61 protein-coding genes (1 of these 61 only partly in view) are annotated in these 55499 nt (G+C 62.9%); 29 read left to right on the top strand and 32 right to left on the bottom strand.

Annotated elements, in window-relative coordinates:
• The 13 genes from DFR40_RS14795 to DFR40_RS14735 all read left to right on the top strand — a co-directional run.
• On the top strand, positions 1–732 hold the 3' portion of the coding sequence (locus DFR40_RS14795; protein WP_121459268.1) for an NAD-dependent epimerase/dehydratase family protein. 186 nt of this gene lie to the left of the window's left edge; the window shows 732 of its 918 coding nt (coding positions 187–918); the start codon falls outside the window, past its left edge; the stop codon is at positions 730–732.
• On the top strand, positions 729–1784 hold the full coding sequence (locus tag DFR40_RS14790) for an NAD-dependent epimerase/dehydratase family protein (RefSeq protein WP_121459267.1): 1056 nt from the start codon (positions 729–731) through the stop codon (positions 1782–1784). The genes DFR40_RS14795 and DFR40_RS14790 overlap by 4 nt, the downstream gene beginning before the upstream one ends.
• The gene (locus DFR40_RS14785; RefSeq protein WP_170160240.1) at positions 1781–2716 is read left to right on the top strand and encodes an FkbM family methyltransferase; all 936 of its coding nucleotides are present in this window, start codon (positions 1781–1783) and stop codon (positions 2714–2716) included. The genes DFR40_RS14790 and DFR40_RS14785 overlap by 4 nt, the downstream gene beginning before the upstream one ends.
• A 54-nt stretch (positions 2717–2770) precedes the next feature.
• Positions 2771–6556, top strand: coding sequence for a glycosyltransferase (locus tag DFR40_RS14780; protein ID WP_121459265.1), 3786 nt, complete (start codon positions 2771–2773; stop codon positions 6554–6556).
• 153 nt (positions 6557–6709) lie between these two features.
• Positions 6710–7366, top strand: coding sequence for a flagellin (locus DFR40_RS14775; protein ID WP_121459264.1), 657 nt, complete (start codon positions 6710–6712; stop codon positions 7364–7366).
• 76 nt (positions 7367–7442) lie between these two features.
• On the top strand, positions 7443–7844 hold the full coding sequence (locus DFR40_RS14770; RefSeq protein ID WP_121459263.1) for a flagellar protein FlaG: 402 nt from the start codon (positions 7443–7445) through the stop codon (positions 7842–7844).
• A 24-nt stretch (positions 7845–7868) separates the two neighbouring features.
• Entirely contained in the window at positions 7869–9209 is a 1341-nt protein-coding gene (fliD, locus tag DFR40_RS14765) for a flagellar filament capping protein FliD (RefSeq protein ID WP_121459262.1), read from the top strand.
• A 39-nt stretch (positions 9210–9248) separates the two neighbouring features.
• Complete coding sequence (gene fliS, locus DFR40_RS14760; RefSeq protein ID WP_121459261.1) at positions 9249–9656, top strand: flagellar export chaperone FliS; 408 nt, start codon at positions 9249–9251, stop codon at positions 9654–9656.
• 13 nt (positions 9657–9669) lie between these two features.
• Positions 9670–9951 (top strand): hypothetical protein, encoded by a 282-nt coding sequence (locus DFR40_RS14755; protein ID WP_121459260.1) that lies wholly within the window; start codon positions 9670–9672, stop codon positions 9949–9951.
• Positions 9948–11033, top strand: a complete 1086-nt coding sequence (gene fliK, locus DFR40_RS14750; protein WP_121459259.1) for a flagellar hook-length control protein FliK — start codon at positions 9948–9950, stop codon at positions 11031–11033. Before DFR40_RS14755 ends, fliK begins: the two co-directional genes overlap by 4 nt.
• Positions 11011–11307, top strand: coding sequence for an EscU/YscU/HrcU family type III secretion system export apparatus switch protein (locus tag DFR40_RS14745; RefSeq protein WP_121459258.1), 297 nt, complete (start codon positions 11011–11013; stop codon positions 11305–11307). Before fliK ends, DFR40_RS14745 begins: the two co-directional genes overlap by 23 nt.
• Before the next feature lie 26 nt (positions 11308–11333).
• Positions 11334–12125 (top strand): flagellar brake protein, encoded by a 792-nt coding sequence (locus DFR40_RS14740; protein WP_121459257.1) that lies wholly within the window; start codon positions 11334–11336, stop codon positions 12123–12125.
• Between the two features lie 98 nt (positions 12126–12223).
• Positions 12224–12520 carry a hypothetical protein gene (locus DFR40_RS14735; protein WP_121459256.1) on the top strand — a complete coding sequence of 99 codons (297 nt, stop codon included), beginning with the start codon at positions 12224–12226 and terminating at the stop codon, positions 12518–12520.
• Positions 12521–12530: 10 nt separating this feature from the next.
• Here DFR40_RS14735 and fliE read toward each other — a convergent pair whose 3' ends face one another.
• From fliE to DFR40_RS14720, 3 genes are read right to left on the bottom strand one after another with little or no spacing between them, the layout of a single operon-like run.
• The gene (gene fliE / locus DFR40_RS14730) at positions 12531–12854 is read right to left on the bottom strand and encodes a flagellar hook-basal body complex protein FliE (protein ID WP_121459255.1); all 324 of its coding nucleotides are present in this window, start codon (positions 12852–12854) and stop codon (positions 12531–12533) included.
• Positions 12855–12901: 47 nt separating this feature from the next.
• On the bottom strand, positions 12902–14254 hold the full coding sequence (locus DFR40_RS14725) for a sigma-54-dependent transcriptional regulator (RefSeq protein ID WP_121459254.1): 1353 nt from the start codon (positions 14252–14254) through the stop codon (positions 12902–12904).
• Positions 14255–14258: 4 nt separating this feature from the next.
• The gene (locus DFR40_RS14720; RefSeq protein WP_121459253.1) at positions 14259–15443 is read right to left on the bottom strand and encodes a sensor histidine kinase; all 1185 of its coding nucleotides are present in this window, start codon (positions 15441–15443) and stop codon (positions 14259–14261) included.
• A 157-nt stretch (positions 15444–15600) separates the two neighbouring features.
• On the opposite strand from DFR40_RS14720, the gene fliF reads away from it, so the two are divergent.
• From fliF to fliR, 13 genes are all read left to right on the top strand, one after another.
• A complete protein-coding gene (fliF, locus tag DFR40_RS14715; protein WP_245985697.1) occupies positions 15601–17304 on the top strand; it encodes a flagellar basal-body MS-ring/collar protein FliF in 1704 nt (567 codons plus the stop codon).
• Positions 17294–18292: a flagellar motor switch protein FliG gene (fliG, locus tag DFR40_RS14710; protein WP_121459251.1), complete on the top strand. Its 999-nt coding sequence runs from the start codon at positions 17294–17296 to the stop codon at positions 18290–18292. Before fliF ends, fliG begins: the two co-directional genes overlap by 11 nt.
• Positions 18293–18296: 4 nt before the next feature.
• Positions 18297–19007 carry a flagellar assembly protein FliH gene (locus tag DFR40_RS14705; RefSeq protein WP_121459250.1) on the top strand — a complete coding sequence of 237 codons (711 nt, stop codon included), beginning with the start codon at positions 18297–18299 and terminating at the stop codon, positions 19005–19007.
• Entirely contained in the window at positions 18992–20407 is a 1416-nt protein-coding gene (gene fliI, locus DFR40_RS14700) for a flagellar protein export ATPase FliI (RefSeq protein WP_121459249.1), read from the top strand. Before DFR40_RS14705 ends, fliI begins: the two co-directional genes overlap by 16 nt.
• 6 nt (positions 20408–20413) lie before the next feature.
• The gene (fliJ, locus tag DFR40_RS14695; protein WP_121459248.1) at positions 20414–20869 is read left to right on the top strand and encodes a flagellar export protein FliJ; all 456 of its coding nucleotides are present in this window, start codon (positions 20414–20416) and stop codon (positions 20867–20869) included.
• 57 nt (positions 20870–20926) lie between these two features.
• Complete coding sequence (locus tag DFR40_RS14690) at positions 20927–21952, top strand: flagellar hook-length control protein FliK (protein ID WP_121459247.1); 1026 nt, start codon at positions 20927–20929, stop codon at positions 21950–21952.
• Between the two features lie 24 nt (positions 21953–21976).
• On the top strand, positions 21977–22543 hold the full coding sequence (locus tag DFR40_RS14685) for a flagellar basal body-associated FliL family protein (RefSeq protein ID WP_121459246.1): 567 nt from the start codon (positions 21977–21979) through the stop codon (positions 22541–22543).
• A gap of 6 nt (positions 22544–22549) precedes the next feature.
• Entirely contained in the window at positions 22550–23566 is a 1017-nt protein-coding gene (fliM, locus tag DFR40_RS14680; RefSeq protein WP_121459245.1) for a flagellar motor switch protein FliM, read from the top strand.
• A complete protein-coding gene (fliN, locus tag DFR40_RS14675) occupies positions 23559–24002 on the top strand; it encodes a flagellar motor switch protein FliN (RefSeq protein WP_121459244.1) in 444 nt (147 codons plus the stop codon). Before fliM ends, fliN begins: the two co-directional genes overlap by 8 nt.
• A gap of 93 nt (positions 24003–24095) precedes the next feature.
• Positions 24096–24512: a flagellar biosynthetic protein FliO gene (fliO, locus tag DFR40_RS14670; RefSeq protein WP_211329811.1), complete on the top strand. Its 417-nt coding sequence runs from the start codon at positions 24096–24098 to the stop codon at positions 24510–24512.
• Positions 24502–25245, top strand: a complete 744-nt coding sequence (gene fliP / locus DFR40_RS14665) for a flagellar type III secretion system pore protein FliP (protein WP_121459243.1) — start codon at positions 24502–24504, stop codon at positions 25243–25245. The genes fliO and fliP overlap by 11 nt, the downstream gene beginning before the upstream one ends.
• Complete coding sequence (gene fliQ / locus DFR40_RS14660; protein WP_121459242.1) at positions 25242–25511, top strand: flagellar biosynthesis protein FliQ; 270 nt, start codon at positions 25242–25244, stop codon at positions 25509–25511. The genes fliP and fliQ overlap by 4 nt, the downstream gene beginning before the upstream one ends.
• A gap of 1 nt (position 25512) precedes the next feature.
• Positions 25513–26298 (top strand): flagellar biosynthetic protein FliR, encoded by a 786-nt coding sequence (gene fliR, locus DFR40_RS14655; RefSeq protein ID WP_121459241.1) that lies wholly within the window; start codon positions 25513–25515, stop codon positions 26296–26298.
• Here fliR and DFR40_RS14650 read toward each other — a convergent pair.
• From DFR40_RS14650 to flgB, 12 genes are read right to left on the bottom strand one after another with little or no spacing between them, the layout of a single operon-like run.
• Positions 26292–26738 (bottom strand): hypothetical protein, encoded by a 447-nt coding sequence (locus DFR40_RS14650; protein ID WP_121459240.1) that lies wholly within the window; start codon positions 26736–26738, stop codon positions 26292–26294. The two genes, fliR and DFR40_RS14650, sit on opposite strands and share 7 nt — an antisense overlap.
• On the bottom strand, positions 26735–27715 hold the full coding sequence (gene flgL, locus DFR40_RS14645) for a flagellar hook-associated protein FlgL (RefSeq protein WP_121459239.1): 981 nt from the start codon (positions 27713–27715) through the stop codon (positions 26735–26737). The genes DFR40_RS14650 and flgL overlap by 4 nt, the downstream gene beginning before the upstream one ends.
• 12 nt (positions 27716–27727) lie before the next feature.
• Positions 27728–29728 (bottom strand): flagellar hook-associated protein FlgK, encoded by a 2001-nt coding sequence (gene flgK, locus DFR40_RS14640; protein WP_121459238.1) that lies wholly within the window; start codon positions 29726–29728, stop codon positions 27728–27730.
• A gap of 53 nt (positions 29729–29781) precedes the next feature.
• On the bottom strand, positions 29782–30756 hold the full coding sequence (flgJ, locus tag DFR40_RS14635) for a flagellar assembly peptidoglycan hydrolase FlgJ (protein ID WP_121459237.1): 975 nt from the start codon (positions 30754–30756) through the stop codon (positions 29782–29784).
• A gap of 8 nt (positions 30757–30764) precedes the next feature.
• Complete coding sequence (locus DFR40_RS14630; protein WP_121459236.1) at positions 30765–31859, bottom strand: flagellar basal body P-ring protein FlgI; 1095 nt, start codon at positions 31857–31859, stop codon at positions 30765–30767.
• A 24-nt stretch (positions 31860–31883) separates the two neighbouring features.
• On the bottom strand, positions 31884–32540 hold the full coding sequence (locus DFR40_RS14625; protein ID WP_121459235.1) for a flagellar basal body L-ring protein FlgH: 657 nt from the start codon (positions 32538–32540) through the stop codon (positions 31884–31886).
• Between the two features lie 9 nt (positions 32541–32549).
• Entirely contained in the window at positions 32550–33332 is a 783-nt protein-coding gene (flgG, locus tag DFR40_RS14620; protein WP_121459234.1) for a flagellar basal-body rod protein FlgG, read from the bottom strand.
• 12 nt (positions 33333–33344) lie between these two features.
• Positions 33345–34088, bottom strand: a complete 744-nt coding sequence (locus tag DFR40_RS14615; protein ID WP_121459233.1) for a flagellar basal body rod protein FlgF — start codon at positions 34086–34088, stop codon at positions 33345–33347.
• 20 nt (positions 34089–34108) lie between these two features.
• A complete protein-coding gene (locus tag DFR40_RS14610; RefSeq protein ID WP_121459232.1) occupies positions 34109–35605 on the bottom strand; it encodes a flagellar hook protein FlgE in 1497 nt (498 codons plus the stop codon).
• Positions 35606–35617: 12 nt separating this feature from the next.
• The gene (locus DFR40_RS14605; protein ID WP_121459231.1) at positions 35618–36304 is read right to left on the bottom strand and encodes a flagellar hook assembly protein FlgD; all 687 of its coding nucleotides are present in this window, start codon (positions 36302–36304) and stop codon (positions 35618–35620) included.
• A 24-nt stretch (positions 36305–36328) separates the two neighbouring features.
• The gene (gene flgC / locus DFR40_RS14600) at positions 36329–36745 is read right to left on the bottom strand and encodes a flagellar basal body rod protein FlgC (protein WP_121459230.1); all 417 of its coding nucleotides are present in this window, start codon (positions 36743–36745) and stop codon (positions 36329–36331) included.
• A 12-nt stretch (positions 36746–36757) separates the two neighbouring features.
• Positions 36758–37168, bottom strand: a complete 411-nt coding sequence (flgB, locus tag DFR40_RS14595; RefSeq protein ID WP_121459229.1) for a flagellar basal body rod protein FlgB — start codon at positions 37166–37168, stop codon at positions 36758–36760.
• A 91-nt stretch (positions 37169–37259) separates the two neighbouring features.
• On the opposite strand from flgB, the gene flgA reads away from it, so the two are divergent.
• The 3 genes from flgA to DFR40_RS14580 all read left to right on the top strand — a co-directional run bounded on the left by flgA (position 37260) and on the right by DFR40_RS14580 (position 38725).
• Positions 37260–37931 carry a flagellar basal body P-ring formation chaperone FlgA gene (gene flgA / locus DFR40_RS14590; protein WP_170160239.1) on the top strand — a complete coding sequence of 224 codons (672 nt, stop codon included), beginning with the start codon at positions 37260–37262 and terminating at the stop codon, positions 37929–37931.
• Positions 37932–37994: 63 nt separating this feature from the next.
• Complete coding sequence (flgM, locus tag DFR40_RS14585; protein WP_121459227.1) at positions 37995–38273, top strand: flagellar biosynthesis anti-sigma factor FlgM; 279 nt, start codon at positions 37995–37997, stop codon at positions 38271–38273.
• Positions 38273–38725, top strand: coding sequence for a flagella synthesis protein FlgN (locus DFR40_RS14580; RefSeq protein ID WP_121459226.1), 453 nt, complete (start codon positions 38273–38275; stop codon positions 38723–38725). Before flgM ends, DFR40_RS14580 begins: the two co-directional genes overlap by 1 nt.
• Before the next feature lie 11 nt (positions 38726–38736).
• On the opposite strand, the gene motD is transcribed toward DFR40_RS14580, so the two are convergent.
• The 17 genes from motD to DFR40_RS14495 all read right to left on the bottom strand — a co-directional run.
• Entirely contained in the window at positions 38737–39543 is an 807-nt protein-coding gene (motD, locus tag DFR40_RS14575; protein ID WP_121459225.1) for a flagellar motor protein MotD, read from the bottom strand.
• Positions 39543–40283 carry a flagellar motor protein gene (locus DFR40_RS14570; protein WP_121459291.1) on the bottom strand — a complete coding sequence of 247 codons (741 nt, stop codon included), beginning with the start codon at positions 40281–40283 and terminating at the stop codon, positions 39543–39545. The genes motD and DFR40_RS14570 overlap by 1 nt, the downstream gene beginning before the upstream one ends.
• Positions 40276–41031 carry an RNA polymerase sigma factor FliA gene (locus DFR40_RS14565; RefSeq protein WP_121459224.1) on the bottom strand — a complete coding sequence of 252 codons (756 nt, stop codon included), beginning with the start codon at positions 41029–41031 and terminating at the stop codon, positions 40276–40278. Before DFR40_RS14565 ends, DFR40_RS14570 begins: the two co-directional genes overlap by 8 nt.
• Entirely contained in the window at positions 41031–41918 is an 888-nt protein-coding gene (locus DFR40_RS14560; RefSeq protein WP_121459223.1) for a MinD/ParA family ATP-binding protein, read from the bottom strand. Before DFR40_RS14560 ends, DFR40_RS14565 begins: the two co-directional genes overlap by 1 nt.
• On the bottom strand, positions 41911–43323 hold the full coding sequence (gene flhF, locus DFR40_RS14555) for a flagellar biosynthesis GTPase FlhF (RefSeq protein ID WP_121459222.1): 1413 nt from the start codon (positions 43321–43323) through the stop codon (positions 41911–41913). Before flhF ends, DFR40_RS14560 begins: the two co-directional genes overlap by 8 nt.
• The gene (gene flhA, locus DFR40_RS14550) at positions 43320–45404 is read right to left on the bottom strand and encodes a flagellar biosynthesis protein FlhA (protein WP_121459221.1); all 2085 of its coding nucleotides are present in this window, start codon (positions 45402–45404) and stop codon (positions 43320–43322) included. Before flhA ends, flhF begins: the two co-directional genes overlap by 4 nt.
• A complete protein-coding gene (flhB, locus tag DFR40_RS14545; RefSeq protein ID WP_121459220.1) occupies positions 45405–46538 on the bottom strand; it encodes a flagellar biosynthesis protein FlhB in 1134 nt (377 codons plus the stop codon). It abuts the gene before it with no gap.
• 185 nt (positions 46539–46723) lie between these two features.
• Positions 46724–48622, bottom strand: a complete 1899-nt coding sequence (locus DFR40_RS14540) for a chemotaxis protein CheA (RefSeq protein ID WP_173580394.1) — start codon at positions 48620–48622, stop codon at positions 46724–46726.
• A gap of 12 nt (positions 48623–48634) precedes the next feature.
• On the bottom strand, positions 48635–49459 hold the full coding sequence (gene cheZ, locus DFR40_RS14535) for a protein phosphatase CheZ (RefSeq protein ID WP_121459218.1): 825 nt from the start codon (positions 49457–49459) through the stop codon (positions 48635–48637).
• Between the two features lie 10 nt (positions 49460–49469).
• Positions 49470–49865 (bottom strand): chemotaxis response regulator CheY, encoded by a 396-nt coding sequence (gene cheY, locus DFR40_RS14530; RefSeq protein WP_076092273.1) that lies wholly within the window; start codon positions 49863–49865, stop codon positions 49470–49472.
• A 24-nt stretch (positions 49866–49889) separates the two neighbouring features.
• Positions 49890–50828, bottom strand: coding sequence for a chemotaxis protein (locus tag DFR40_RS14525; protein ID WP_121459217.1), 939 nt, complete (start codon positions 50826–50828; stop codon positions 49890–49892).
• Between the two features lie 18 nt (positions 50829–50846).
• Positions 50847–51818 carry a chemotaxis protein gene (locus DFR40_RS14520; protein ID WP_121459216.1) on the bottom strand — a complete coding sequence of 324 codons (972 nt, stop codon included), beginning with the start codon at positions 51816–51818 and terminating at the stop codon, positions 50847–50849.
• 121 nt (positions 51819–51939) lie between these two features.
• The gene (locus DFR40_RS14515; RefSeq protein WP_121459215.1) at positions 51940–52245 is read right to left on the bottom strand and encodes an STAS domain-containing protein; all 306 of its coding nucleotides are present in this window, start codon (positions 52243–52245) and stop codon (positions 51940–51942) included.
• Positions 52246–52322: 77 nt separating this feature from the next.
• Positions 52323–53396, bottom strand: coding sequence for a protein-glutamate methylesterase/protein-glutamine glutaminase (locus DFR40_RS14510; protein ID WP_121459214.1), 1074 nt, complete (start codon positions 53394–53396; stop codon positions 52323–52325).
• A 26-nt stretch (positions 53397–53422) separates the two neighbouring features.
• Positions 53423–54031: a chemoreceptor glutamine deamidase CheD gene (gene cheD / locus DFR40_RS14505; protein ID WP_121459213.1), complete on the bottom strand. Its 609-nt coding sequence runs from the start codon at positions 54029–54031 to the stop codon at positions 53423–53425.
• Between the two features lie 11 nt (positions 54032–54042).
• Complete coding sequence (locus DFR40_RS14500) at positions 54043–54861, bottom strand: CheR family methyltransferase (protein ID WP_245985698.1); 819 nt, start codon at positions 54859–54861, stop codon at positions 54043–54045.
• Positions 54862–54949: 88 nt separating this feature from the next.
• Positions 54950–55499 (bottom strand): methyl-accepting chemotaxis protein (locus tag DFR40_RS14495; protein ID WP_245985695.1); only part of this gene is annotated, 550 nt, incomplete at its 5' end.

Genomic DNA, 55499 nt, shown 5'->3' with positions numbered 1-55499 from the left:
TCGAACACGGTCGGCAAGGGCTACGACAGCGACGTCTGCGAGCAGAACCTGCGCATGTTCTTCAACCTCGTCCGCCACCGCCCGGCCGGCGCCCTCCTGTACACGCTGTGCAGCGGCTCGAGCTACAACCGCGACAACTGGGTCGAGAACATGCGCGAGGACTACCTCGGCCAGCACATCCCGAGCGACAGCCAGGGTTTCTCGAAATTCGTCATCGCCAGCCATGCCCGGCACCTCGAGGACGTCGTCACGCTGCGCCTGTTCGGCATCTTCGGCCGGCACGAGGACTACCGCTACAAGTTCATCTCGAACACCATCGCCAAGCGGCTGGCCGGCCTCGAGATCACCCTGATCCGCGACGCGCTCTACGACTACCTCGACGTCGAGGATTTCTGCGCGATCGTCGACCGCCTGATCGACGGCAACGTCCGCCAGGGTGAGTTCAACGTCACCCCGGACGAATCGGTCAGGCTGTCGCGGATCGTCGAACTGGTCGACCTGAACCTCGGCATCGACCGCGGCTACACGATCGCGACGCCCGGCCTGGGCCGCCCCTACACCGGCGACAACGGACGTTTACGGTCGACCCTCGAAAATCTCGATTTTTCACCGATCGACATCTCGATCCGCAAGCTGATCCGCCACTACACCGAAAACATCGCGACGATCGACGTCGACGCCCTCCGCCAGGACGCCCTGCTGCAGCACGCGCAGGCAATCAACCGCCGATGATCACGACACCGATGCGCGAAGACTTCGCCGCCCTCGCCGCGGTCGAGTCGCTCTACCAGCCGCTGCAGGGCCGGCGGATCTACGTCACCGGCGCCAGCGGCCAGATCGGCTGGTATCTGGTGCACTTCCTCTGCTTCCTGATCGCCGGCGGCCACCTGCGCTGCGAGCTCACCGCCCATCTGCGCAACCCGCGCCGCCTGCAGGAAAAGTTTCCCGAGCACGCCAGCCTGCCGTGCCGCTTCGCCGTCGACGAGGATGCCGCCACCGCGCTCGCCGCCGCCGATTTCGACCTCGTCCTGCACTGCGCCAGCCGGGCCAGCCCGAAGCACTTCGCCGGCTCGCCGGTCGACGTGCTGACGCCGAACGCGATCCTCACACAGGCGCTGCTCGAACAGCTGCGGCGGCGCAATCCCGCGTGCCGCTTCGTCTATCTCAGCACCACCGGCGTCACCGGCTTCATCCCGGACGAACAACGGCCGTCGAGCGAATCCGAGTATGGCCCGCTGAGCTGCACCGAACTCGGCAACTGCTATCTCGAATCGAAGCGCTTCGGCGAAATGCTCTGCCTCGCCTACCAGCAGCAATACGGCATCCCGGTCCTGATCCTGCGCCCGTCGATCACCTACGGGCCGGGTTTCGAGCTCGACGACGGCCGCTCCTACGCCGATTTCGTCCGGGCGCTGCTGGCCGGCGAACCGATCCGCCTGACCAGCGACGGCAGCGCCGTCCGCAATTTCCTCTACGTCGCCGACTTCGTCCGCGGCCTGCTCGTCGCGCTGGCCAAGGCCGCGCCCGGCGCCGTCCTCAACGTCGCCTCGCCGGCACCGATCAGCATCCTCGAGCTGGCCACGCTGCTCAACGACCGCGCGCTGCCCCGGCCGCTCGGCCAGGTCGAGCGCCAGACCAGCCCGGCCCAGGCGATGACCCGGGTGAATTTCAAAAGCACCGACGCCTCGGTCGACCAGTTGCGTGCGCTGGGCTGGGAAATGACAATAGACCCGCTCGCGGGATTCCAAAGAACGATCCGACACTATCAGGAATGCATCCAATGAAGCTGGCGCAACTCAGGAGCGACTTCGCCGCCGGGCAGGTCGACAAACCCCGGTACATCGAACAGGCCTACCAGGATTACCACCGGCAGCTGTTCGAGTACGCCACCCTGTTGCCGGAGACCGACATCCGCGAGATCAGCATCGACGCGTCCGGCGTCGTGTTCACGACCCGCAGCACCGGCGTGCGCATCCGCTACCAGCCGGGCGACCACCGCTCGCCGCCGGTCGAGACCTTCAACTTCAACGACTTCGAGCCGCGCGAGTCGCGCATGATGTTCAAGCTGTTCGAAGGCTGCCGCCACTTCTACGACATCGGCGCCAACATCGGCTGGCATTCGCTGAATCTGGCCGCCACCTACCGCCATGCCAGCTTCGAGTGCTTCGAGCCGATCCCGTCAACCTATCAGCACCTGACCGGCAACATCGCGCTCAACCGCTTCACCAACATCCGCACCCACCACGTCGCGCTCGCCGAGCGCCGCGGCGCGCACACCTTCTATTTCTACGAAGCCTGCTCGGGCAACGCTTCCGGCGTTAACCTGACGGGCCGCCCGGACGTCAGCGAAGTCGAGTGCCAGCTGCACCGCCTCGACGACTACGTCGCCGAGCATCGCCTGGCGCCGCCCGACTTCATCAAGTGCGACGTCGAAGGCGCCGAGCTGCGCGTTTTCCAGGGCGCCGCGGAAACCCTGGCCCGGCACCAGCCGATCATCCTCGCCGAAATCCTGCGCAAGTGGTCGGCCAAGTACGGCTACGACCCGAACGAGATCTTCGAGCTGCTCGCCGGCCACGGCTACCGCGCCTTCACCAGCGACGGCAGCAAGCTGCTCCCGTTTACCCGGATGACAGAGGAAACCGTCGAAACCAACTTCTTCTTCCTGCACGCCAGCCGCCACCAGGCGCAGATCCGCAGGTTCACGGTCGACGGGTAGAAAACCCCGAAAACCGAATCGCCGACCGACCAACGCCCCGCCGCGAAAACCCTCATGACCGATCACCATCACGCCACGTTCTGCCCCGCCGCCAAGCGCCCGCGCTCGATCAACGAGCGCAGCAACGTGCCGTTCTACATCCACGCCCCCGATTACCGCGACAGTTCCGGCGGCATCCGCGTGCTGCACTACCTCTGCCACATCCTCAACGAAATGGGCGAGGAGGCCTACCTGGTCGGCACCCAGGTCACTTCGCCGCGACTGCGCACCCCGGTGCTCACCCTGAAGCGACTGGAAGAACACTTCCTGGCCGGCCAGACACCGGTCACCCTTTATCCCGAGGTGGTCTCCGACAATCCGGCCAACACGCCGCTGATCGCCCGCTGGCTGCTCAACGTCCCCGGCCACCTGGGCAAGGACATCGACTTCGAGCCGGAAGACCTGATCTTCTATTACGAAGCCTGGTGCCTGCCGCCGCAGATGAGCGGCCAGCCGCTGTTCATCCACCCGGTCGACGAAAGCGTCTTCCACAACGACGACAACCCGGACGACGCGGCGCGCACCCTCGAGTGCTACTACGCCAACAAGTACTTCCTCGGCCAGCGCCCGCTGCTGCCCGAGCACGAGCAACTGGTCAGCCTCGGCCAGGAGGTCAAGCGCACGCCGCAGGAAATCGCCAACATCCTCCGGCGCAGCAAGGTGCTGTACTGCTACGAGCCCTCCGGCATCATCAGCGAGGCGCTGGCCTGCGGCTGCCCGGTGCTGCTGGTTCGCAGCGACTACCTGCCGCTGCCCGACGGCGACCCGCACCACCGCATTCCCGGCCTGGCCGTCTATGGCGAAAGCGACGCCCTTGCCCGGGCACGCCAGAGCCTGCGCTGGATTCCGGCTGCCCACGAGGCGGCGCGCGACCAGTCCTGGGCGCTGACCCAGGCGATGGTGGAGACCGTGTATCGCAAGGCCGAGCAGTTCCGGCAGCACGGCAAGCCGCTGCGCAATGAAATGCAGGCACTGTGGAGCCTGCCGCTGGCGGATCGTCCGGCCGCTGCCGAACAGTTCCGCGAGGCCTACGCCGAATCCGGGCTGTGCGCGATCACCCTGCAGTCGCCCGGGATGCTCGCCGCAGTCCAGCGCCAGCCGGGAACCACCCGGAGCAGTTGCCGCGACGACGACTACCTGCGCTGGCTCGACCGCCGCGCCATGCTGGTCGCCCAAAGCGCACCGGCCGTCCTCAATCGCGAGGGCGACCAGGCCGCCTTCCAGATCATCGTCCGGGTCGCTGCCGATGACGGTGCCGGCCTGGCCAGCACGCTCGACGCGCTGGGCGAGCAAATCCATGCCGGCTGGCACCTCGACATCCTGACGCCGCTGCCGGCTCCCGAAGGCCTCGCCGACATTCCCTGCATCGGCTGGCATACCGTTGCCGAAACAGCCGACCTCGCCGCCTTGACCCGGCAGCTGGTCGAAAGCAGCGAGTACGACTGGGTCATCGAACTGCCCGTCGGCAGCCGTCCCGACCCGCTCTATCTCTGGCGGATCGCCAGAACCGCAGCGAGCAACACCGAACACGCCGCCTTCTTCGTCGACGACGACTGCTACGACGAGTCCGGCAGCCGCGCCAACCCGCGCCTCAAACCCGGGGTCAACCGGGCCGCGCTGCTCGAAAGCGACCTGGCCGGACCGCTCTGCGTGCGCCGGGCCCTCTGGCTTGCCGCCGAGGTGCGCCACGATTCGCCTTGCCCGTGGTTCGACAAGCTCCTGGCGATCGCCGCCATCGACGCCTGGGACTCGCTCGGCCACATTGCCGACATCCTGATCAGCCATCCGCACAATGCCCCCGAGCACGGCCAGGCATGCCGCAGCGCAGTCCTGGCCCATCTGCGCGGACAAGGCATCGCCGCCGAAGTCCTCGACAGCGGCACGCAGGGCTGGCACATCCGCTACCCGCTGAGCGCAGCACCGAGCGTCACCATCATCGTGATCTCGGCCAGCGACGTTCTGCATTCGAGCATCGCCCGCTGCCTCGAAACCATCCAGCGCTACACCCGCTATCCGGCATTCGACATCATCGTCTGCAAGCCGGACGGCAACACCGACCCGGACCTGCTCGCCGAAATCGAACGCCGACAGGCAACCCCCGGGGTCCGTATCGAGTTGCTCTCGCCGCCGGCAGCGCAAAGTCATGCCACGCTCTGCAATCTGGCGGCCCAGGCGGCGAACGGTGAATTCCTGGCGTTCCTCGACGAAGAAGTGCAGATCGTCCAGGACAGCTGGCTCGAAGAGCTGATCCGCAATGCCCTGCAATCCGGCATCGGTGCGGTCGTGCCCTGTCAAATCCAGCCCGGCACCTCGCTGATCAACAGTGCTGGCCCGGTACTCGGCCTGAACGGCCTGCTCGACGCCCCTTACCGGGGCCGGGTCAAGTACGGCACCAGCGTCCCACTCAACTGGCTGCGCACGACACGGGATCTCGGCACCCTCCCGAAAGGCGGCTTCCTGGTTCGCAAGAGCAGCTACCTGCAGGCTGGCGGCATCGACGACGGCGCCATCGTGGCCGATCTGTCAGCCGCCGACCTCGGGCTCAGGCTACGCGCACAGGGCGAACGACTGATCTACCAGCCACTGTCCAACATCGTCTACCAGCCGCCAGCCACCGGCCCGCTGCCGGAGCGCCCGGAAGTCCTGGCGCGCAAGCAGCTGGCGCAGTACGCCGCGCGCGACGCCTTCATCGACCGCTGGTACCCGGAGGCAGCGTCCGATCCCTTCTGGAACCCCAATCTCTCGCTGACCGGGCGCATTCCCGGGCTGGAAACCGAACTCCTGCCGCCCTGGCACATTGTCCCCAGCCTTAAGCTGCGCATACTCGCCCGCCCGGTCACCAACGGCCAGGGCTACTACCGGGTAACGGCACCGCTCGACGCATTGCATGCCAAGGGACAGATCCAGCGCTGCGTCTGGGACCAGGGCGCCTACCGGCCAGCCCATCCGGCCGAACTGCTCAGGCTGGCGCCCGACGTTCTGGTCGTCCAGAACTATCTCGGCAATTCCTGCCTGCAGGAACTGCAGGACATTCGCCGGATCGCCGCCCGTCCCTTCGTCATCCAGACACTGGACGACCTGGTCACCGGCTTGGCGGAAAGCAATCCACTACGCGCCACCAACCCGCCCAACCCGGCAGAGCGCATCCGGCATTCTCTGGCCCTGTGCGACCGCCTGATCGTGTCTACCGACTATCTGGCCGATTACCACAGCCATCACATCAAGGACATCAAGGTCGTCCCCAACCGCCTCGAGCAGGCGCTCTGGCTGCCGCTCAGCAGCGCCAAACGTACCGGCAGGAAGCCGCGAATCGGCTGGGCGGGTGGCACCACGCACCAGGACGACCTGCTGCTGCTCGAGGAAATCATCAAGGCAACCAGTGCCGACGCCGACTGGGTTTTCATGGGCATGTGCCCGGAGTCGATCCGCCCGCTGCTGGCCGAGTACCATCCGCTGGTCGGTTTCGCCGATTACCCGGCTTACCTGGCATCGCTGAACTTCGACATTGCCGTCGCCCCTCTCGCCGAAACTCCCTTCAATCGCGCCAAGAGCAATCTCCGTCTGCTCGAGTACGGAATTCTCGGCATCCCGGTCGTATGCACCGATATCGACCCCTATCGCAACAGCCCGGCCTGCCGCGTCAGGAACCGTCCGACGGAATGGATCGATGCGCTGCGCGAGCGCATCCACGATGCGGATGCCCGTGAACGGGAAGGGTTGGCGATGCGTGAATGGGTCCTCCGCCATTACATTCTCGAAGACCATCTCGACGATTGGTTGCTGGCGCATCTGCCGGTCTGAGCAAAAAAAGATAAATACACACAAACAGGCTAAAGTTATTTCCGGAGGCGTCGTAAATGAACTTGTCAGCGAAGTAATCGCCGCACAATTGGGACAGCGACAGGAAGAGATCTGGATTGCGGTACCCGGTACTAACTCATCAGGAGATGCAAAATGACTCAGATTAACACCAACACCTATTCGCTCAATGCTCAGCGCAATCTGGCGAAGAACTCCCTCGGTCTCAGCTCCGCGATCGAGCGCCTGTCCTCGGGTCTGCGGGTCAACTCGGCCAAGGACGATGCCTCCGGCCTGGCCACCGGCATGCAGAAGGAATCCTCGGCTCGCGTTACCGCCGTTGAAATCCGTCAGGCTGCCGATGCAATTTCCGCTGCTCAGATCGGTGACGGCGCCCTGTCCGTGGTTGGCGACATCGTCACCCGCATCATCGAACTGACCAAGATGGGTGGCGGCGATGCCGAAATCGCGCAACTGGTCACCAACGCCAACGCGATCCAGACGGACGCCGTGGCCAAGGGCGGTTCATTCACCTCGGTTACCGTCACCTCGACGGCCGATGCGGCGATGCTGACCAGCGTCTCGAACTCCCGCGCCTCTGCCGGTGCGACGATGAACAACCAGGAATACAAGATCCAGGCGTTGCGCGTCAGCTACGAAAACCAGCAAGCCGCCCGCAGCCGGATCATGGACGCCGACTTCGCTGAAGAAACCTCCCGCCTGTCGCGCTTCCAGGTTCTCCAGCAGGCTGGTACGGCGATGATCGCGCAAGCCAACGCCCTGCCGCAGAACGTGCTGTCGCTGCTGCGCTAACCGGCAAAACCCGATCTTCGGAAAAGGTGCGGCGGCTTGAACAAGCCCCCGCACCTTTGTTCGTCAGGAGTAGAAAATGTCTATCGATTCCATGGGCGTCACCGGCACCACTGCCCCGCGTGCAGAAAGCGTGCAGCAAATCGCCCGCCCCGGCAATTCGCCGGCGAAAAGCGGAAACGTCTCGCCTCCGTCTCAGGGTGTCAGCTCGCCACAGGCGCGTAGCGAAGGCAACTCGGTACAATCCCCGCAACCCAGCCGCCAGGACGTGGACGAAGCAGTCAACCGTCTGACCAAGTTCGTTGCCGCGAATCAGTCCGAAATCAACTTCTCGGTCGACGAAGCGTCGGGCATCCGCGTGGTCAAGATTGTCGACCGCAATTCCAATGAAGTGATTCGCCAGATGCCTTCGGAAGAAGCGGTGGCTTTGGCGCAAGCACTGGACAAGCTGCAGGGCCTGCTGATAAAAGACAAGGCTTAAGAACGCACACGGAAGGATTTCATCATGGCCAGCGTAAGCTCACTTGGTATCGGCACCGGCGTAGACCTTCAGGGCATGCTCAGCAAGATCATTGCTGCCGAGCGCACCCCGATCACCACGCTGGAAAGCCGGATATCGTCCACCAACAGCAAGATATCGCTGTACGGGACGCTGAACAGCAAGCTGGACGCGCTGCAGACTGCCGCGGAAACCCTCCAGTACCCGTCGCGGCTTTCGGCCACGAGCGCCTCTTCAAGCGACGCGACCATCGTCAGCGCCACCGCCAACTTCAATGCCGCGGTCGGTTCGTACACGATGGAAGTGACGCAACTGGCCAGTGCGCAAAAGAGCTTTTCGGCGGCCTATGCCGCTGGTGCGACCGTCAGCGCGGGAGAGCTGAACTTTACCGTCGGCGGCGAAGCCAAGCCGGCCATCGTTCTCGACGCCCCCGGCCCTTACACGTTGCAGCAAGTCAGCGCCAAGATCAACGAAGCCAAGATTGGCCTGACGGCGACCGTCGTGACCGGCTCCGACGGCACCCAACGAATGGTCTTCACCGGCAATGAATCCGGCGACGGCAAGGGATTCTCGATGACGTCGACGGCCACCGTTTCGGGTGCCGGCGCGCTTGCCTTCGACGAAACCACCACCGGCCTGCTGCGCAGTTCGGCCCAGAGTGCGATCATGAAGATCGACGGCATCGAGGTGAGTTCGTCGACGAATACTTTCACCAACGCGATCACCGGGCTCAACCTGACGGCGAGCAAGACCGGCACCTCGACGATCACGGTCAAGAACGACCCGGATACCATTGCCAAGGCGGTCCAGAGCTTCGTCGATGCCTACAACGCTGTCGCGACGATGATCAAGTCGAACAGCAACTACGACGCCACGGCCAAGACTGCGGGGCTGTTCAACGGCGATGCCTCGGCCCGCTCGGTCTTGAGCGTGCTTGGCAGTTCACGCACGACAACGCCGAGCGACCTGGCCTCGAACAGCCTGAAGTCGCTCTCGGAAATCGGCGTGGTCATCCAGCAATCGGGACAACTGACCTTCGACAAGACCAAGCTCCAGGCTGCCCTGAGCAATTCCCCGACCGCGGTGACCAACCTGCTGCAGGCTTATGGCAAGGAATTCAACTCCGCCATCGAAACCATGCAGGCGAGCGGCGGCATCGTCGCCAACAAGCTGGAGACGATGAACAGTGCAATCACCCGCTTCAACGTGAACAAGGAATCGCTGGAAGCCCGCATCGCGCTGGTCGAGAAACGCTACAAGGCGCAATTCACCGCCCTCGACAAATACGTGAGTTCGATGCAGACTACCAGCAGCTACCTGACGCAGACACTGGCAGGCCTCAGTTAAACTTGCCGGCCATTCAGGAAAACCGTTTCCGAAGACCCAATGTTTTCAAATCCAATCGCTGCCTATCGGCAGGTTGATCTCGAGTCCGAAATCCGCGGCGCTGATCCGCATCGCCTCATCATCCTCTTGTTCGACGGTGCCGAGACCGCCATGCATCAAGCGCTCGTCTGCCTTGAAGCCAACGATATCCAGGGGCGCTCCGACGCCCTGATGAAGGCGATCGACATCATCCTGAGCGGGCTCTCCGCCAGCCTGAATGTCGAGGAAGGCGGCGAGCTCGCCCAGAATCTGAAAGCGCTTTACGAGTACATGGTTTCGCGCCTGATCTACGCAAACGTACACCGGGACGCTGCTGCCATTCGCGAAGTGCAGAAACTGCTCGGCGAAATCTCCGGTGCCTGGCGCGAGATGGGCGAAAGCCTGCGCCAGGGTCCCGGCGGCCTCTGAACGGCAAAGCAAGATGCCGACGGAACGCAGCCTGCAAGCGCTGGACCAGCAACTCGACACCCTTCTGGCGACGCTCGAGCATGGCGACTGGGATCGCCTCCCTGACCTCGAACCCTCGCTGCTGCAGGCCCTGACCGCTGCGCGCTCAAGCAGCGATGCCGCTCAGAGGAAGCAGATCGAGGCGCTTCTGCAAAAGCTCGGGCGGGCGATTGCCGCCTGCACCCAACGCAAGGAACAGATCGCACCGCTCGTTAACGCGCTCGCGACGACCGCACAAACCGCCGTCAAAGCATGATTCCGCCGGATGTTGCCAGCACGCTGCGCACCACCCTCGCCGACGCATCGAGCGCCCATCAGTCACAGCAAACCCAGCCGGTAGCGCCAAGCCAGCGCATCACCGACATTCTCAGCAACCTGGTCCCGGGGCAAAGGATATTTGCCGAGATCCAGGCCTTGCTGCCGAACGGCAGCTATCGTGCGCTGGTCGGCCAGCGCGACGTGACACTGGCGCTGCCGTTCTCGGCCAAGCCCGGGGACAGCCTCGAACTTGAAGTTGCGGAAAGCGACGGCAAGCTGACCCTGGCTTTTGTCGCCAACCGCACCGATGCCCAGGCGAAGACGGCAGATCCGTCAGTGGCAACCTCCCTGAGTTCCGCTGGCAAGCTGATCGGCGACCTGATGCAGGGGATCGATGGCGAAGGCAAGCGGGCTCCGGCAGCACCGCTCAACGGTAACCAGGCGATTGTCGCCAGCATGCCCAAGGACGGCGCCGACCTGGCCCCGGTGCTCAAGCAGGCGCTCAGCCAGAGCGGGATGTTCTACGAAGCCCACCAGGCACGCTGGGTCGCCGGCCAGTTGCCGACCGAACAGTTACGCCAGGAACCTCAGGGCAAGCTGCCGGCCGAAATGACAGCGGCGACCAACCCGCCGAGCAACAGCCAGGCAACGACCGCGCGCGAGGCTGCCGGCATGCCGGCAGCCCAGGCCGGCGGCATTCCCCGAGATATTGCGCCGCTCGTGCAACAGCAGCTCGACGGCCTGGCTAGCCAGAATTTCGCCTGGCAAGGCCAGATCTGGCCAGGCCAGAAGATGTGGTGGGAAATCGGCGAGAACCCGGAAGACCGTCAGTTGGTCGGCGATGAAGCCAGCGCCCGCTGGCACACCCGGCTGCGCCTGCAACTGCCGCAACTGGGCGACATCGACGCCCGTCTGCACCTGCAGCCCGGCGGCGAACTGGGCATCCGCATCATTTCGGGCTCGGACGCCAGCGAAGCCCGGTTGCGCCACGCCCTGCCCGCGCTGCAGGCCCAGTTGCAGGCAGCCGGACTGAACCTGCGCCAGATCCTGATCGACCATGAAGCCGCCGAAACAGAATGATCCGGCGCGTGAAGCGATCGCTCTCGCCTACCGGCAGACCGACGCCGCGCCGCGGGTGGTTGCCAAGGGCAAGGGGCTGATTGCCGAGGAAATCATCGCCAAGGCCCGCGAACACGGAGTTTTCGTGCATGAGTCACCGGAACTGGTGGCCTTGCTCACCCAGGTCGACATTGACGAACACATTCCCCCGCAGTTATACATGGCCGTCGCCGAATTACTGGCCTGGCTCTATCGCATCGAACAGGGCGAGCCTACGGCGACGCCGCCCCGATAAACCCAAGCACCGCCATTGCCCAGGCCATGACCGCAGCCTCTGAAGAAATCTCCGTTCCGGTATTCGAAATCGACCAGCCGGAAAACTACGGCCAGTACATCGTCGCCAATCCGCTGGAAATCCAGCGTCACCTGCGCGCGCTTCAGGAACAGCGCAATTTCGTCACGCTCTATCTGGACGCCGGGCGCCAGTTCTTTCTCAGCACCGTTCTGGCGGTCGACACCGAAAAAAAGCAGATTTTGCTCGACCTTCCCGGCCGGCCGGAACAGCTCGAAGCAGCACTCAAGGCGGAACAGACGACGCTGTCGACCCTGGTCGACCGGGTCAAGATCCAGCTGCGCCTCGGCCCCCTGAGCCAGCAACGGCACGATCAACAGACGGCCCTCGCAACCGCCCTGCCGGCAAGCATGCTGCGCCTGCAGCGTCGCGAATTCTTCCGGATCGAAACCCCGCGCCTGCCGCCGCTACGCTGCAAGTTGGCCCGCGTGCATGCCGACGGCCGCGCCGAAGCCTTCGATTTTCCTCTGTTCGACATCAGCGGCGGCGGGCTCTGCATGACCGGCCCGATCGCCCAGGCCGACAAATTCTCGCTCGGCGAACTTTTCGCCGACTGCCGCCTGGACATTCCCGGCGAAAGCGTTCTCTCGGTAAACCTGCGGGTGCGCGAGATTTCCCGCTGCGAAAGCGCAGCCGGCGAGCAGCAACTGCGCCTCGGCTGCGAGTTCGTCAACCTGCCGGGGACGCGCCTGACCCTGATCGAACGCTACATCACCCGCCTCGAACGCGAGCGGAAATCCCGCGAGAGCGGGCTCAGCTGACCGACATGCCGCAATGACCGCCGCCGGCCGGCCATTCTTGGCAAGGCCGCGGCCAGTCATTACAATTCCGGCCCAACCTTGGACGCGCTTTATCCGGCATGCAACCCAGCAGCATACAGTTTCAACATTTCTGGATCGAACTCATCCTCGGCATCGTGATGATCGTCGTCCTGCTCGACAATCCGCTGGAAAAGGGCCTGCTCGGTGCGCTGGTCCTCGGCCTGGCGATCTTCGCCAGCCGCACCATCCACCATGGACGGCAACTCGCCGCACGGCGCGCCGAACAGCGCCGCGCACGTCAGGCGGAAATCGAGAAACGGGAAGAGGAACGCCGCCTCAAGCAGGAAGCGCTGCGTCAGGCGCAGCGCGAAGCGGCAGAGAAATACCTGGCCTGACGCGTCAGCGTCAAACCTGCATGTTCATCATGTCCTGATAGGCGGTAACCAGCTTGTTGCGGACCTGAACCATTTCCTGGAACGAGACACTGGCCGTCTGCAGCGCGATCATCACTTCGTGAAGATTCTGGCTGGTATCGCCGGCGGCAAGTTTTTCCGCCATCTGGTTGGCCGATTGCTGCGTCTGGTTGACCTTGTCGATCGAGTTCTTCAACACCTCGGAAAAATCCGTCACGCCGGCCGCGCCCGCAGCCGACTCCGCCGGCTTGCCCGACGCCTGCGCTGCGGTCGTCCGCAGCACGCTCAACATTTGTTCGATACCCTTGGTGTCCATGTTCGACTCCTTCAACCGAGCAATTCACAGCAATAAGCGGGCCAGCATCAATCGCTGTAATGACCTTCCTCGCGATACTGCTGCAACTTGTAGCGCAACGTCCGCTCGGAAATCCCCAGGCGTTCGATCGCCAGCTTGCGCGAGCCACCGACCTCGGCCAGCGTCTGCAGGATGTGCTCGCGCTCCAGATCCCGGATGTTGAGATTATCGCCTTTTTTGTCGTTGACCGTCAGCGTTGCCGGCGGCGGGCTGGCCGGGCGGGCAACCGGCTGGGCGGCAAGATTGAGATGCTCGGGCTCGATGCGTTCGCCGGGCGCCAGGATCAAGGCTCGCTGGACGACGTTTTCCAGTTCGCGAACGTTGCCGGGCCAGGCGTGCGATGTAAGCGCACGCTCCGCCGCAGAAGACAGCTGCATCGAAGGACGACCGAAACGGGCACCGTGCTCGGCGATGAAATGGCGGGCAATCGGCACGATGTCGAGCGGCCGTTCGCGCAGGGCCGGAATTGCCACCGGGAAGACGTTCAGGCGATAGAACAGGTCCTCGCGGAAAACCCCGCGCGCAACCGCCTCGGCCATGTCGCGATTGGAGGTGGCGACGATGCGGATGTTCAGCGCCACCGGTTTCTTGCCCCCCACCCGCTCGACCTCCCGCTCCTGGAGCACGCGCAGCAACTTGGCCTGCAGCCCCATCGGCATTTCAGTGACCTCGTCGAGCAGCAGCGTACCGTCCTGCGCCTGCTCGAACTTGCCGGCCTGGGCCTGCTGGGCCCCGGTGAAGGCGCCCTTCTCGTAGCCGAACAGGGTCGCCTCGAGCAGGCTGTCGGGGATTGCCGCGCAGTTGATGGCGACGAACGGAGCCTCCCGGCGGGCCGAGTTCCGGTGAATGAAGCGAGCGACCACTTCCTTGCCAACACCAGATTCGCCCGTCAGCAGAACCGTCGCATCGGTCTGGGCAACGCGTCTGGCCATGGCGAAAAGATCGCGGCTGGCAGCATCCTCGGCGACGACGCCGCCGTCATCGCGCGCCGCCGCCAGTTCGTACTTGTTGATGTGACCGAGCAGGGCCTGCGGTTCGAACGGCTTGAGCAGGAAGTCGCAGGCACCGGAACGCATCGCATCGACCGCCTTGTCGACCTCGGCATAGGCCGTCATCAGGACCACCGGCAGATGCGGCAGGCGGGCACGGATTTCCTTGAGCAGGGTGATGCCATCCATCGGCATCATGCGCACATCGCTGACGACGATCGAGAACGCCTGCCCGGCCAGCGCCTGCAGGGCCGCCTCGCCGCCATCGACGGCCACGTAGGGACGCCCGGCCAGCTCGAGGGTGTCGCCGATCGCCTCGCGCAAGCTGGGATCATCCTCGACCACGAGAACCGGCAAGCTGTGTTCGCTCATTGCATCAACCTTCGTTTTGCGCCGCCGCGATCGGCAGCGTCATGACAAATTCGGCGCCTTCGCTGGCCGCCGTCGAAATTTCTATGGTCCCGCCGTGCGCCCGGGCAACGCCGAGGGCGATCGCCAAGCCGAGGCCGGTCCCCTGCCCTTTGGTGGTGTAGAACGGCTCGAAGATGCGATCACGCTTTTCCGGCGCGACGCCGGGGCCGCTGTCGCGCACTGAGAGACTCAGGAAATCGCTGCAGATTTTGCCGGTCAGGCAAATTTTGCCGCCTGCCGGGGTTGCCTGCAGGGCGTTCTCCAGCAGATTGAGCAAGGCGCCCGACAAGGCCTTGCGGCTACCGACGATTTTTGCCCCGGCACAGCCGTCGACCGTGGAGAACTCGATCGCGTGCTCGCGCATCAGCGGCTCCATCGTCTGCGCCGCCTCGGCGAACAGTTCGGCGGCCGGAATCACGTCGCGACCGATGCTTTCGCCACGGGCGAAAAGCAGCACATCCTGGATCAGGCGCTCGAGTCGGCGCAACTGCCCGGTCGCCTTGTCGGAGAATTTCGCCCGCGCCTCCTCGCTCATCCCCGGCTGCCCCAGGTTCGACGCATAGAGCAGCGCCGCCGCCAGCGGCGTGCGCAGCTGATGCGCCAGCGAGGCAGCCATTTCACCCATCGCCGCCAGGCGCTGGCTGCGCTCGAGCTCTTCCTTCATCCGCTGCGCCGAGGTCACGTCGTGAATCACCAGGATCTTGCCATCCCCCGACGGCAGGACGCTTTCGGCCATCGACAGCCAGGCCTCGCCAAGGCGCCACTCCCCAACCGTCAGGGTTGGCTCCAGGCTGCGCGCGACGACATCGCCCCAGTGCTGGCCAACCGCCTGCGCCCCGAACATCGCCATCGCCACCGGATTGACCGCGCTCACCCGGGCTGCCGAATCGAGCAGGACGACACCGGCCGGCAAGGCGTCGAGCAGCGACGACAGACGCTCGGACAGGGCTTCCTTTTCACGGTACTGGCGGCGCAGTTCGCCGTTGGCCACGGCCAGTTCCTCGGTCAGCGACGCCACCCGCTGTTGCAGTGCTTCGTAGGCTCGCGTCAGGTCGGCCGAGACCTGGTTGAACATCGCGAACGCCCGTTGCAACTCGGCCGCCTTGTCGGCGGCGGCGTGGTCTGGCTCTGGCGGCGGGGATTTTGTCATTAAAAACTTAGGGTGCATTCAGCGCGGGTAATAGTAGAATATTTCTAGGAAAATTTGGCTTCCCGATTGATTCTTCTTCTGTTTCCCCTGATCGAACCGGCATTTGATGGCAGCTAGCACCGAAACCACAGCAGGAATCGCACCACCTGAAAACCAGGTGGATCGCCTGCGCGAGGCCTTCAATCGCCTGAGCGGGCAACAGAAGGTGGGCCTCATCGTGGCCATCGCCGCGATCGTCGCGGTCATCGTCGGCTCCATCCTGTGGAGCCGGCAGCCCGACTACAAGGTCCTGTTCTCGAACCTGAGCGAGAAGGACGGCGGCAGCATCATTGCCATCCTCGAACAGCAGAACATCCCGCACCGGATGTCGAACAACGGCGCCATCATGGTGCCCAACGAGCGCGTCCATGAAGTCCGCCTGAAGCTTGCGTCACAAGGACTGCCGCGCGGCGGCATGGTCGGTTTCGAGCTGATGGAGAACCAGAAGTTCGGCATCAGCCAGTTCGCCGAGCAGGTCAATTACCAGCGCGGGCTCGAAGGCGAACTGGCGCGGACGATCATGTCGATCGGTGCGGTCGAGGCAGCGCGCGTGCATCTGGCGATTCCCAAGCCGTCGGTGTTCGTGCGCGAAGAGCAGAAGCCGACCGCCTCGGTGATGCTCAACCTCTACCCGGGACGCGCGCTCGATGGCGCGCAGGTCGCCGGCATCACCCACCTGATCTCGTCGAGCGTGCCGCAGTTGCAGTCGAGCAACGTCAGCATCATCGACCAGAACGGCGCGCTGCTGTCGACGCTGAAGAACAAGCTGACCGAGGCCGGACTCGACGCCACCCAGCTGAAATACGTCCGCGAGATCGAGAACGGCATCATCGGGCGCATCGAACAGATCCTGAAGCCGGTCCTGGGCAGCGACAACTTCAAGGTCCAGATCGCCGCCGACATCGACTTCTCGCAAAGCGAGCAGACGGCTGAGACCTTCCGCCCGAACGCCGCCCAGGAAGCCAGCGTCATCCGCAGCCAGCAGAACAACGAGACGGCCAGTGTCAATCAGGCGACCGGCGGCGTCCCCGGTGCGCTGACCAACCAGCCGCCGGTACCGGCAACCGCCCCGCTGACCGTGCCCGCCACCGGCGGCCCCCCGGCGACCGGCGCCAATCAGCCCGGCAACATCCAGGGACGCATCGACGCCGCCGGTGTCACCGCACCGCTCAACGCCGCCGGCCAACCGATCAACACCAGCAAGAACTCGACGATCAACTACGAGGTCGACCGCACGATCCGCCATACCAAGCAGGGCATGGGTGCGATCCGCCGGCTGACGGCGGCGGTCGTCGTCAACCACCGCAAGGAAATCGACGCCAAGAGCGGCAAGGAGGTCAACAAGCCGCTGGCCGAGGCCGAGATGAAGCAGATCAACGACCTCGTCCGCGAGGCCATGGGCTTCAGCCAGGAGCGCGGCGACTCGATCTCGGTCGCCAACGCGCCCTTCGCCGGCACCGAGAAGGAAGACATCAGCCTGCCGGCCTGGAAGGATCCGGAGAACGTTTCCTACATCAAGGAACTGGTCAAGTACCTGCTGATCACCGCGATCATCGCCTTCCTCTACTTCAAGGTGATCCAGCCGTCGCTGAAGACGATGTTCCCGGCCCCGGCGTCCGAGGATGACTTCGACACGCCCGGCGGCGTCGCCGGCGCTGCCGGTCATGTCGCCGTGATCGGCGAGGACGGCGAGGAAATCCAGGACAACGTGCAGATCGACCACTATGCCGCCAAGGTCCAGAAGGCGCGCGATCTCGCGCAGGCCGATCCGAAGGCGGTAGCCAACATCATCAAGGAATGGATGGGCGGCAATGCCAGCTGAAGACGGACTGGAAAAGAGCGCGACGCTGCTCATCGCGCTCGGCGAAGACCACGCCGCCGAAGTGCTCAAGCACCTCGGACCGCGCGAGGTGCAGAAACTCGGCCACGCCATGGCGGCCTTGAAGACGGTGCCGCGGACGACCGTCGAATCGGTGCTCGACGAATTCCACAAGAACGCCGAAGAGCATTCGGCGGTACATGTCGATACCGACAACTACATCCGTTCAGTGCTGACCAAGGCGCTTGGCGACGACAAGGCCTCCAACCTGATCTCGCGCATCCTTCAGGGCGGCGAAACCTCGGGCATCGAGGGGCTCAAGTGGATGGACGCGCAGACGGTCGCCGACCTGATCAAGAACGAGCACCCGCAGATCATCGCCACCATTCTGGTGCACCTCGAGCACGATCACGCCAGCGAAATCCTCAACCACTTCACCGAGCGCCTGCGCAACGACGTGGTCCTGCGCATCGCCACGCTCGAGGGCATTCAGCCGGCAGCGCTGCGCGAACTCAACGAGGCGATGCTGCGCATCCTCTCCGGCTCGACCAGCATCAAGCGGACCGCCATGGGCGGCGTGCGGACGGTCGCCGAGATCCTCAACTTCATCGGCACGGCCAACGAAACCTCGGTGGTCGACGCGATCCGCGAATACGACCCCGACCTGGCGCAGAAGATTCTCGACGAGATGTTCGTCTTCGAGAACCTGCTCGAGATCGACGACCGCTCGATCCAGATGATCATGCGCGAAGTCCAGTCGGACTCGCTGGTTCTCGCCCTGAAAGGCGCCTCGCCCGAGCTGCGCGAGAAGATCTTCAAGAACATGTCGCAACGGGCGGCCGAAATGCTGCGCGAGGACCTGGAATCGAAGGGCCCGGTCCGCCTCTCGGAAGTCGAGGCGGAGCAGAAGGAAATCCTCAAGATCGTCCGCCGCCTGGCCGACGAAGGCCAGATCGTCCTCGGCGGTGCCGGCGGCGAACAGATGATCTGATTCCATGTCCGGTGTCATCCCCAAGGAACAGCTGGCCGCCTACCAGCGCTGGCAGGCCAATGCCTTCGACGAACCAGCCACCGAGGCAGCGGCTCCCCCCGTCGACCTCCCTGTCGAAACACCGCCGGTGGTTGACGAAGCGGCCGGCGAGCCGGTCAGTGGCCCGCTGACCCTGCCGACCGCCGACGACATCGAGCAGATCCACGAACAGGCCCGCCAGGAAGGCTACCTGGCCGGCCTCGAAGAAGGACGGCAGGCGGCAGCCGCTGCGATGCAGGCCGAGCGCGAACTGGAAATCGCCCGTCTGGCGGCGTTGACCGTCGGATTCCGGGAAGCGCTGGCGGCTTTCGACCAGGTCATTGCCGAACAGGCGCTCGACCTCGCCCTGGAGGTCGCCTCGCTGGTCATCGGCAGCACCTTGCGCACGCGCCGTGAACTGCTCCTGCCGGTGATCCGCGAAGCCATGCAGGCACTGCCGCTGCACCACGGCAACATCAGCCTGCACGCCCATCCCGACGACGTCGACAGCCTGCGCGAAGGCCTTGGCGAACTCGGTACCCAGGGCACCATCCATCTGGTCGCCGACAGCGCCCTGACGCCTGGCGGCTGCATTCTCAAGTCCGGCAACAGCGAAATCGACGCCCGCCTGGAAACCCGCTGGCAACGAGTGCTCGAAGCCATCGGCGTCGATCCCGAGCAATGGCAGATCCGCTGATTCCGCCGATCCCCCACCTCGAGCGCTGGCAACGCTTCCTGCAGGGCTGCGGCGATGCCGCCAGCAACGCCCAGCCGATCTGGCCGAGCGGACGACTGACGCGGATCAACGGCCTGGTCATGGAAGCTTCCGGGCTGAAGCTGCCGCTCGGCAGCACCTGTCGCATCCACCCGGCCAGCGGTGCGCCGGTCGAGGCCGAAGTCGTCGGCTTCGCCGGCGAGAAGCTCTACCTGATGCCGTCCGACGAGGTGTACGGACTTGCCCCCGGCGCCCGCGTCGTGCCCTTCGACGCCCCCAGTCCGCCGCCCCAGGTGGACCAGCCGGGTCACCAGAAACGGCGGGCCATCGACCGGGCGAAGCAGGTACCGGTCGGCGACGAACTGCTCGGCCGCGTTCTCGACGGCGTCGGCCGTCCGCTCGACAACAAGGGACCGCTGCGTGCGGCCCAGGCGCGGCCGCTGCAGAGCCGCCCGATCAACCCGATGAGCCGGGCAGCGATCGAACAGCCGCTGGACGTCGGCATCCGTGCCATCAACTCGCTGCTCACCGTCGGCCGCGGCCAGCGGATGGGCCTGTTCGCCGGCTCCGGCGTCGGCAAGTCGGTACTGCTCGGCATGATGGCGCGCTATACCGAAGCCGAGGTCATCGTCGTCGGGCTGATCGGTGAACGCGGCCGCGAGGTCAAGGAGTTCATCGAGCACATCCTCGGCGACGAGGGCATGCGTCGCGCCGTCGTCGTCGCCGCCCCGGCCGATACCGGCCCGCTGATGCGGCTGCAGGGCGCCGCCTACGCCACGACGATCGCCGAATACTTCCGCGACCAGGGCAAGCAAGTCCTGCTGATCATGGATTCGCTCACCCGCTACGCCATGGCGCAACGCGAAATCGCCCTGGCCATCGGCGAACCGCCGGCCACCCGCGGCTATCCGCCGTCGGTCTTCGCCCGCCTGCCGCAACTGGTCGAGCGCGCCGGCAACGGACCCGAGGGTGGCGGTTCGATCACCGCCTTCTATACCGTGCTCGCCGAAGGCGACGACCAGCAGGACCCGATCGCCGATTCGGCCCGCGCCATCCTCGACGGCCACATCGTGCTCACCCGTGCCCTCGCCGACGCCGGCCACTATCCGGCGATCGACATCGAGCAATCGATCAGCCGGGCGATGGTCAACCTGATCGAGAACACCCAGCTCGACCAGATCCGCCGTTTCAAGGTGCTGTTCTCGCGCTACCAGCGCTCGCGCGACCTGATCGCGGTCGGCGCCTACGCCCCCGGCTCCGATCCGGTGCTCGACCAGTCGATCGCCATGTACCCGCGGATGGAGGCCTTTCTCCAGCAAAAGCTCGATGAGAAGTCCGACTTCCCGACGAGCATCGGTCACTTGGCCACGCTGTTCAGCTGATAAGCCATGAGCCAGCCTTTTTCGCTGCAGCCGCTGCTCGAACTGATGCAGAACCGGGCCGACGAGGCAACGCGTCAGCTCGGCCAGCTGATCGCCGCCGAACAGAATGCCAGGAGCCGGCTGCAGATGCTCGAGCAGTACCGCGCCGAATACGCCGACCGCCTGCGCGACGCCATTGCCCAGGGCATGACCCGGCCGGTGCTGGCCAACTACCAGGACTTCCTCGCCCGCATCGACGAGGCCATCGGCCAGCAGACGGCGGTGGTCCGGCAGAGCGAAAGCAACACCAGTCACGGTCAACAGCACTGGAAGGAGCAAAATACCCGACTGAAGGCCATCGACACCCTGGCGGTGCGCCATGAAACCCGGGAAAGGCAGCTCGAGGAAAAGCGGGCGCAGAAAATCCTCGACGAATTCTCGGCCCGGAAATACGCCCGCGGCGATACCAAAGCAGACGACTGAGAACTGGGCACGCCACTTGCTTTAACGCTGGCAGGTCATTTTCTTCCAGGAATCAACATGGGCATCACCGTCACTACCGCCGCCGCACTTGCACCCAGCGGCAACGCCGCCGCTTCCGGCAGTGCAAGCAGTGCCGGCACCACGACCGGAGCAGCCGCCGAGTTTGCCGCCTTGCTGGCGGGCCAGGTGAGCGACCTCAGTCAGTTCCTGCAGAACGGCAGCAATCCGATCTCGCTCGCCATCTCCGGCCTGCCGGGCAAGGACGCTGCCGGCGACAGCATTGCCAGCCAGGGCGAAGAAGACAGTGACGAGGCACCGCTCGATGCCATCGCGCTGTTCGACGCGCTGGCCGCGCATGCGGCGGCCAAGCCGGCCAGCGAAGCCGGCAACACCGCCGACATCGGCCGCGCTGCCGGCAGCGGCGGACTGACCGTCGGCGACGGCAGCCGGCAACAGGCGCCAACGGTCCTCAACCTCCTCGGCCAGCGTCAGCAGGTTGCCGCCGATCCGCTGACCGGCAACGGCGAGGCGGCAAAACTTGCCGGCGAAACCGAAATCGTCACCCCCGGCCACTTCGCCAATGCGCTGGCCGCCCAGGAGCGGACGCAGACGACCGCCCGCAGCGACGCCCAGCCCAGCATCGCGACGCCGCTGCACGATCCGCGCTGGGCCCAGCAACTGGGCGAGAAGGTCGTCTGGCTGGCTCGCGGTGATGTCCAGAACGCCCAGATCAACATCACGCCGGCACAACTCGGCCCGATCCAGATCAACATCAGCCTGAACGGCGACCAGATGACGGCACATTTCGTCAGCGCCCACCAGGAAGTCCGTCAGGCGCTCGAAGACGCGATGCCGCGCCTGCGCGAAATGCTCTCCGGCGCCGGCATCAACCTCGGCCAGTCGAACGTCGGTTCGCAGGCGCAACAACAGCAGCAGGCGCAGCAGCAATCGTCCGGCCAGTTCGGCGAGACGCCCCGCAGCTTCAACGAAGACGCTATACTTTCGGCCGACACGCACGTGGAGACTGGCAGCACAGTCCTCCCTGCCCAGCGCGGCAGAGGAATGGTTGACCTGTTTGCCTGAACACCGAACTAGAGAGGGAGAAGCATGGCCAAGGACGCAAAGCCTGCCGAAGAAGGGGCGGAAGCCCCACCGAAAAAGAGCAAGAAGCTGCTGATCATCATCGTCCTGGTCGTCGTCCTGCTCGTCGGCGCCGCCGCTGCGGCCTTCCTGTTGATGGGCAGCAAGCACGACGGCGAGGATCTCGACGACGAGGAAGTGGCCGAGGAAACCGTCAAGAAGAAGCCGGCCAAGAAGAAGGACAAATCGGTACCGCCGACCTTCATCAATCTCGACCCGTTCACCGTGAACCTGGTCCCGGAAACCGGCGACCAGTATCTCCAGGTGGCCGTCTCGGTCGAGCTCGACACTCCTGAATCGCAAGCCATGCTGACCGCGATGATGCCCCGCATCCGCAACAACGTGACCCTGCTGCTGTCGAGCAAGAAGGCCTCGGATCTGCAGCCGAAGGAAGGCAAGGAAAAGCTGGCCAGCGAAATCCAGGGCGAGATCAACGCCGCGATCGAGCCGCCGACCAAGAACAAGCGCGGCGAGATCGTGCTGCCGGAAGGCCCGGTGGTGTCCGTGCTGTTCACCTCCTTCATCATCCAGTAAGGAGCCATGGCCGGCGACTTTCTTTCCCAGGACGAGGTTGATGCCCTGCTCAAGGGCGTCACCGGGGAGACTGACGAGCCGGAATCCGAGGGCGGTGACGATGCCGGCATCCGTGCGTACAACCTGGGCACCCAGGAACGCATCGTACGCGGCCGGATGCCGACCCTCGAACTGGTCAACGAACGCTTTGCGCGCTATCTGCGCATCGGCCTGTTCAACTACATGCATCGCAACGCGGAGATCTCGGTCGGCCCGATCCGCGTCCAGAAATACAGCGAATTCATCCGCAACCTGGTGGTCCCGACCAACCTCAACCTGGTCGCAGCCAAGCCGCTGCGCGGCACGGCGCTGTTCGTCTTCGACCCGAACCTGGTCTTCCTCGTCGTCGACAACATGTTCGGCGGCGACGGGCGCTTCCACACGCGGGTCGAGGGGCGGGACTTCACCGCCACCGAGCAGCGCATCATCCAGGGCTTGCTCGGGGTCGTTTTCGGCGAGTACTCGAAATCCTGGAAGCCGGTGTACGACATTCATTTCGAGTACATCCGCTCGGAAATGAACTCGCAGTTCGCGAACATCGCCACCCCCTCGGAAATCGTCGTCTCGACGTCGTTTACCCTGGAATTCGGTGGCGCCACCGCCGACATGCACATCTGTTTCCCGTATTCGATGCTCGAGCCGATCCGCGACCTGCTCTACAGCACGATGCAGAGCGACCAGCTATCCACCGACAAACGCTGGATCGGTACCCTGCGCAAACAGTTGCAGGGCGCGGAAGTCGAAGTCGTCGCCCAGTTGGGCTCGGGCAAGGTGTCGCTGCGCGACATCCTCAAGCTCAAGCCGGGCGACGTGATCCCCATCAACATCCCGCCCCGGATCGAGGCGCTGGTCGACAACGTGCCGTTGATGGAGTGCACCTACGGCCAGCAGAGCGGCCAGTATGCGCTGCGGGTCGAGCGCTTCATCGCGACACCGCCGGAAAGCAGCAACGGCGAGCCCCTCCTGGGAGAAAAGAATGTCTGACGAAATGGAAAACACCGAGAGCACAGCCACCGAAGAGCAGATCAGCGAGGACGACTGGGCCGCCGCCATGGCCGAACAGGCGCCGAGCGAGGTCGGCATGGGAACGCCCGCCGCCCACCAGCCGGCCGACATCTTCCCGTCGTTCGGCGGGCCGGCGGCAGCCGGCGGGGTGATGAACGAACTCGACATGATCCTCGACATTCCGGTCCAGATCACCGTCGAACTCGGTCGCACCAAGATCACCATCAAGAACCTGCTGCAACTGGCCCACGGCTCGGTCGTCGAACTTGACGCAATGGCCGGCGAGCCGATGGATGTGCTGGTCAACGGCACGCTGATTGCCCAGGGCGAGGTCGTCGTCGTCAACGACAAGTTCGGCATCCGCCTGACCGACATCATCACGCCGTCGGAGCGCATGCGCAAAATCAACCGCTAGCATTTTTTGTCATTTCCGGGCGTCGACCGCAAGAATGCACTGCCCGGCGTTTGGGTTAAGATAGCGCACTTCCCATCCTGCAGTTTTCGCCAAGTGCTGCGCACCATCCTCATTTCCGCCCTGCTGCCGTCGACCGCGCTGGCCGCCGACGCCGCCGCCCCCGGTATCGGGGCCGGCACCTACCTGCAGGCCACTTTTGCGCTGCTGCTCATCGTCGGCCTGCTCTTCGCCGCCACCTGGGCGGCGCGCAAGGTATCCGGCGGCAAGCGCTTCGGCCAGGGCAACCTGCGCGTGATCAGCGGCATTGCCCTCGGCCCCAAGGAGCGCATCGTGCTGGTCGAGGTCGAGGAACAGTGGCTGGTGATCGGCATCGTCCCCGGCCAGATCCGCACCCTGCATACCCTGCCCAAGGGCAGCACGCCAACCGCCGGCAACGCTGCCGAAGGTGCCTTGCCGGCCTTCGCCGACTGGCTGCAGACGATCCGCGAACGGGGGCAAGGTGCGCAATAAGCTTTTCCTGGCACTGGCGCTGTTGCCCCTGGCCGGCCAGGTTCTTGCCCAGAGCGCCGGCCTGCCGGCGCTGACCAGCACGCCGGCGGGCGGTGGCGGCACGACCTACAGCCTGACCATCCAGACGCTGCTGCTGCTCACGGCGATGACCTTCATCCCGGCAGCGATCCTGATGATGACCAGCTTCACCCGCATCGTCATCGTCCTCTCGCTGCTGCGCCACGCGATGGGCACGCAAACGGCGCCACCGAACCAGATCATCGTCGGCCTGGCGCTGTTCCTGACCTTCTTCATCATGTCGCCGACGATTGACCGGATCTACAGCGAGGCCTACGTGCCGCTCTCGGAAAACCGCCTCAACGTGATGCAGGCCGGCGAGCGCGCAGTCGAGCCGCTGCGTGCCTTCATGCTCAAGCATACCCGCGAGGCCGACATCGCCATGTTTGCCGGTGTCGCCCGGATCACCAGCATCGAGAAGCCGGAAGATGTGCCGCTGCGCATCCTGATTCCGTCCTTCGTCATTAGCGAACTGAAGACCGCATTCCAGATCGGCTTCGTCCTCTTCATTCCCTTCCTGATCATCGACATGGTCGTCGCCAGCATCCTGATGTCGATGGGGATGATGATGATGTCGCCGATCATGGTCGCGCTGCCGTTCAAGCTGATGCTCTTCGTCCTCGTCGACGGCTGGCACCTGATCATCGGCTCGCTGGTTCAGAGCTTCAACATATGACGCCGGGCACCGTGATGGAAATCGGCCGCCAGGCCATCGAGGCAACGCTGATGATGTCGGCGCCGATGCTCATCGCCGCTCTCGCGGTCGGCCTGGTCGTCAGCATCTTCCAGGCGGCGACGCAGATCAACGAGGCGACGCTGCAGTTCGTGCCCAAGCTGGTGGCGATCTTCCTGGTGCTGATCCTGCTCGGCCCGTGGATGCTGCAGTACATGATCGACTACATCCAGCGCCTGTTCGGCAGCATCCCGCAGCTGATCGGCTGAGATGTTCAGCCTGACGACGGCCCAGATCGACGCCTGGATCGCGTTCTACGCCTTCCCGCTGGCCCGCATCCTCGGCCTGGTGGCAACTGCGCCGCTGTGGAGTACCGCCGGCATCCCCCGTCAGACGCGACTGGTGCTCGGCCTGGCCATCGCCATCGCGATCGCCCCGGCGTTACCGCCGATGCCCTCAGTCCAGCCGGCGTCGCTGGCCGGATTGTGGATACTCGGCCAGCAGATGCTGATCGGCATCGCGATGGGCTTCGCCGCCCGCGTCGTCTTCGCGGCCGTCGACATGGCCGGGACCTACATCGGCTTCCAGATGGGCCTCGGTTTTGCAACTTTCTACGACCCGCTGGAAGGCGCCCAGACACCGGTGCTCGCCGAATTCATCGGCCTCCTGGCACTGCTCCTGTTCATGGCTCTCGACGGCCACCTGCTCTACATCTCGACGCTGGCGCAGAGCTTCCACGCAATCCCGGTCGGCCCCGAGGCGCTGTCGCCGAACAGCTGGCGCAACATCGCCGAACTGGGCAGCAAGATCTTCTCGGCCGGCCTGCTGCTCGCACTGCCGGTCCTGGTGGCGCTGATGATCACCAACATCGCACTTGGCGTACTGACCAAGGCGGCACCGCAGTTGAACCTGTTTGCACTGGGTTTCCCGTTGACGCTGATCGGTGGCTTCGTCGCCATCGGACTCAGCCTCAACTACCTGGCCGTACCGCTGCAGGCCCTTTACGACCACGCCCTGCGCGCGATGCTCGGTTTCGCCGTCAGTGCCGGTCAGTAACTACCGTTGAGTGCGAACGAGTCGGCCACTTCATGACGGACGAAGCGTAGCGTGCCTTCCGCCACCCGCCGCGTGGACAGGGTCTGCGAATCGACGCCTTCGCTGTAACTGGCGATCTGGTAACCGGCGAACCCCTGCTCCTGCTGCAACTGGAGCGCCCGCCGCTTGAGCAGTTGCAGCGCCTCGCCGGCACCGCCGGTGTGAAAACGCTTCATCTTCATCGACAGCTGGTAACTGTCGTCGCTCAGGCGCGTTTCCTCGATTTCCCAGTTCGGCGCGAGAGGGTCGTAGATCAGGTGGATCGCCAGCGCAGCCCCGGCCGCCGTGCCGAGCGCCAGCTTGCTGTTGGTCACCAGGCTGAAGCCACCGGTGCCGCTCGACTTGCAGCCGGCGGACAGCAGCGCCACCGCGCACAGGGAAATGATCAGCCTCGTTTTCACAGGATGCTGAACAGGCTGAGTTGACTGGTCTGCTTGAAGGTCAGCTGGGTCGCCTCGAGCTGCGTCTGGTAGCGGGTATAACGGGAAATCGCCTCCGCATAGTCGAGATCCTGCAGTTCGGACAGACGGACATCGTAGAGATAGTTGATGTCGGACGCCGTCGTCTTCAAGCCGTCTACCGCGTTGAGGCGGGCGCCGAGCGTGGCCCGGACATTGGCCACGTGATCGATGGTCGCCTGCACCTTGGTCTTCATCTGGTCGAGTTCGGCAGTAGTGAACGTCATCCCGCTCGATGGGTCGACCAGGTCGATCAGGTTCTTGACCGTATCGAACATGCTCTGCCCAACGACATTGCCCTGGGCATCGCGCACCTGCATGAAGACTTCCATACCGCTTTCCGACACCGCCATCGTCTTCGAAGCTGAAACCTGCAGGGTCGGCACCCCGGCATCGCCGGAGTAGGTGACATGGGTGTTGCTCAGCCCGTAGGCCGGCACCGTCGCACCGGTAGCCGGCGGCGTTGCCGCCGGATTGACGGCAAATGGCTCCTCACGGGCCTTGGTCCCGGCAAAAATGTGCAGTCCGGTACCATCCTGGGTGTTCGCCAGCCCGACCAGCGTCTGCAGGTGCAGTTTCAGTTCGGCGGCGACCATCCCGCGCTGTGCTGCGTCGTACATCTGGTTGCCGGCCTGAGTCGCCAGTTCGGCAACCCGGATCAGGGTATCGCCAACGCTGCCGACGATCGACTCGGCCAAGGTCAGCTGTACTGCCGCATCGCTCTGGTTGTTGATGAACTGCTTGTTGACCCCTTGCGACTGCGACACCTCAAGCGCTTCGGAAGCACCGATCGGATCGTCAGCCGGCGTCAGGATTCGCCGCCCGGTAGACAGCTGATTCTGCGCCTTATACAACTCGGATTGCAGGTTCAATATGCCCCGCAAGCCGGAGTTGTACATCATTGAGGTACTGACGCGCATGATGAATCTCCTTTAGCGGATCGACAGCAAGGTGTCGAACAAGGTGTTGCCGACTTCCATGATCTTGGCGGCAGCCTGATAGGCCTGCTGGTACTTGATCAGGTTGGCGGCCTCCTCGTCGAGGTTGACCGCCGAGAGGGCATCGCGTGAATTCTGCGCCTGTGCCAGAACAGCTTCCTGGGCCTCGAGCCGGACCTGGGCTTCGCGGGTCCGGATACCGTTGTCGGCAACCAGCCGGGCATAGGAAGTCTGGTAGGTGGCTGTGCCACCATTGGTCGTGTTGGCCGTCTGCAGCGCGGCAAACAACAGGGCATTGCGGCCATCCTGGACACCATTCTGATTGCGCTCGATGACGAAAGTGTCGCCGGCAGCCGGCTGGCCGGTAATCGTGAACGACATGCCGTTCCGCGAAATGCCGGCCAACGTTGCTGTTCCGCTGGTCAGCGGAATGTTGCCGGTCCCGGTGGCGGTACTGCCATCCGAATACTTGACCGTCCAGGTGCCGGCCAGCCCGGTCAGGTGAGTCGCCGTGGCGGTCAGCGTTTGCGGCAGGTCGGCAATCGAATAGCCGACCCCGACCACGCCCTGGGACATGACCATGGCGCCGGTGTTGGCGACATTCTTGGTCGTTCTGACCGGGGCTGCCGCATTGATCAGGCGCGGGTCGGCGACGACCTTGGTATCGACGCTGATGTTCTTCGCCACATCGGCGACCGGTTCGAGCATGAAGCGGTCACCGGGCGCCCCGACCGCGGCGATGTTCAGCGACAGTCCATCGAAACTGACCGCCCCCGGCCCGGTTCCGCTGGCAACGACGGCCTTGTCGTTCTGGCGGGTGACGGTGTAGCTGCCGCCAGCACCGAAGGTGACCTGGTAGTTGCTGGTGGTGATGCTGGTCGAAAAATTGCCGGTGTAGTCCGGTGCGGTCGGCGCTGTCGGCGCCAGAAATGTGGCGCTGAGACTACCGGCACCTTCATTCTTGGCATTCGGCACGACCGATGGCGTCGGAATCTTGAACAGCTCGCCGACAAAACCGACATCGCCGGCAACTCGGCCACTCAGGTCCATGCCCAGGCTGTACTGTGCGTTGAAAGTCAGCGCCAGCGAGGCGGCCACCCGGCCGAGTTCGTTGACCGCGGCGTCAAGCGACTGGCTGCGAAAACTCACCAGGCCACCAAGTTCGCCGCCGATGATCAGGGAATCCGGCAATTCCTGAACGCCACCGGCCGTCTTCAGCCCGATCGCAATCCGGGTCAGATCGCTGCTCGAGGCCTGCGCAGTCATTTCTACGGTCTTGCCACCGATCACCAATTGCTGGCCGGAGCCGATGAAAACATTGAAGCTGCCGTCACCATTGGTGCTGGTATTGACCTTGATCAGCTTGTTCAGCTCGTTGACCAGCTGGTCGCGCTGATCGAGCAGATCGTTCGGCGACTGCGCGTAACCCGATTGGGCGAGCACGATGCGCTGGTTGAGATCGGCGATCTGGCTGGCGTAGGAGTTGATGTCGGCGACGGCGCTGGTGATCCGGCCATTGAGCTGGTCGCCGATTTCGGTCAGGCGGGCATCGAGGTTGTTGAAGCGGGTGACCAGGGTCTGCGCCGAGGTCATCATCGACTGGCGTGCCGGCAGGGAAGAGGGATTCGAGGAAACCTGCTGGACCCCGGCGAAGAAGCTCTGCAGCGCAGGCGACAGGCCGGCATCCGGATCGGCGAGCATGACGTCGATCTGCGAAAGCTGGCTGGCCAGCGTGCTCAGGTTGCTGACCTGGGTCTGCGCCGTATTGACCTGACCGGTCAGGTAGGCGTCGTACTGACGCTTGATGGTGACGACATTCACCCCCTGGCCGATCGACCCCGAGCCGGTGGTGATCGCGCTGTTCGTCGCCTGCACGGTGCTTTGCCGGGAATAGCCCGGGGTATCGGCATTGACGATGTTGTGCTCGGTCGCCAGCAAGCCGAGCTGTGCCGCCCGGATGCCGGTAATGCCGATGCTGATAAGTCCTGTACCCATGATTCACCTCTATGGGGGTTTACGGCCGCTCGGCCGAAAAATTGAGGCGGAAATCAGCCGATCAGTGCCTGACGCAGGGTCGGGCCGTTGATGATGCCGCCCAGTTTCTCCGCGTACGCCGGATCGGTGGCGTAGCCCGCTTTCTGCAATCGCCGTGCAAACTCCATGCCATCCTGCGAACCGATCACCCCGCTGTAGCGTGGATTGTTGCGCAGCAAGTTGGCGTAATCCTGGAAGGCCTCGCCGTAGGAAGCGTAGGCACGGAACTTCTCGACGGTCTGCACCGGCTTGCCGTCGACGTATTCGGTGGTCACCGCGTCGACCGTGTCACCGGTCCACCCCTTGCCGGCCTTGATGCCGAACAGGTTGTGCGAACTCGAACCATCGCCGCGCCGAATCTCGCTCTTGCCCCAGCCGCTTTCCAGCGCCGAATGGGCGACCAGAAATTGCGGCGAAATGCCGGTCGACCGTGATGCTTCGACCGCATGCGGCCAGACCTGGTTGACGAAAGCCTTGGCCGACGCCGGAGCCTCGCTGGTACTACCACTCGTGCCGGTGGCGGCGATCTGGGCACGGGCTGCATAATCGGCCGAGGTCGGCAGGCTGCCAGGCACCTGCTGATAGCGCAGGACGCCGGCCGGCGGCAAGGATTGCGGATTCTTGCCGGCAAGGATTGCCGACAGGTCGTCGCTTTCGCCGGCGGTTTGCTCGCCGGCCAGGTACTGCCCGAGTTGCTGCTCGATCAGGCGGGCGAAACCGACGCCCTTGCCGGAAGTCGCAAGGTTCTGGGCCATCTGCTGGTCGAGCAGGCTGTTGTAGAACCGGGTCTGGTCGCTATGCATCAAGCCGTCGCTGGGAACGGTATCGCGCATGCTCTTCAGCACCATCTGCAGGAACAGCGTCTCGAATTGCTGGGCCGCCGACTTCAGACCGGCTTGCGGGTCCTTCTTGAACTGGCTGCGCAGGTCCTGCGAGGACTGTACATCGAACGCGGCCCGGTTGGGCGTGTTCTGGATCTTTACCGTCATCGCCGGGCTCAGATGACGTCGAGTTCGGCGCGCAGGGCGCCGGCCGCCTTCATCGCTTGAAGGATGGCAAGCAAATCCATCGGGTTGGCACCCAGCGAATTCAACGCCTTGACGACATCCGCCAGGTTGGCGCCGGCCTTGACGCTGACCAGGCTGCCGGCATCCTGCTTGACCTGGACATCCGGTCCTGGACCGCCGGCCTGGCCGGCATCGACAACCACCGACAGGTTGCCGTGGGCGACCGCGCAGGGCTGCAGCGAGACGCGCTGGTTCATCACCACCGAACCGGTGCGCGGATTGACGACAACCCGCGCCTGGGCAGTTGCCGCGCGCACTTCGATATTCTCGACGCGGCCAAGGAAGCTGACCCGCGCATCGGCCGATTCCGGCGCGCGCAGGGCGATACGGCGGCCATCGATGGCCTGCGCGGTGCCTGCGCCCATGTTGCGGTTGATCGCATCGACCATGTTGGTGGCCGTGCCGAAGTCGGATTCGGCCAGCTCGTAGTAGACGAAACCGCCCTGTCCGAGCGCCGTCGCGACTGCGCGCTCGACGGTGGCGCCACCGGGGATTCTGCCCGCCGAAAGGTGGTTGACCGTGACACTGGCGCCGCCGGCACCGCCGCTGACGCCGCCGACCATCACGCTGCCCTGGGCCATCCCGTAGATCTGCCCGTCGGCCCCCTTGAGCGGCGTCAGCAGCAGCGTGCCACCGCGCAGGCTCTTGGCATTGCCCATCGAGGAAACGGTGACGTCGAGCGCCTGACCCGGTTTGGCAAACGGCGCCAGGCTGGCGGTGACCATCACCGCGGCGACGTTCTTGAGTTGCAGCTTGGCCGCCTGTTCGGCAGTCAGGTTGACCCCCATCTGCGACAGCATGTTGCCGATCGCCTGCGTCGTGAACGGCGTCTGCGTCGTCTGGTCGCCGGTCCCGTCGAGGCCGACGACCAGGCCGTAACCGATCAGCTGGTTGTTGCGCACGCCTTGCAGCGTGGCCAGATCCTTGACCCGCTCGGCCATTGCCGGTGCCATCGACAACGGCCCCAGGCAGCAGGCGAGCAAGGCGACGACGATCGATTTTCTTGCGCCGGACGAGGTTTTCATGAGCGGCCTTCCGTGAAACAGTGACTAGAACGGAAGAACACTAAGAAAGAAACGTGCCAGCCATCCCATCACCTGGCCATCGGCAATCTGTCCGGACGACTTGTATTCGATGCGCGCATCGGCAATCTTGGCCGAATCGACGGTATTCGAGAAATCGACGAAAGCCGGGTTCACCACACCGGAAATCCGGATGTATTCCTGCTCGTCGCCGATGGCGATCTGCTTTTCACCGGAAACCAGCAGGTTGCCGTTGGGCAGCACGTCGATCACCGTCACCGTCAGGTTGCCGCTGAAAACGGCATTGTTTGCCGCCTCGCCCTTGCCGCTGAAGTTGTTGGCACTGCGCCCGGAGATGTCGAGCCCGCTGAGGCCGCTCACTGGCAAGCCGGCGAAGGCGCTGATCGAGGCGGTCTGCGAACCGGTGCGGTCGAGCTTGTTGCTGGCCTTCTTCGAGGCCGAGGTATTCTCGGTGATCTTGACGGTGATCGTGTCGCCGACGAAACGGGCGCGCCGATCCTCGAACAGCGGCCGGCTGGCGACCGCCTGGAAGATCGCGCCGTTGGCGACCGGCGCGACATTCCTCGGCTCGGGCCGGATCGTCATCGGCTGATGGACATTGGTCGGCGGCACCGAATGGCAGGCGGCCAGGAAAATTGCGGCAAGCGGAATCAGGCGCTTCATGATTTCACCTCACAACTGGGTCAGGCGTCCCAGCATCGCGTCGGACGTCGTGATCACCTTGGAATTCAGTTCGTAGGCCCGCTGGGTCTGGATCATCGTCACCAACTCCTCGGCGACATTGACGTTGGACGTCTCGACATAGAGCTGGTTGACGATGCCAGCGCCGTTGGCACCCGGGGCGTTCGGGGTTGGCGCGCCGCTGGCTGCAGTTTCCAGATAAAGGTTCTGGCCGATGCTCTGCAGACCGCCCGGATTGACGAAGGTCGCCAACTGGATCGTGCCGATCTCGGTGACTGCCGACGACCCGGGCTGGGTGATCGACACGGTGCCGTCGGTACCGATCGAAATGGTCAGGGCATCGGCGGGAATGGTGATGTTCGGCTGCAGCGGATAACCGTCAGCGGTGACGATCTGACCCTGGTTGTCCTTGTGGAAGGAACCGTCGCGGGTATAGCCCGTGGTGCCGTCGGGCAGCAGTATCTGGAAGAAACCGTTGCCGTTGATGGCGACGTCGAGCGGGTTGTCGGTCTTCTGCAGGTTGCCCTGGGTGAAGATCCGTGCCGTCGCCACCGGTCGGGCGCCGGTACCGATCTGCAGGCCGGTCGGCACCTGCGTCTGCTGCGAGGTCTGGGCGCCCGGCTGGCGGATGTTCTGGTAGAGCAAGTCCTCGAACACCGCGCGTGCCCGCTTGAACCCGTTGGTGCTGACGTTGGCGAGGTTGTTCGAAAGCACATCGAGCTGGGTCTGCTGGGCATCGAGACCGGTACGGGCAATCCACAGGGAACGGATCATCTTTCTTTCCTATCAACCATTGAGCGACAACAACTGATCGGCACGCTGGGCGTTCTGATCCGCGGTTTGCATCATCTTGATCTGTAATTCGAACTGGCGCGACAGGCTGATCAGGTTGACCATCGCGTCGGTGACATTGACATTGCTGCCTTCCAGCGCGCCGGACACGACCCGGACATTTTCATCAACCTGGGCCGGTTGACCGTTACGCATGCGGAACAGCCCGTCGGCGCCACGCACCAGATCGCCTTCCGGCGGATTGACCAGCTTCAGCCGGCCGACCGGATTGACGTTGTTCGGCGTGCCGAAGGTCGAAATCACCGAAACGGTACCGTCCGGAGCGATCTCGACGTTGTTGTCGGGCGGAATGGTGATCGGACCGCCATCGCCAAGCACCGTATGACCGGACTTGGTACGCAGTTCGCCATTGACGTCGGCATCGAGGCTGCCGGCCCGCGTGTAGGCCTCGCTGCCGTCCGGCAGGCGGACGGCCAGCCAGCCGCGCCCCTGGACGGCGACATCGAGACTGCGCCCGCTGAACATCAGCGGACCTTCGTCGAAAACATCGGCCACCGAGGCGTCGACCGCAAAAGCCCGCGTCGGCATGCCTTCGCCCTGGACCTCGACCGCCCGGAAACGGTGCTCCTGGGCCTTGAATCCGATCGTGCTGGCGTTGGCCAGGTTGTTCGCAGTACCGGCCTGCTGCATGAACGCATGCTTGGCGCCGGTCATTGCGGTATAGATCAGACGGTCCATGGCGATTTACCCGTTCAGCCTCAGCGCAGGTTGACCAGGGTCTGCAGGACCTGATCCTGCGTCTTGATCGACTGGGCGTTGGCCTGGTAGTTGCGCTGGTTGGTGATCAGGTTGACCAGTTCGGAGGTCAGGTCGACGTTCGACTCTTCCACCGTCGATGACGACAGCACGCCGAGGCTGGAGGTCTTCGGCGCCCCGATCAGGGCCGGCCCGGAGTCGGAACTCTCGGTCCATTGATTGTTGCCCTGCGACTGCAGGCCGTTCGGATTGGTGAAGTTGGCCAGGACCACCTGGCCCTGGGCGAAAGTCTGGCCGTTGCTGTAGCGACCAAGGATGATGCCGTCGCTGCCGACCGACAGGCCGATCAGGTTGCCGGCGGTATAGCCGTCCTGCTCGAGGCGGTTGGTACCGAAGGAATTGCCGAACTGCGTCGTGCCGGTGAAATCGATGTCGAAGCTCATCACCGGATCGGCGCCATTGGTCTTGCCGAGCGCGCCCATCACGTTGTTCAGGTCGATCTGCAGGCTCATCGGGTTGCCGCTGGCAATCTGGCCGAGGGTATCGAAGGTCAGCGTGCCAGCAGGAGTGACCGTGACATAGTCGTTGCTGGTGCCGTCGACCGTGAAGTGCACGTCCCATTCACCGGAAGCCGTCGTCTTCTCGAAGAACATCGTCAGCGTGTGGGCATTGCCCAGTGTGTCGAAAATCGACAGCGCCGTCGAGTAGTTGTAGGACTGCGGGTCCGGCGAGTAATTGGCACCACTCATGCCGGCGGTGCGTGCCGCCGTTGCCGAGAGCACCGAACCACCGGCGGCGATCACGGCGTCGTAAGCAGCCTGCGCGGCCTGCGCCTGGGTCTGGCTACCCGCGATCGCTGCATCATAGGCGGTGGACGCCGCCGTCGCCTGCGCTGCAGTGCCCCCGTTGGCGGTGACATTGGTAGCCACATTCGCACCGGTCGGCACCGCGGCGTCAGCCCAAGTCACTTCCGGGGTCGTCGAACGGGCATCGAGCTGGACGTTAGCCTTGACGCCGCGGAACGAGCTGGCGACGTTGGTCCCGGTCGCCACCGGCGCCAGATCCGACGCCGAAATCTGCAGCGGCTGCGGTGTCGACGGCACGACGATCCCAGCCTGCGCCGGATAGCCGGTCAGGCGCATGTTCTGGTCGTTGATGATGTAGCCGCTCTTGTCTAGGTGGAACTGGCCGCTACGGGTGAAGGTCACCGCGCCGTTGCTGTCCATGCGGAAGAAGCCGGCACCGTTGATCGAGATATCGAGCGGGTTGTTGGTCGCGGTGATGTTGCCCTGGGTGAACTGCTGCTGAACCGCCGCCAGATTGACACCAATACCGATCTGGCTGGCGCCGGAGCCGTTCAGCGAGGCCGCGTACACATCTGCAAAATGCGCAGACGACGCCTTGTAGCCGACCGTGCTGGCGTTGGCGATGTTGTGACTGGTCACGTCGATCGCCTTGCCGGCGACGTTCAGGCCGCTGAGTGCTTGCTGGAATGCCATTTTCTACCTCGCTCAGAGAATCTTTTGCACATCCTGGAAGGCGACATCGCCCAAATCGCCCATATCCAGGACGAAACCACTGCTGGTTCGTGTAACAGCAGAAACCGTGCCAATCTGCGACGTCGTCGCCTTGACCTCGGTACCGGTCAGGGTCGCGGCCTTGACCGAGAAGGTATACATCCCGTCCTTCAGTACATTGCCCTCGGCATCCTTGCCATCCCAAGCGAAGAAGAACTGTCCGGCAGCTTGTTCGCCGAGTTCCTGCGTCTGCACGGTCTTGCCGCTGGAATCCTTGATCGTCACCGTCACCTTGTCGGCCTTGCCTTCCAGGTTGATGCTGGCGTAGGCCTTGCTGCTGACCAGCGGCAAGTTATTGCCGGCAACCATCACATTTTTGCCGATCATTCCTGCCGCCTGCATGCCCTGGGCTTCGGCGTAGCCATCGAGCAACTTGGTCATCGTCGAGTTCAGGCTCTCGATCCCTGTCACCATGTTCAGCTGCGCCAGTTGGCTGGTCACCTGAGCGTTGTCCAGCGGATTGAGCGGATCCTGGTTCTTGATCTGCGTCATCAGCAGCGTCAGGAAGCGGCTTTCGAGATCCTCGGCAGTCGAGGCCGAGGTTTTTGTTTCCTTACGACCGCCGACGGCGTTGTACACATCCTCTGCGGTCTTGCTGGTTGTCGAATTGACTGTCGTCATGGCTGGACTCCTCGAATGATCCGGTTAGCTTTGCTGGCCGATCTGCAGGGTACGCAGCATCAGGCTCTTGGCGGTGTTCATGACTTCGACGTTGGTCTGGTAGGAACGCGAAGCGGAAATCATGTTGGTCATTTCCTCGACCACGTCGACGTTGGAAAAGGCGACATAGCCCTTTTCGTCAGCCGCCGGGTTCTTGGGGTCATAGACCATGCGTGCCGGGGCAGCGCTATCGACGATCTGCCGCACCCTGACCCCCTTGGACATCTCCCCGGCCCCGCCCATTGGCGTCGCCTCGAAGACCACCTGCTTGGCGCGATAGGGCTGCCCGTCGGACGAAGTGATGCTGTCAGCGTTGGCGAGGTTGGAAGCGACCGTGTTCAAGCGCATCGACTGCGCGCTCATCGCGCTGGAAGAAACCTGGAAAACGTTGAAAAGACTCATGTTTTACTCCTGTCAGCCCTGAGTGCCACTCATCGCGGTACGCAGGCCGCGGAACTTGTCGCCGATCAACTGGGTAAGAATCTGGTACTGGATTGCGTTATCGGCAATCTGCGCCCGTTCGACGTCCATATCGACCGTATTGCCATCGACCGCCGACTGGGTCTCGCTGCGATATTGCAAGCGCACGCCGCCACTATCGCCACTGCCGGCAAGATGGCCGCGCGCCGTCGTCGCCATCGGCAGTGCCGCATCGCCAACCCGACCGCTCATCGCGGTCGCCATTGCCTGCTGGAAATCGAAGTCCCGCGCCTTGTAATGCGGGGTATCCGCATTTGCAATGTTCGAGGCCAGCATCTGGTGCCGCTGCGCGCGCAAATCAAGCGCCTTGCTGTACACCCCGACATGATTTCCGATATCCGCCATTTGCGCTCTCCATCAACTGATGGCGTATCTAAAGCAGACTTCATGCCATCAATCGTTTGGCCAGCCGCCAAGGATGGGGCACAATTGCTTCATGATCATTCGCGGCATTCTCTTTTCGCTTTTTGCTGCCGGAACGCTCTGGGCCGATGATTCGCAAGGCATCCGCAGCGCAGCCGAGCAGCAGGCTCGCCTGGTTGCCGCCGGCCAGCAGGGCGACATCAGCGTCGAAGCCGATCCGGTCGACAGCAGCAACCTCCCCTCCTGCAACCGCCTCGAGGCATACACGCCGCCAAACACCCGCAGCATCGGCAGAATCCATGTTGGCATCCGCTGCATTGAAGGCGCGAACTGGAACATTCTCGTTCCGGTCCGCATCTCGGTGATCGCCGAATACATCACCACGCGCCGCGCACTGATTGCCGGCAGGACGCTGCAAGCCGGCGACCTGAACAGGCAGCGCGGCGACCTTGGCAGACTACCTGCCGGGACCGTGCTGTCGCCCGAGCAGGCTGTCGGCAAGGTCCTGCGCAACTCCGTTGGCGCCGGCCAACCGTTGCGCAGCAACCAGTTGCAAGCACCACTGGTGGTCCGCCAGGGCCAAAACGTCCGCGTCGTCTCGCAAGGCCCCGGATTTGCCGTCAAGGCCGACGGCAAGGCAATCAATAACGCTGCCAGCGGCGAGTTGGTGCGGGTCCGCATGCCGACCGGCAAAACCGTCAGTGGCATTGCCCAGGAAGACGGTTCCATTCTTCTGCAGAATTGAGCTAAAGTTCGGGGCGCATCGGCCGTAATAACGAACAACACTTAAAGTTATCCGAGTCCCATCATGAAAATCGACAATTCGACCTTCAAGGCCCCGCCGTTGCGCCCCACGTCGACGCCCCAGAGAGCGCCGGAAAACACCAGTCAGGCAGCCGAATCAGTCAGCCTGAGCAGTTCCGCCGCACCGCTGCAAAAAGCGGAAACACCACCGGTCAACGCGACAAAGATCAAGGAAATCAAGGATGCGATCGCGCAAGGTCGCTTCCAGATCAATCCGGAAGCGATTGCCGACGGCCTGCTCGAGACTGCGCGCGACCTGGTCAATAGTCAGCGTCAGGCCTGATGAGCCAACTCCGGTCCCTGCTCGAAACTGAAAAGGCGGCGATTGAAGCCTTCGTCGCACTGCTGCGCGAGGAGCAAGAGGCATTAATTGCCGGACAGGCCGATGTACTGGAAACGATCGTCAGCCGCAAACTTGAACTGGTCGAACAGTTGAATGCCATAGAGGCGCGTCGCCAGGCGATGAACGGAATGTCAACCAGCCAGGCAATGCAGGCGTGGCTGCAAGGCCAACCCGAAGAACACTACAGCCTCGCGCTGTGGGATGGCATCATCGACCTCGCCCGCACCGCCAAAGCACTGCACGCGACCAACGGCGAACTGGTTGCCATGCACCTGGCGAAAACCGCCGAAGCCATCGACGTTCTCACCCAGCGCCAGAAGGAAGCAACGCTTTACGGCGCCAATGGCCAGGCTGCGAGTGGTAGTGGCAGCCGCATCGTCGACTCTGCCTGAACGCACCCTCTCTACCTGACCGACTGCAAAGCCTGGCTGGTCAATTCGGTCGGCTCCTCGGGGCGAGCCGAGTCAATCAGGATACTGACGCGACGGTTGCGCGCCCGGCCTTCCACCGTGGTATTCGTCTCCACCGGGCGCGTATCGCCGTAGCCGATCGCGGTCAGCCGTTCCGCGCCGACACCAGTGTCGTTGAACAGGCGCAACACCGTGGTTGCCCGCATTGCCGACAGCTCCCAGTTCGAAGGAAATTGCGCCGTCGCAATCGGGACATTATCGGTATGCCCCTCGATGGTGATCGGAAAATCCGAATCGGCCAGTACCGTCGCCACCGCCTGTAGCGCACTGATCGACGCTGTCTGCAGGCGCGCCTGGCCGAGCGAAAAGAGAATGCTGTCGTTGATCTCGATCGTGACACCGCGGCTGGTTTCCAGCAAACGCACCTTGCCCTGGGCAACCAGCGGCTGCAAGGCTTGCATGATTTCACCAGCGACGTCGCGCATCTTCTCCCGCTGGGCAACCCGAGCAATGTCCTGCTTCACCGACTCAGCGGCCCTGTCCGGCTTGGTAATCGGTTTCGGCGGCAAAATCGGAGCCCCCTGGATCACCGCCATCGGTTGGCCGCCACTGGCGCCTGTGGTGTTCTTGAAAGCGTTGACCAGCGAGTCTGACAAAACCTTGTACTTCCCCTCGTTGACCGAGGAAATGGCGTACATGACAACGAAGAAAGCAAACAGCAGGGTGATGAAATCGGCGTAGGAGACGAGCCAGCGTTCGTGGTTTTCGTGCTCCTCCTCCCGGCGTCTGCGACGAGCCATCAGCGCAGGTAACCCTTGAGCCGGCTTTCAATGATCCGCGGGTTGTCACCGACGGCAATCCCGACGAGACCGTCGACCATCATTTCGCGGGCAGCGACCATCCGCGAAATGTAGTACTTCAACTTGCCAGCGATGGGCAGATAGATCAGATTGGCCAGGCCGACGCCGTAGATCGTGGCCACGAAGGCAACGGCAATACCGGGCCCGAGCTTGGTCGGATCCGAGAGATTCTCCATGACGTGGATCAGCCCCATCACCGCTCCGAGAATCCCGATCGTCGGTGAGTAACCGCCCGCAGACTCCCATATTTTGGCCGACTGACGCCACTCTTCCTCGAAAGTGTCGATATCGACCTCAAGCAAATCACGAATACGCTCGGGGTCGGCTCCGTCAACCAGGAGTTGCAATCCCTTGCGGGTGAAGTCGTCCTTGATCGCCGGAATGAAATTCTCCAGCGCCAGCAAGCCCTCGCGCCGGGACAACTGGCTCCATTGCATGATCTGGTCGATGACCCGCTTCTGCTCGATGACCGGCGGCACCCAGACCCAGCGCGCCATCGCCAAGCCACGCTTGAAAACGTGAAACGGGCTCTGCAGAAGGACCGCCCCCAGGGTGCCGCCAAACACGATCAGCAACGCTGTCGGCTGCACCAGCGAGCTGACATGCCCCCCCTCCAGCATCTGACCACCAACGATGGCAACCAGGCCAAGCAGCAGACCGGCAACGCTGATCTTATCCAAGCGCCTTCCCCTTGCGGCGCTTGCCGGCAGCAGCCTTGACATCGCCGACCAGCTGGCCGCGCAGGCGGGCAATTGCCTGGCTGTGCAACTGGCACACACGCGACTCGGTAACCCCCATGACTTCGCCGATTTCGCGCAGATTCAAATCCTGTTCGTAGTACAGGGCCATCATCAGCTTCTCGCGCTCGGGGAGACGCCCGATCGCCGCAACCAGATTCTGGCGGATGTCCTTGTCTTCGAGAATCCCCGCAGGATCGCCCTCGGCATCAATGAAATGGCGCTCGAGAAAGTCCTCGTCATCATCACCGCCGAAGTCCTCGTAGTAGACCAGTTGATGGCCGCGCGCTTCCTGCAACAGCTTCTGGTAGTCGGCCAGCGACATCTCCAGGGCATCGGCCAGTTCCTGCTCGGAGGGAGCTCGACCATGAGCATGTTCGAGTCGGTTGATCGCCTGCTCGATCCGCCGCAACTCGCGCCGCATGTTGCGCGGCAGCCAGTCATTGGCGCGCAGGCCATCGAGCATGGCGCCCCGCACACGCTGTGTTGCGTAGGTTTCGAACTGGGCGCCGAACCCCTCCTCGAAGCGGTCGATGGCATCGAGCAGACCGAGCATGCCGTTCTGGACGAGATCTTCGAACTGAACATTGGCCGGCAGCCGAGCCATCAGGTGATAGGCGACGCGCTTCACCAGCGGCAAGAAGCGCTGAACCAATTCGTTCCGGTCTGGCTGCCCTGCTGCTGTGTACATCAGGCCCTTAATACGTTTGGAGTTATACGTTGGCTCAAGTGTAACAGTTGCTGCAGGAAATGTTCGACTCCGCCCTGCTCGCCCTGACTCTGCTGCCAGTACTGCAGATCGGCGGCCAGGTCGCGAAACGCCATCGCCGAAGGGGAATCCGGCGCCTGGAAAAGTACCGGCCGACACAACTGGCCGGCAAGGCGCAGCGATTCGTCGAGGGGGATCGCACCGGCGTAATCGAGGACGGCAACACCTCTTTGTGTCGCCACCTGCGCAATGTTCTCGTAGATCGAACGGGCATCGGCCTGGCTGCGCACCTTGTTGACCAGAATCCGGAAATGGCGACGGGAGAAGGCATGACTGACCTTCTTGACGAGCGCGTAGGCTTCGGTGATCGAGGCGCTGCTGCCCGAAAGGACGACAACGGTCTCCTGGGATACCAGCCCGAACGGCGAAAACCCCGCAGGGTGAGCCATGCTGGCGTCGACCAGAATCACGTCAATGGCCCGCTCCTGGCTCGACATTGCATCAACCAGCGTTTGCTGCTGGGCCAGCGACAGGCGCCCGAGCTTCCTTGCCGCGCGCGCCGCGGGCAGGATCGACAAGCCATGCATCGGCCGCAGGAGAACCTTCGACAGCGGCAGTTCCCGCTGCACCACGTTGAGCAGATCGAAACCCGCCTGCAGGCCGAATGCGGCGGCGATGTCATCACCCGGCGAATGCTCGTCGATGATCAGCACCTCCTTGCCGAGACGCGCCAGTGCAACGCCAAGATTGGCAACAGTGACGCTACGCCCAACGCCCTCGCAACCGGCGACGAAAGTGATCACTTGCAAACCACTGCCGCCGAGCAGGCGCCGTAGTCCGGCCGCCTGATCCACCCGGAAGTCAGCCACGACGTCCTCCCGCCGCCAGCATGCCGGCGTTGGCCATGAGCAGGCCAGGCTCGACGCCGTCGTACTTGTGCGGCGAATTTTCCGGCACGTCCTTGAAGGCACGATGCAACAGATAGCCGCGATTCGGCAGATGCAGATCTTCCGGAACGCGCTGACCGTTCGAAACGTAGTAGAGCGGCAGGCCGTGCCGCATGATCACGTCAAGCGGTGTCGCCAGGCTGGCCGCCTCATCGATCTTGGTCAGTATGCAGCCGGAAAGATTGCTGCCCGAGTATGCCCGCACGACATCGTCCAGGGTGTCACCGCGCGAGGTCGACGAGAGCAGCAGCAAACGCTGGACATCGCAGCCGGCGAGCATGTCGGTCATTTCGGGAACCAGCTTGTCCTTCTGGCTCATGCCCATGGTATCAACCAGGACCATGTGCTTGTGCTGCAACTCGGCCAGGGTCTGACGCAACTCGAGCGCGTCCTTGACCAGATACACGGAGACGCCAAGAATGCGGCCGTAGATGCGCAATTGCTCGTGCGCACCGATCCGGTAGCCGTCGGTCGTCACCAGCGCCACCTTGCTCGGACCGTGGCGCAGCACGCAGCGCGCTGCCAGCTTGGCCGTCGTCGTCGTCTTGCCGACACCGGTCGGGCCGACCAGTGCATAGACGCCGCCGCGATCAACGATATCGGCATCGCTGCCGACGGTCAGCAAGGAGCGATCCGCCGCCCCCTTGACCCAGGCCATGGCCTGGATGCTATCCATCTCGGTCGGCAGGTCGGCCAGCAGGTCGCGGGCGAGTTGCGGCGAAAAACCCGCGTCGAGCATCTGCCGCAGCACTTCCGTCTTGACCGGCTCGGAGCGTGCCGTCTCGCCCCAGGCGAAACCGGCGAGATGCTGCTCAACGATCTTGCGCAGCGAACGGATTTCATCCATGACCGCCTGCGGCACCACTTCGGCCTCGCTCTTGCGCGGCACGGCCTGGGTTGCCGCCGGCGCCGGACGAGCAGTCGCGGCAGGCTGAGGACGCGCCAGTTCAGGGTTGCGCAAGGCACCAGTGCGCGGGATGCCGGCATTGACCTGCGGCGCAGGCCGCACCGCTGGTGCCGGACGCTGGGCAGGCGCCGCCTGGGGCACCGGGTTGCCGCCACTGACACGCGCCCGGGCTGCGCTCAGAAGTACCCGGTAATCGTCGTCGACCGTGACATTCTCGGCTGGACGCATCGGCGCCGGCGGCGGCGTATCGACAGCTGGCGTCGGCACGATCATCGCCATGTCACGCGCCGCGACGGCCATGATCTCGACACCGCCTGGCACGCCACGGTTGGACAGGATGATGGCATCGTTGCCAAGGGTTTCCTTGACCTTCCGGAGTGCATCCCGGGCGTTGGCGGCAATGAATTTTCTGACGTTCATGTTCTACCTCCGATGATCGAGGTCACCTTGATGATTCGATTTTCTGGAACTTCGTTGTGCGACAGCACCTTCAACTGGGGAACGGTGCGGCGCAGGAATCTGGACAGGAGCAGGCGCAGGCTGGCCGGAACCAGCAATACCGGCGGCAAGCCGAGGCTTTCCTGGCGCTGGCTGGCGGTTGCGGTCTCGCGGACCAGCGTATCCGCCAGGCCCGGCTCGAAGCTGGTGTTTTCGGAGCCGCCGGCAACCGCCTGGGTGAGCAGACGCTCGAGCGTCGGGTCGAGCGACATGACCTGCATTTCGCCTGAGCCCGGGAAAAGCTGCTGGACAATCGCCCGGCCGAGCGAGATCCGTACCTGGACGATGAGATCGTCCGGGTTTTGCGAACGCGCGGCATGATCGGCCACGGCCTCGATGATGGTCCGCATGTCGCGGATGTGCACCCCTTCCTCGAGCAACCCCTGCAGCACCTTCTGCAAACTGCCGAGCGGCAGCATCTTGGGCACCAGATCCTCGACCAGCTTGGGCATTTCCTTGGCCAGATGATCGAGCAACTGCTGCACCTCCTGGCGACCGAGCAGTTCGCCGGCATGCGTCAGGATCAGGTGATTGAGGTGAGTCGCCACCACGGTCGAGGCATCGACGACGGTATAACCGTAAGCCTGAGCCTGGTCGCGCTGCCCGATATCGATCCACACCGCCGGCAAACCGAAGGCCGGATCCTTGGTCACGGCTCCGTTCAACGTACCGGCGACTCGGCCCGGGTTGATCGCCAGGAACTGGCCGGAGAATGCTTCGCCGGCACCGATCTCGACCCCTTTCAGGAGGATGCGGTAGGCATTCGGCTTCAATTCCAGGTTGTCGCGGATGTGCACCGGCGAAACCAGGAAGCCGACCTCCTGGGCGAATTTCTTGCGAATACCGCGAATCCGGCGCAACAACTCGCCGTCCTGGCTCTTGTCCACCAGCGGAATCAGGCGATAACCAACCTCCAGGCCGAGCACGTCGAGCGGTGCGACATCGTTCCAACTGGCATCCACCGCCTCCGGCATCGGCGGCGGTGCCACCTTGACCGGTGTATTGACGATACGCTGCTGCTTCTGCGACAGCTTCCAGGTCAGCCAGGCCAACCCACCGCCGATCATCAGGAAAACCAGGTTGGGCATGCCGGGAATGATGCCGATCAGCGCGATGATTCCGGCCGTGATGCCAAGGACCCGGGCATTACTGAAAATCTGGGCAACGAACTGTTGCCCCATGTCACGTTCGTCGGAAACACGTGTTACCACCAGGCCGGCTGCGATCGAGATGACCAGACCGGGAATCTGGGCAACCAGGCCGTCGCCGATGGCCAGCAAGGTGTACACTCGGCCAGCCTCGGCCAGCGACATGTCGTGCTGGGCCATGCCAACGATCAGGCCACCGAAGATGTTGAGCAAGGTGATGATGATGCCGGCGATCGCATCGCCGCGAACGAATTTCGACGCACCGTCCATCGAACCGTAGAACTCGGACTCCCGCGCGACATCCTGGCGACGCTGGCGGGCTTCGTCTTCGCCGATCAGCCCAGCATTGAGGTCGGCATCGATCGCCATCTGCTTGCCCGGCATCGCGTCGAGGGTGAAGCGCGCCGAGACTTCGGCAACCCGCCCGGCCCCCTTGGTGATGACCATGAAATTGATGACCACCAGAATCAGGAAAACGATGATGCCGACTGCGAAATTGCCACCAACCAGGAAATGCCCAAAGGCTTCGATCACTTTGCCGGCCGCATCGGTGCCACCATGCCCTTCGAGCAGGACAACACGGGTCGATGCCACGTTCAGCGACAGGCGCAGCAGCGTAGTCACCAGCAGCACTGTCGGGAAGACCGAGAAATCCAGGGTTTTTTTGGTGTTGACCGCGACCATCAGGATCAGCACCGATACTGCGATATTGAACGTGAACAGAAGGTCGAGCAGGAAAGGCGGCAGCGGCAGCACCATCATGGAAAGAACCATGATGATGAGCACCGGCGACGCCATCTGGATGACGTTCAAGCGCCCAAGCAGCCCCTGCAACCCGATCGATCCGGCCGCCATTTACGCAGCCTCCGGGACAAGCTCAGGCGGCACCGGCAGTTGCCTGGGCGGCACGGGATAAGCACCGCCGACCTGACGCCACTGCGCCAGTTGATAAACATAGGCAAGGACTTCGGCAACGGCGTTGTACAACGCTGCCGGAATTTCCTTGTCAAGTGGCGCATGCTTGTAGAGTGCACGCGCCAGCGGAGGCGCTTCGAGCGTCGTTACCGCATGCTCGGCCCCCAGTTCGCGGATTTTCAGGGCAATCACCCCGGTACCCTTGGCAACAACCCGGGGAGCCGCCATGCCTGCCTTGTAGGCCAAAGCGACGGCATAGTGGGTCGGATTGGTAACGATGACGTCAGCCTGGGGCACCGATTGCATCATGCGACGGCGGGCAGCCTGCATCTGCAGACTGCGAATCCGCCCCTTGACGTGCGGATCACCCATCATTTCCTTCATTTCCTGCTTGACCTCTTCCTTGGTCATCTTGAGCTTGTGGTAGTAATGCCACAACTGGAAGGGCACATCGGCCGCAACCACCAGGAACAAGGTCAACACCAGCATCAGGAAAGAAAACAGCAGCATCCGGCCCGCATGTGCCAAACCGCTTTCCAGCGGCTCACCAAGCAGACCGAAGATTTCGTCGCGCTGATTGACAATCAGCAAGGCGGCGACACCGCCGACCAAGGTTGCCTTGAGCACGGCCTTGCCCAATTCCATCAAGCTATTCCAGGAAAACATTCGCCCCAGGCCGGAAAGCGGATTCATCCGCTTGAGATCGGGCATCAATGCGCTGGGCGCGAACACCCAGGCGTTGAGGAAGAACGGCGGAATGATCGCCGCCACCACGAGCAAGGCAAACAGGGGCGCAAAAACGAACAGCGCATCGGCAGAAATGTCAGCCAGGCGCGGCACCATCTGCGCCGGCTCGTGCATGTGCTTGGCCTCGAAGACGAAAGCGCGACGCGTCAGGTCCAGCGTGCGCTCCATGAACCAGCCGCCCATCATCCAAAGGGTCACGGCAGCGACGATGAGGACACTGAACGTACCGAGCTCTCGGGACTGGGGAATCTGCCCCTTTTCCCGAGCCTGCTCGATTCGCCTGCCGGTAGGCTCTTCAGTTTTCTCGAGATCGCTGTCTTCAGCCATGGCCGTTATCTATACTGGTTGTGGCTATTATAGAAAAAAACCAAGAAAATTAAATAGGTAGCGTTGTTTTTTTACTCCGTTTCTAGGTAGACGACGCAAGCCAATGACAGACAGGTAAACCCCATAAAAAAACGAGGGGGCAAAGCCCCCTCGTTAACTCGTTGACCGACAAGGATTAAGTGACGTCAGGAAAACTCGAAATTCCTGATTGCGGTACCGGCGTCGACATGCTGACCGAAATCGGTCAACAACTCCTTCATGTCGAGAATCAGCACGATCTGACCGTTCGACAGGGTCGTCACCCCCGCCACACCCTTCGGGCGGAAGTCCTCGAGTGACTTGATGACCGCGTCGTCGCGGCCGGCAAAACTGTCGACGCCAAGGATGAAACTGCGCTCGGCGGTCTGCATGAAGACCCCGTATTCAGGCGAGCGATCGGTCGGCCACCCGAGCAATCTGGCCAGGGAAATCACCGGCAGCACTTCGCCACGCACAACCAGCGTTTCCTTACCGCCAACTTCCTGGATGCGCTGCTGGTCAATTGGCAGGATTTCGCGAACCAACGACAGCGGCAGCGCAAACGGCTGGTCGCCGAGCAGCACCAACAGAACCGGCAGGATAGCCAGGGTCAACGGCAGGGAAATCAGGAAAACCGAGCCCTTGCCCGGTTCGGAGCGGATTTCGACCGAACCGTTCAACTTCTGGATGTTGGTCTTGACGACGTCCATACCGACACCACGACCGGAAACGTCGGAAATCTGCGTCTTGGTCGAGAAGCCGGGCAGGAAGATCAGATTCAGGCTCTGCCGTTCATCGAGGGTATTCGCCTCCTCCTCGGAAATCAGCCCCTTGTCGACAGCCTTGGCACGAATCCGCTCGGCGCTCATCCCCTTGCCGTCATCGGCAATGATCAGCACGATGTGATCACCTTCCTGGCGCGCCTCGAGGCGAACCAGGCTCTTTGCCGGCTTGCCGGCAGCAGCCCGCTCCTCGGGCATTTCAACCCCGTGATCGACCGCATTACGGATCAGGTGGATCAACGGATCGGCGAGATCCTCGATCATCGTCTTGTCGACTTCGGTTTCTTCGCCGGCCAGGACCAGTTCAACATCCTTGCCCAACTGGCGCGCAAGATCGCGGGCGATCCGCGGATACTTCTGGAACAACCGGCCGATCGGCTGCATCCGCGTCTTCATCACCGAATTCTGCAGGTCGGAAACCAGCAAATCGAGTTGGCTCACAGCCTGATCGAGGGCATGCAGGGTCTCCGAATCGCTCTTGCCGGCAAGAATGTCCGCGCGCAGGCTGGTCAGGCGGTTCTTGGTCAGACCGATTTCCCCCGACAGGTTGAGAACCTGATCGAGGCGAGAGGTATCGACACGAATGGTGTTCTCACGCCCGCGTTCCTCGGCCCGCCGCGCATTGCTCGGCTGCCCCGCAGGACGGTCGCTGGCTCGCCGACCAAAAGGCGAAGGCGCCTCCTTGCCCGACGCTGCCTGGACGGCAACCGCAGCAGCCGGCTGAGCAGCGGCAACGGCTTCGGCACGAGTAATCAATTCACCTTGAGCCGGCTGCGCCGCCTCTCCGGTCACTGCGGCCTGAAGGCTCGCCCAGTCGGGCTCACCCGAAACAGGCGGGGAAGGCGGCACTGGCGCCGCAGCGGCCACGGCCGGCGCTGCGGCAGCGTGAAGATCACCGTTCAGGGCGCCCTGCAGCGCCGCAATCACGTGCGGATCAGCCGGCTGGGGCTGAACCCCCTGCCCCAGTTCGCCAAACATTTCACGCACGCCCTTGGTGGCATCCATGATCACATCCATCAACTCGGCGGTCAGTTCGAGCTCGCCATTACGCAAGCGATCGAACAGATTCTCCGTCAAGTGGCAGAGCGTGACCAGTTCGCTGGCATTGAGAAAGCCCGCACCACCTTTGACGGTATGGAAGCCGCGAAAAATATCGTTCAGCAGTCCTTTGTCATCAGGCATCTTTTCCAGGTCGACAAGCTTGTTATCGACATCGGACAAGAGATCATGGGCTTCCTGCAGGAAATCCTGCAGCAGATCTTCCATTCCCGAAAAGTCACTCATTTTCGCTCCTCCTCAGAAACCGAGGCTGTCGAGCAGGTCATCGACCTGCTCCTGATTGACGACCACGTCCGTTCGTCCCTGTGCATTGACGACCGGCCCGTTCATCAGGCTAGTCACTTCCTCGGTCCGCTTGGCATCCGGCAAGACCTCGATGAGCAAGCCCATCAACCCACTTTCAAGCTCCTGCGCCAGCACGACAATCTTCTTGATCACCTGCCCGGTCAGATCCTGAAAATCCTGCGCCATCATGATCTCGGTCAGTTGCGCATGTGTCGCCTGCGTCTTTTCCGGCAGCTGCTGATTGAAAAACTGCCGGGTTTCAATGGCGAGCTTGCGGAACTCTTCCGGCGACATCTGGTTGGCGAACACCCGATCCCAGGAATCACCGAGCCGCTTCGAACCGGCCGCAATATCGTCGACCAGCGGCCCGGCAATGTCTGTTGCATTGAGCACCCGACAGGCAGCCTGCTCGGTCAGGTTGGCGACATAGGCCAGGCGATCCTTGGCATCCGGCAGTGCCGATACAGTCTTCTCGATCAGCTTGTCATAGCCCAGCTGGCCCAGCGTGTCATGCAGGGTACGCGCCATGTGACCGATGCGATTGAAGACAGCTTCCTGCTGCGGCCAGGCATCGCCCTGTACCTGATCGCCACCGGCGACAGCGGCTGGACTCTCGGCCGCAACGCTGTCGAACAAGGCCTGCAGCTCATCGTTGTCGCCGTCATTTTTTCCCGGGGCGGGCGGCGGCACCGGGGCCGCTGGCGTTGCCGGCTGGTAATCCGAAGCGATCGAATCGAACAGGGCTTCGAGATCGGAGGAGTCGTTGCTTGCAGACATGATCTTCCCTTTAAGCCTGGCCGTATTTCTCGAAAATCTTGTTCAGCTTCTCGGACAGGGTTCCTGCCGTGAACGGCTTGACGATGTAGCCACTGGCACCGGCCTGGGCGGCTGCGATGATGTTCTCCTTCTTGGCCTCGGCCGTGATCATCAACACCGGCAAATGCTTCAGGTTCGGCGTGGCGCGAATTGTCTGCAACAGGGTCAGGCCGTCCATGTTCGGCATGTTCCAGTCAGTGACGACAAATTCGAAACCGCCGCCCTGCAACTTCTGCAGGGCAATAGCCCCATCCTCGGCTTCATCGACATTGGTAAAACCGAGCTCCTTCAAGAGGTTGCGAACAATGCGGCGCATGGTGGAAAAATCATCCACCACCAGAAACCTCGTTTTCGGATCAGCAGCCATGCAATACTCCAGTGTATTTTTTCGTTATCGCTCAATCAGCGGGCGCAAGGTATCCGCCAGCGCTTCAGCATCAAATTTTGCCACGTAGGCATCGACCCCCACCGATTTTCCCATGGCCCGGTTGGCCTCCGAAGACAGCGACGAATGCATGACTACGGGCACGCCCTCGAAACGCGGGTCCGCCTTGATATTCTTGGTCAGTACGTAACCGTCCATTTCCGGCATTTCGGCGTCGACTAGGATCAGACGAATCTCGTCGCGCAGATTGGTACCGATCTGTTGCGCGTGCGCGGCAATGCCCTGCAAGCGGGTCCAAGCCTCCATGCCGTTGGTTGCGTGCTTGTGACGCACACCGAGTTTGTCGAGCACTTCCGAAATCTTGCGCCGTGCGACCACAGAGTCGTCAACGAAAAACACGCTGGTATCGGGGTCGACCCTGGCAGGCAGGATATCGACGATCATCGCCTCGCCAAATGCGTTGGCCAGAATCTGTTCAACATCGAGAATCGAAACCAGACCACCACCTTCCAGTTCAATGACTGCGGTAATCAGGCCGTGATTGGCCGTCAGGACGCTTTCCGGCGCCTTAACACGGTCCCAGTCCACCCGGATGATGCGGTCGACTTCGTGCACCAGGAAACCGAGGGTGCGTTTCGAGTACTCGGCGACCATCATCGTCTTGCCGAGCCCCGGGGGCACACCTTCGAGTTGCAGGAAGGAAGCCAGCGAAAGCACCGGAATGACATTACCGCGGAGGGATATCAGCCCCTCGACGCCGCGCGGCATGTTCGGTGTCTTGGTGATGTGAGGCGTTCTGCCGACTTCACGTACCTTGAACACGTTGATGCCGAAAATTTCGCGCGTACCGAGCGAGAACAGCAGAATCTCCATCTTGTTGGAGCCTGCCAGGCGGGTTCTCGCATCGACGCTATCGAGCAGATTCTTGTTTTCAACCAGATTCATCTCTCTCTCCCCCGGCTCTCAGGTCTTCGCCACCAGTTGCTCGGCGTCCACGCCGAGGCGACGCGCAAGCGTTTCCGAAAGGCGTTGCGGCTCGAACTTGGGCACGTATTCGTCGACACCGACCGACTGCCCAAGCTTCTGATTCGACATACCCGACAGCGACGAATGCATGATGATCGGAATGTTGGCAAAACGCGGATCGGACTTGATCTTCTTGGTCAGGATATAGCCATCCATTTCCGGCATCTCGATGTCGGTGAGGACCAGATTGATGATCGAGGAAGCCGGCTTGCCGACAGACTTCGCGTAATTCGCCACCTTGTCCATTTCTTCCCACATCTGCCGACCATTGACCGCGGCAATTCCCTTGACTCCCATCGCTTCGAGGGTTCGCTCGATCTGCTTGCGGGCAACACTGGAATCGTCGCAATAGAAGACCGTGACATCGGGCCGATCGACGGTGACGACGCTGCGGAACATGATCTCGTTGTCGATGCTGGTCGTCTCGGCCAGCACCTTTTCGACATCCATCATCATGACCAGGCGATTGTCCTCAAGCTCGGTCACCGCAGTAACCAGCCCGCCCGTCTGTGCCGTCAGCATTTCCGGGGGCACCCGCATCTTGCTCCAGTCCAGGCGCAGGATGGTATCCACCCCCTCGACCAGAAAACCTTGCGTGTGACCGTTGTACTCGGTGACGATCATGATCTCGCGCGGCGTTTCGGCGGTAATGCCAGAGTATTTGGCCAGGTCGATCACCGGCACCAGGGCACCGCGCAGGCTGACCATTCCCTCAACCGACGAAGGCATGTCGGGCGCGGCCGTGATCGCGGGGGTACGCATCACCTCGCGCACCTTGAAGACATTGATGCCATAAGTCTCACGCCGCCCGGTACGCTGGTCGACACCGAGGAAGAAAAGCAAAATTTCAAGCTTGTTGGTTCCCGCAAGCTTGGTTCTTGCATCAATATTTTTCAGTAATTCCGACATTCCCATCCCCTCGCCTGTGATGCAGCTCGATATCGTTATCGGGCAAAGCTAACACGCATTCGATTCCTAGGCCAAACCCGCCATCTGCCTCCGCGTCACCGTATCGATGACCGGCAGAAAGTCAGACGATCCTGAACAGCTTGCTGAAATTCGCTATTTCGAGCACTTGCCTGACATTCCCCTGTACTCCGCTAAGCACGACATCCTTGCCGCAGCCGCCCATCTTGTCGCGCAACATCAGCAACATGCCAAGCGCCGAACTGTCCAGGTAATTCACCCCGGAAAAATCGACGGTGATCGCGCGGCATGCGTCGTCGGCGATCAGCGGCTCATAAGCTGCACGAAAATCCCGGTGGGTATTGAAATCGAAACGCCCGACCAAGGAGATCGTCGTCATTCCGGCCTCTTGCCTGACGGTTGTCTGCATCGCAATCCCTAAAAAATATCAAATCCGTTGTTAGTTTAATACTTTCAGCGTTTCCAGCAAGCCCTGACCAAAAATAATCAACGCGATGCTGCAGCCATGACCTTGCGCGCAATCTCGTCCAGCGGCGCCTGCTCCTCGACGCCACCGATCAGGAAAGCCTCGCGCGGCATGCCATAAACGACGCAACTTTGCTCATCCTGCCCGAAAGTCCTTGCCCCTGCCTGCCGCATCCGCAACATCCCCTGCGCCCCGTCCTTGCCCATGCCGGTCAGGATCACCCCGACCGCCTGGCGCCCGACCACCTGTGCCGCAGAGTCGAACAGGACGTCGACCGAAGGGCGGTGTCGATTCACCGGATCGCTAGCCGACAACTCGGTCTGCAGGCCGGACGGCGCACGACGGATCAGCAGGTGGGAATGCCCCGGCGCGATGTAGACCGTACCCGCCTCGACGCGCTCCCCGCCCTGGGCCTCGATCACCCTCGGCGCACAAAGACCGTCGAGGCGCTTGGCAAACGATTGCGTGAACGATTCAGGCATGTGCTGGACGATCAGGATCGGCGGGCAGGTTGCCGGGATGCCAAGGAGGAATTCCTTGATTGCCTCGGTCCCCCCGGTGGACGCCCCCAGAAAGATGATCTTCCCGGTCAGCGGACTTGCCGCTGTCGTCGTCGGCGCCGCCACCGACTGGCTCACCGGACGCGGGGCCGGCGGTGCAACCGGCGGGCGGGCAAGCGAACGGCCACGCACCCGGGCGGTGCGTGCCGCCCGGATCTTGTCTGCCAATTCTTCTGCATAGCTATCCATCGAATGTGCCGCATCCGGCCGCGGCTTGCCTATGAAATCGACGGCGCCCAGTTCCAGCGCCTTCAGGGTCGTTTCGGTAGTCGCGCCGGTATACGACGAGACCATGACGACCGGCATCGGACGCAGGCGCATCAGGCGGTCGAGAAATTCCAGCCCGTCCATCCCCGGCATGTGTACATCGAGCGTCAGCACATCGGGATTGACCGTCTTGATCAACTCGCGCGCGACCTGGGCATCCGGTGCCGCGCCGACAACCTCGAGATCGGGGAAGCCATTGATCATCGCGGTCAGCAGACCGCGCATCACGGCAGAATCATCAACGATCAGAACCCGGACTTTACTCATGTTCCATTACCGAAAGAAGCCAGCCATCAAATGAACAACTCGACGTCGCCACCCATCGGGGCATCGGAGAGTCTTGCCTTGTAATCCCGCTCGCGGCTGAACAGGGTCTCGTTATGGACCCGGTGCAGCTTCTTGACCAATACCCGGCCGCTTTCGGAAAAATAGTAAACCTTGCGTGGATAGGAATCGAGCAAGTCCTTGGCCACCACCGGAATCTTTTCGGTCTTCAGGTAGTTGAGAACGAACTCCGCATTGCGTACACCGACATTGCTGCTCGCCAGACTGGCCATCACCGCACCGCCACCGAACACCTTCGCTTCAAGCCGGTTGCGCCGCGCCCCCATCTTCAGGAGATGGTTGATCAGCACTTCCATGGCATAGGATCCGTAGCGCGCCGAAGTACCGACGGTGTCGCTGCGCCCCCCGTCATCGGGCAGCATGAAATGGTTCATGCCACCGATGCCGGCTTCGACGTCGCGCACGCAGGCGGCAACGCAGGATCCGAGCACGGTGACCAGCAGCATTCCCTGACTGGAAACGAAATATTCCCCAGGCAGGATCTTCGCCGCCTCGGTCGAGAAATGGCGGTCGAAATACCTGTTGGTAGCCAGATTTTCGTCGTAGGCGTGCTGCACGCGTGTCCTTTTCAGCGCGTTCCGGACAGGGCGTATACCGTTTTACCGAGCGACTTGAACAAATCGGCGGCATGCAGGAAGCTCTCCGAGTGGCCGGCGAAAAGCAGGCCATCCGGTTGCATCATCGGGGCGAAACGGGACAGGATCTTGTACTGGGTCGGCTTGTCGAAATAGATCATGACGTTGCGGCAGAAGATCACATCGATCGGCCCCTTGACCATGTAGGAAGCATCGAGCAGGTTGATTCGCTTGAACTCGATCAGTCGCTTAAGTTCCGGCCGGACCGCGGCGAAACCGTCCTGGTTGCCGGTACCGCGCAGGAAGAAACGGCGCAGCCGCTCCGGTGACATCTTTTCCAGCCGATCCATTGCATAAACGCCCTTCTGGGCTGTTGCCAGAACATTGGTATCCAGATCGGAAGCAATGATGCTGACGTGCGAAACCTCGTTACCGAAGGTTTCGGCGACCGTCATCGCAATCGAATACGGCTCTTCTCCGGTCGACGCTGCCGAGCACCAGATTTTCACCGGCCGCTTCGTACCCAGCTTGCGCAGGTGTTCGGCAAGCATCGGAAAATGGTGAGGTTCGCGAAAGAAGGAGGTGAGATTGGTCGTCAGAGAATTGACGAAACGCTCCCACTCGTCACCGCCGTTGCGCTCGAGGCTATCCAGATAGTCGCTGAAGCTGGCCTTGTTGAGTGCACGCAGGCGACGCGCCAGGCGCGAATAGACCATGTCCTTCTTGACGGGCGACAACGAGATCCCTGCATGCTGGTAGATCAGCTTGCGGACTCGCTCGAAGTCGGCGTCGGAAAAGGGAAATTCGCGCATCGTGCTCTCCCGGGGCGGCAGGACCTTGCCCAGTTCGGTGCGCAGACCGCCAACTGGCGGCAGGGGACGTTTCGGATCAAGGGCCATGTCAGAACTCTTCCCATTCGTCGTCAAGGCTGGTCGGCAGACTGCGCATCCGCTCACGCGGCGGCGGTCGCCGTTCGATTGCCGGCGCCGGCTGGACCGGCGGCGGCAGGCTGGGGCTGCGGGCTTCCGCAAGGCGGAATACGGCAACGGCGCGGGCCATCGACTCGGCCTGCTCCTCCAGACTTTCAGCGGCAGCCGCCGCCTGCTCGACGAGCGCGGCGTTCTGCTGCGTCACTTCGTCCATCTGGCTGACCGCCAGACTGACCTGCTCGATGCCGGCACTCTGTTCGCGACTGGCCTCGGCGATATCGGTGACGATCCGGGCGACCCGCTTGATGCTGGTCATGATCTCGGTCATCGTCGAGCCAGCCTGGTTCACCAGCTTGCTGCCGGTTTCGACGCGACCGACCGAGTCCGAGATCAATCCCTTGATTTCCTTGGCTGCGGCAGCGCTGCGCTGGGCCAGGTTGCGCACTTCGGTGGCGACGACGGCGAAGCCGCGCCCCTGTTCGCCGGCCCGCGCCGCCTCGACAGCAGCGTTGAGCGCCAGG

It is taken from the genome of Azonexus fungiphilus (assembly GCF_003634965.1).
Lineage (GTDB): Bacteria > Pseudomonadota > Gammaproteobacteria > Burkholderiales > Rhodocyclaceae > Azonexus > Azonexus fungiphilus.
Note: the sequence above shows the minus strand (reverse complement) of the source record. Positions and strands in the feature narration are given on the sequence as shown.

What these genes read in the sequence shown, in the direction of transcription:
- flhB (WP_121459220.1), bottom strand. Translation starts at nt 46,538, where the DNA reads ATGGCTGAAGACAGCGATCTCGAGAAAACTGAAGAGCCTACCGGCAGG.
- DFR40_RS14785 (WP_170160240.1), top strand. Translation starts at nt 1,781, where the DNA reads ATGAAGCTGGCGCAACTCAGGAGCGACTTCGCCGCCGGGCAGGTCGAC.
- DFR40_RS14745 (WP_121459258.1), top strand. Translation starts at nt 11,011, where the DNA reads ATGAAGCCGCCGAAACAGAATGATCCGGCGCGTGAAGCGATCGCTCTC.
- flgL (WP_121459239.1), bottom strand. Translation starts at nt 27,715, where the DNA reads ATGCGCGTCAGTACCTCAATGATGTACAACTCCGGCTTGCGGGGCATA.
- fliN (WP_121459244.1), top strand. Translation starts at nt 23,559, where the DNA reads ATGTCTGACGAAATGGAAAACACCGAGAGCACAGCCACCGAAGAGCAG.
- DFR40_RS14720 (WP_121459253.1), bottom strand. Translation starts at nt 15,443, where the DNA reads ATGACAAAATCCCCGCCGCCAGAGCCAGACCACGCCGCCGCCGACAAG.
- DFR40_RS14565 (WP_121459224.1), bottom strand. Translation starts at nt 41,031, where the DNA reads ATGTACACAGCAGCAGGGCAGCCAGACCGGAACGAATTGGTTCAGCGC.
- DFR40_RS14685 (WP_121459246.1), top strand. Translation starts at nt 21,977, where the DNA reads ATGGCCAAGGACGCAAAGCCTGCCGAAGAAGGGGCGGAAGCCCCACCG.
- fliD (WP_121459262.1), top strand. Translation starts at nt 7,869, where the DNA reads ATGGCCAGCGTAAGCTCACTTGGTATCGGCACCGGCGTAGACCTTCAG.
- DFR40_RS14525 (WP_121459217.1), bottom strand. Translation starts at nt 50,828, where the DNA reads ATGAATCTGGTTGAAAACAAGAATCTGCTCGATAGCGTCGATGCGAGA.
- DFR40_RS14740 (WP_121459257.1), top strand. Translation starts at nt 11,334, where the DNA reads ATGACCGCAGCCTCTGAAGAAATCTCCGTTCCGGTATTCGAAATCGAC.
- DFR40_RS14780 (WP_121459265.1), top strand. Translation starts at nt 2,771, where the DNA reads ATGACCGATCACCATCACGCCACGTTCTGCCCCGCCGCCAAGCGCCCG.
- DFR40_RS14725 (WP_121459254.1), bottom strand. Translation starts at nt 14,254, where the DNA reads ATGAGCGAACACAGCTTGCCGGTTCTCGTGGTCGAGGATGATCCCAGC.
- fliK (WP_121459259.1), top strand. Translation starts at nt 9,948, where the DNA reads ATGATTCCGCCGGATGTTGCCAGCACGCTGCGCACCACCCTCGCCGAC.
- flgM (WP_121459227.1), top strand. Translation starts at nt 37,995, where the DNA reads ATGAAAATCGACAATTCGACCTTCAAGGCCCCGCCGTTGCGCCCCACG.
- DFR40_RS14500 (WP_245985698.1), bottom strand. Translation starts at nt 54,861, where the DNA reads ATGCGCGAATTTCCCTTTTCCGACGCCGACTTCGAGCGAGTCCGCAAG.
- DFR40_RS14615 (WP_121459233.1), bottom strand. Translation starts at nt 34,088, where the DNA reads ATGGACCGTCTGATCTATACCGCAATGACCGGCGCCAAGCATGCGTTC.
- fliE (WP_121459255.1), bottom strand. Translation starts at nt 12,854, where the DNA reads ATGGACACCAAGGGTATCGAACAAATGTTGAGCGTGCTGCGGACGACC.
- cheY (WP_076092273.1), bottom strand. Translation starts at nt 49,865, where the DNA reads ATGGCTGCTGATCCGAAAACGAGGTTTCTGGTGGTGGATGATTTTTCC.
- flgK (WP_121459238.1), bottom strand. Translation starts at nt 29,728, where the DNA reads ATGGGTACAGGACTTATCAGCATCGGCATTACCGGCATCCGGGCGGCA.
- DFR40_RS14735 (WP_121459256.1), top strand. Translation starts at nt 12,224, where the DNA reads ATGCAACCCAGCAGCATACAGTTTCAACATTTCTGGATCGAACTCATC.
- DFR40_RS14520 (WP_121459216.1), bottom strand. Translation starts at nt 51,818, where the DNA reads ATGTCGGAATTACTGAAAAATATTGATGCAAGAACCAAGCTTGCGGGA.
- fliQ (WP_121459242.1), top strand. Translation starts at nt 25,242, where the DNA reads ATGACGCCGGGCACCGTGATGGAAATCGGCCGCCAGGCCATCGAGGCA.
- flgA (WP_170160239.1), top strand. Translation starts at nt 37,260, where the DNA reads ATGATCATTCGCGGCATTCTCTTTTCGCTTTTTGCTGCCGGAACGCTC.
- DFR40_RS14705 (WP_121459250.1), top strand. Translation starts at nt 18,297, where the DNA reads ATGTCCGGTGTCATCCCCAAGGAACAGCTGGCCGCCTACCAGCGCTGG.
- motD (WP_121459225.1), bottom strand. Translation starts at nt 39,543, where the DNA reads ATGGCTCGTCGCAGACGCCGGGAGGAGGAGCACGAAAACCACGAACGC.
- DFR40_RS14515 (WP_121459215.1), bottom strand. Translation starts at nt 52,245, where the DNA reads ATGCAGACAACCGTCAGGCAAGAGGCCGGAATGACGACGATCTCCTTG.
- flgJ (WP_121459237.1), bottom strand. Translation starts at nt 30,756, where the DNA reads ATGACGGTAAAGATCCAGAACACGCCCAACCGGGCCGCGTTCGATGTA.
- DFR40_RS14790 (WP_121459267.1), top strand. Translation starts at nt 729, where the DNA reads ATGATCACGACACCGATGCGCGAAGACTTCGCCGCCCTCGCCGCGGTC.
- fliI (WP_121459249.1), top strand. Translation starts at nt 18,992, where the DNA reads ATGGCAGATCCGCTGATTCCGCCGATCCCCCACCTCGAGCGCTGGCAA.
- DFR40_RS14630 (WP_121459236.1), bottom strand. Translation starts at nt 31,859, where the DNA reads ATGAAAACCTCGTCCGGCGCAAGAAAATCGATCGTCGTCGCCTTGCTC.
- DFR40_RS14625 (WP_121459235.1), bottom strand. Translation starts at nt 32,540, where the DNA reads ATGAAGCGCCTGATTCCGCTTGCCGCAATTTTCCTGGCCGCCTGCCAT.
- DFR40_RS14610 (WP_121459232.1), bottom strand. Translation starts at nt 35,605, where the DNA reads ATGGCATTCCAGCAAGCACTCAGCGGCCTGAACGTCGCCGGCAAGGCG.
- DFR40_RS14605 (WP_121459231.1), bottom strand. Translation starts at nt 36,304, where the DNA reads ATGACGACAGTCAATTCGACAACCAGCAAGACCGCAGAGGATGTGTAC.
- fliR (WP_121459241.1), top strand. Translation starts at nt 25,513, where the DNA reads ATGTTCAGCCTGACGACGGCCCAGATCGACGCCTGGATCGCGTTCTAC.
- fliM (WP_121459245.1), top strand. Translation starts at nt 22,550, where the DNA reads ATGGCCGGCGACTTTCTTTCCCAGGACGAGGTTGATGCCCTGCTCAAG.
- DFR40_RS14755 (WP_121459260.1), top strand. Translation starts at nt 9,670, where the DNA reads ATGCCGACGGAACGCAGCCTGCAAGCGCTGGACCAGCAACTCGACACC.
- flhA (WP_121459221.1), bottom strand. Translation starts at nt 45,404, where the DNA reads ATGGCGGCCGGATCGATCGGGTTGCAGGGGCTGCTTGGGCGCTTGAAC.
- fliG (WP_121459251.1), top strand. Translation starts at nt 17,294, where the DNA reads ATGCCAGCTGAAGACGGACTGGAAAAGAGCGCGACGCTGCTCATCGCG.
- flhF (WP_121459222.1), bottom strand. Translation starts at nt 43,323, where the DNA reads ATGAACGTCAGAAAATTCATTGCCGCCAACGCCCGGGATGCACTCCGG.
- fliS (WP_121459261.1), top strand. Translation starts at nt 9,249, where the DNA reads ATGTTTTCAAATCCAATCGCTGCCTATCGGCAGGTTGATCTCGAGTCC.
- DFR40_RS14580 (WP_121459226.1), top strand. Translation starts at nt 38,273, where the DNA reads ATGAGCCAACTCCGGTCCCTGCTCGAAACTGAAAAGGCGGCGATTGAA.
- cheZ (WP_121459218.1), bottom strand. Translation starts at nt 49,459, where the DNA reads ATGTCTGCAAGCAACGACTCCTCCGATCTCGAAGCCCTGTTCGATTCG.
- DFR40_RS14770 (WP_121459263.1), top strand. Translation starts at nt 7,443, where the DNA reads ATGTCTATCGATTCCATGGGCGTCACCGGCACCACTGCCCCGCGTGCA.
- flgG (WP_121459234.1), bottom strand. Translation starts at nt 33,332, where the DNA reads ATGATCCGTTCCCTGTGGATTGCCCGTACCGGTCTCGATGCCCAGCAG.
- DFR40_RS14690 (WP_121459247.1), top strand. Translation starts at nt 20,927, where the DNA reads ATGGGCATCACCGTCACTACCGCCGCCGCACTTGCACCCAGCGGCAAC.
- DFR40_RS14540 (WP_173580394.1), bottom strand. Translation starts at nt 48,622, where the DNA reads ATGAGTGACTTTTCGGGAATGGAAGATCTGCTGCAGGATTTCCTGCAG.
- flgB (WP_121459229.1), bottom strand. Translation starts at nt 37,168, where the DNA reads ATGGCGGATATCGGAAATCATGTCGGGGTGTACAGCAAGGCGCTTGAT.
- DFR40_RS14775 (WP_121459264.1), top strand. Translation starts at nt 6,710, where the DNA reads ATGACTCAGATTAACACCAACACCTATTCGCTCAATGCTCAGCGCAAT.
- DFR40_RS14510 (WP_121459214.1), bottom strand. Translation starts at nt 53,396, where the DNA reads ATGAGTAAAGTCCGGGTTCTGATCGTTGATGATTCTGCCGTGATGCGC.
- fliJ (WP_121459248.1), top strand. Translation starts at nt 20,414, where the DNA reads ATGAGCCAGCCTTTTTCGCTGCAGCCGCTGCTCGAACTGATGCAGAAC.
- flgC (WP_121459230.1), bottom strand. Translation starts at nt 36,745, where the DNA reads ATGAGTCTTTTCAACGTTTTCCAGGTTTCTTCCAGCGCGATGAGCGCG.